Here is a 57671-nt window from a genome sequence, read left to right as displayed (position 1 = left end):
GCTGGTACGGTGAATATTGATTTAACAAAAGATCCTATCGGTGTCGATAAAAATGGCGAAAACGTTTATTTCAATGACATTTGGCCATCAATGGACGAAATCAACAGCGTCGTAAAAAGCACTGTCACACCTGAGCTATTCCGTTCAGAGTATGAAACTGTTTTTGACAACAATGACCGCTGGAATGAAATTAAAACGACGGATGATGCATTGTACAAATGGGATGAAAATTCCACATACATTGATAACCCGCCATTCTTTGAAAACCTATCAGTTGAACCTGGTAAAGTTGAACCGCTTAAAGGCTTGCGCGTAGTTGCGAAGTTCGGTGACTCTGTCACGACTGACCACATTTCTCCTGCTGGAGCGATTGGTAAGGACACACCAGCGGGCAAATACTTGCAAGAAAGAGGCGTGTCGCCTAGAGACTTTAACTCATATGGATCTCGCCGTGGTAACCACCATGTCATGATGAGAGGTACTTTTGCAAACATCCGTATTAAGAACCAAATTGCACCAGGAACAGAAGGCGGCTATACAACTTACTGGCCAACTGGTGAAGTGACATCCATTTATGATGCATGCATGCGCTATAAAGAAGATGGAACAGGTCTTGCGATCTTAGCAGGTAAAGACTACGGAATGGGTTCTTCACGTGACTGGGCTGCAAAAGGAACAAACCTTCTTGGAATTAAATTTGTTCTAGCTGAAAGCTTTGAGCGTATCCACAGAAGTAACCTTGTTTTCATGGGCGTACTTCCTTTGCAGTTTAAAGACGGAGAAAGTGCAGAAACTCATGGTCTAACAGGAACAGAAACATTTGAAGTTCATGTTGACGAAACAGTTCGTCCGCGTGATCTCGTCACTGTGAAAGCAATTGATACAGATGGCAACGAGAAAACATTTGAAGTGGTCGTTCGTTTTGACAGTGAAGTTGAAATTGACTACTATCGTCATGGCGGTATCCTTCAAATGGTACTTCGCGAAAAATTGGCAAGCAACTAATACAGCAAAGAAGAGAAGGCGATTCAACAGCTTTCTCTTCTTTTTTAAAATAGTGGAGGATCAATCATGTGGAAAAAAGGAATGGCAAGCGCTGTTTTACTTGTGTTGATTGGTTTACTTGCATGGAATTTATTTGGGCCAAAAGAGCCCGCAATCGGTCTTGAAAAAGGGGATCAAGCCCCTGATTTCGAACTAAAAACCCTTGATGGCAAAACCGCCTCGTTATCTGATTACCGAGGGAAAAAGGTGCTGGTCAATTTCTGGGCGACATGGTGTAAGCCGTGCAGGACAGAAATGCCGGATCTAGACGCAATCAGGAGTGAAAATGACCAAGTTGAAGTACTAGCGGTGAATTTGACGACTACTGAAAAGAGTGTGGATCATGTGGCAGCATTCGCAAAAGAATTAAAGCTGAGCTTTCCTGTTTTATTGGACCAAAAAGGCATTCAAGCAAGATATCAGGTGCTTTCATACCCAACGACCTACATATTAGATGAAAAAGGACGCATCATGTCTGTGAAGCATCAAATGCTGACAAAAAAAGAAATTGAAAAAGAGCTGGATCTATAATGATTCAGCTCTTTTTGCTTATTTTCCAAATGTTTTGGCGAAAATGTAATCATACATATATGGAGGTGAGTGGAATGAGAAGAAGAAAACGACGCACATTTGAAGAACTTGTGCTTGAAAATAAAAAAGAATTATTAAGCAATGAGGAATTTTTAAACCAGCTCGAAGAAAAGTTGGAAGAACGATTTAGACAAAAATAAGTCATGAATTATCCGTTTTCGTTCATCCTAAAGAAGAGGGAGGGATGAATAATGGGTAGAGAGCATGATAAACAAGCGCAGTTTACACCAGACCATTTAGGGACAAAACCTGTAGCATACAAACGGAATAAAGGTAAAAAGATGCATAATAAATCAAATGAACAGCCTGATGTGATACAGACGAAGGGCGAATAAGGAGGGGAATCATTATGAATAACGAGTCATATCAATCCAATCCAGATGATCGATCTGATAATGTTGAAAAGCTGCAAGATATGATCGAGAACACACTTGACAATATCGATGAATCTGAAGCAGCGATGTCCGTTTCGACTGAGACAGAAAAGCAAATGATCAAACAAAAAAACGAAAACCGCAAAATGAGTATTGACGCGATGCGTTCTGAGATAAAGGACGAAGAAGCAGCAAGAAAGAATGGCTATACTGAATAAACCAGGGATTCCTGGTTTATTTTATTGCCTCTTTTTAGAAGAACCATTTGGAATGTGGTAAAATGGCAGAGACAGACCTTAGGTTTTGATAGGAGAGCGATGAAAACGTGTATGTATCCAAAAAAGAAATAGAAGTCCGTTATGCAGAAACAGATCAAATGGGCATCGTATATCATGCCAATTATTTAATCTGGATGGAAGTCGGCAGAACAGCATTGATTAAAGAATTAGGGTTTTCCTATGCGCAGCTAGAAGCAGACGGTGCTCTTGCACCTGTTATAGACTTGCAGGTTCAATATAAAAAACCATTGCTGTATGGTGAAACAGCAACCGTTCATACATGGATTGAAGAATATAATGGTGTCAAAACGGTGTATGGCTATGAAATTCAAAAACCTGATGGACAAACAGCGATTACAGGGACAACCTCACATATTTGTGTAGATAAAGACACCTTTAGACCTATTCAATTTAGAAAAGCCTTTCCTGCTTGGCATAAAGTATATGAACAGTCGAAGAAGCAGGTTTAATTTATGGCTTTTGGTATTAAACGAAGCGATTTAAACGCTTGGAAAACAGCTGTCCAGGAAGGAAAAGTTGCTTTTTTAACACACTACTGGCTCGATGACCGTTTTCCAAATGCCAATACCGTCACAAAAGCAGCCTGTCAGGATATGAAGCGGTTAGTTGAGTGGGGAGAAAGACATGGACTAAAAAAAGAATGGATTCATGACCGCGAAGGGTTTCCTCATTTTGACTTGATCGGTGAGCCGCAAAAAAGAATTTTGCAAAAGGAACGGTCTTTAGGAAACATTCAAGAGTACGGGCTGTATATTGAAGTGTAAAACAAAAAAGATACCCGAGGGATGAGGTATCTTTTTTGTTTATTCATAATGAAATTCTGGTTCTTTCACGGACTCGTTATAATCAATATGCAGATCATGGTTGTCAAAGTACCAAATATCACTTTCCTCAATAAAGAAAGTAATACCTTCTATTTCAGCAGTTGCGCCGGCATTTTGAGGTTCATCTTTTGCGACGCCGAGAGAAAAGCCTTTTTGAACATTACTGCACCCGCCATATCTCACAAAAAAGCGAACTTGATCACCTTTTTCTAAATCTAATTCATCCTTGTACCAATTGAGTGCATCTTCTTTTATTGTTAATTTCAATGTGATCGCCCCTTTTTGAAGTCATGCTGTTTTTAAAATGCAGGATGCAAAAACAGCTTTTCTTTACTTTTACCACATATTTAAATGGATGAAACGGCTAGAGCCATTTGATTTTCGGTTCAGTTTTGTTGAGAATTCGTTTGAGGTTGGCGATGTGTCTGTAAATCACAAAGCCAGCAAGAACGGCAACAACAATGATTAAGAATAGGTCTTTGGTGAATATGCTGTAAATGAATGTATAGATCCCGGTCAGCATAGATGATAGTGAAACATATTTACTAATGTATAAAAATAAGAAAAAAGCAGCGATCATCGTGATAAATAGGAATGGGGCGTAAAATAGCAGCACACCGCCTGATGTAGCGACTGCCTTTCCCCCTTTAAATTTTGCAAAGACAGGAAAGCTGTGACCGATAACAGCAGCAACTCCTGCTAATAAGGGATGGATGTCCAGCTGCATGAAAAACGGTAAAGCTGAAGCAAGCGTCCCTTTTAGGATATCAGCAGTAATCACAATAGACCCTGCTTTTACGCCAAGTGTACGAAATGCATTCGTCGCACCTAGGTTTCCGCTGCCATGTTCACGGATATCGATACCCTTTGCAGCTTTCCCGACAATGAGACCGGATGGAATACTGCCGAGAAGATAAGCCAAAATAAACATCAAAGCAATTAACATCTGCATAACTCCTTTATATTCTCCCTCTTGTCTTACATTTTAACATGATCTTGTGAAAAACATGGGGAACTTTTTTTGAAAAAATCGAAAGCAGATGGATTCGGCTTTGTTTTTAAGCAGAAATTCGCTAAAATGGAGGAAAAGGAGTGTCTTGATGAACAATCCTACGAAAGAAGAAATCGGCCGTATATTAAAGAGCAGTAAACGAATTGCTGTTGTTGGATTATCAGATCAGCCGCACCGGACGTCTTATATGGTGTCTAAAGCGATGCAGGATGCCGGGTATGAGATTATCCCAGTGAATCCAACGATCGATGAAGCACTCGGTGTGAAAGCAGTCGCTTCTTTAAAAGACATAAAAGAGCCTGTTGATATCGTCAATGTCTTTAGACGTTCAGAGTTTTTGCCAGAGGTGGCAGAAGAGTTTCTCCAAATAGACGCACCTGTTTTTTGGGCGCAGCAAGGCATATATCACGATGAAGCGAAAAGGCTGATTGAGGAAAATGGCAAGGTCGCCATCATGGATTTATGTATCAAGGTGGCTCATGCGTTGACAAAAACTCATTAATTCGTCAAAAATCCTTGGTTTTTCAAGGATTTTTGCTTTTTTGTTGCAGAAATATATTTGCGATTCTAGAAGAAAGCGATAAAATAAGGCGACAGGGACATATCGGCGGCCTTGCATATCGAGAAAAAGAGCGATAAGATAAATATAGAACATTTGTTCTGTTTTGCTAAAACCATCATAGGATTGCATTTGGCTTATGAAACAGTCTTGTTTATAATGGACTTCTAGTTCTGATTGCAGAATGTAGAATGATTCTCATAGCTGTGCAAAAGAGCATGTATTGGTCAATCCTACATGCATGGTGATGATGCAGCTTATTAAAGTGGACAGTAATGAGCAGCATGATCATCATTAAAATCTAGAGAGATCATTTGATGATTAGCCGGTTATGTTTGTTAGTGAAAGGGGATTAAGCATTTGGTTAAAAAGCAGCAAGTAGATTATAACGATGATTCTATTCAGGTGCTAGAGGGGCTTGAAGCGGTCCGTAAACGTCCAGGGATGTATATTGGATCTACGGATTCCCGCGGTCTTCATCACCTTGTCTATGAGATTGTAGACAACTCTGTCGATGAAGTGCTCGCTGGCCATGGAGATCATATCATTGTCAAAATACATAAAGATAACAGCATTTCCGTCCAAGATAAAGGGCGAGGAATGCCTACTGGTATGCATAAGCTTGGAAAACCGACACCTGAGATCATTTTAACGGTCCTGCACGCAGGCGGAAAATTTGGTCAAGGTGGATATAAAACAAGTGGTGGACTTCACGGAGTTGGGGCATCGGTTGTGAACGCGCTGTCAGAATGGCTTACTGTCACGATTGAACGGGACGGATTTATTTATCATCAGCGCTTTGAAAACGGCGGTAAACCTGTCACATCACTTGAAAAAGTCGGAAAATCGAAAAAAACGGGAACACTAATTCATTTTAAGCCGGACCCAACCATGTTCAGTGTTACGACCTATAATTTCGATACATTATCAGAACGTTTAAGAGAATCTGCCTTTTTATTAAAAGGGTTAAAAATAGAGCTGATCGATGAACGGCATGATGTACAAGAAACGTTTTATTATGAGACAGGCATTGAAGCCTTTGTTGCTTATCTAAATGAAGAAAAAGATGTTCTAAGTGAAGTCGTCTCATTTGAAGGAGAGCATCAGTCCATTGAAGTAGATTTTGCTTTTCAATTTAACGATGGCTACTCGGAGAATATCCTTTCCTTTGTCAATAACGTCAGAACAAAAGATGGCGGAACACATGAGTCTGGCGCCAAAACGGCCATGACGAGAGCCTTTAACGAATATGCACGCAAAGTGGCCCTTTTAAAAGAAAAAGACAAAAATTTAGAAGGCACTGATATTCGCGAAGGACTGTCTGCTATTATTTCTGTCAGAATTCCTGAAGAGCTGCTTCAATTTGAAGGGCAGACAAAAGGAAAGCTTGGGACAAGTGAGGCTCGTTCAGCTGTTGATGCTGTTATTTCTGAAAAACTTGCGTATTTCCTTGAAGAAAACCGGGAAACAGCCACTCTTCTTGTGAAAAAAGCGATTAAAGCGCAGCAGGCAAGAGAAGCTGCTAGAAAAGCCCGTGAAGAAGCGAGGAGCGGCAAGAAGCGGAAAAAGTCTGAAGCAACGCTGAGCGGAAAATTAACACCTGCCCAATCTAGAAACCCAGCAAGAAACGAACTATATCTAGTAGAGGGTGACTCAGCGGGCGGGTCAGCAAAACAGGGACGTGACCGTAAATTCCAAGCGGTGCTGCCTCTGCGCGGAAAGGTCATCAATACTGAAAAAGCAAAGCTTGCTGATATTTTCAAAAATGAAGAAATCAACACCATTATTCATGCAATTGGTGGAGGCGTCGGTGTCGATTTTAATGTGGAAGACATCAATTATGACAAAATCGTCATCATGACAGATGCGGATACGGATGGAGCGCATATTCAAGTGCTTCTCTTAACATTCTTCTACCGCTATATGAAGCCGCTGATTGAGCATGGCAAAGTGTTTATTGCACTTCCGCCTTTATATAAAGTCAGCAAAGGCTCAGGAAAAAAAGAGATTATTGAGTACGCATGGTCTGATGAAGAAATGGATGACGTATTGAAGAAAGTTGGAAAAGGGTACACGATTCAGCGCTACAAAGGGTTAGGTGAAATGAATGCCGACCAGCTATGGGAAACGACAATGAATCCAGAATCGAGAACACTTGTCAGGGTCAAAATTGATGATGCTGCACGTGTGGAACGACGCGTCACAACTCTAATGGGTGACAAAGTTGAACCACGCCGTAAATGGATTGAAAAGAATGTCGCCTTTGGACTTGATGAGGAAAGCAACATTCTTGAAAATGAAAACTTGTCGCTAGCTGAGGAGGTTTAAACATGGCACAACAAGAACGATTTCATGATTTACCATTAGAAGAAGTAATCGGCGACCGGTTTGGGCGCTATAGTAAATATATTATCCAAGACCGTGCGCTTCCAGATGCACGTGATGGTCTAAAACCCGTACAACGAAGAATTTTATATGCGATGTACGCAGAAGGAAATACGCAGGATAAAAACTTCCGTAAAGCCGCTAAAACAGTCGGTAACGTGATTGGTAACTACCATCCGCACGGGGACTCATCTGTTTATGAAGCGATGGTAAGAATGAGTCAGGAATGGAAAGTACGAAATGTGCTGATTGAGATGCACGGAAATAACGGGAGTATTGATGGAGATCCGCCTGCTGCCATGCGTTATACGGAAGCAAGACTGTCTGCCATTGCTTCGGAGCTTTTAAAGGACCTAGACAAGGAAACGGTCGAATTTGTTGCAAACTTTGATGATACAAGCAAAGAGCCAGTTGTATTACCAGCAATGTTCCCAAATCTTCTCGTGAATGGATCAACAGGGATTTCAGCTGGTTATGCGACAGATATCCCGCCGCATCATCTTGGAGAGGTCATTGATGGCGTCATTAAGCGAATTGAACAGCCGCATTGTACGGTTGAGGATTTAATGACAGTCATCAAAGGGCCGGATTTCCCAACGGGCGGTGTCATTCAAGGTGTAGACGGTATTAAGAAAGCGTATGAAACAGGAAAAGGGAAGATCATGATTCGCGGAAAAGCGGAGATTGAAACCATCCGCGGCGGACGCCAGCAAATCGTGATCACAGAAATTCCTTACGAAGTGAATAAAGCCAACCTTGTCAAAAAGATGGACGAGTTCCGAATTGAAAGAAAAGTAGAAGGTATTTCAGAGGTCCGAGATGAAACAGACCGTACTGGGCTTCGAATCGTAGTAGAGCTGAAAAAAGAAGCAGATGCAAATGGTGTGCTGAATTTCTTATATAAAAACTCAGATCTGCAAATCCCGTATAACTTTAATATGGTAGCGATACATAATCGAAGACCTACCTTAATGACGCTCACAACTGTACTAGATGCATATATTGCCCATCAAAAAGAAGTGGTGACGAACCGCTCAGCGTACGAGCTTCGAAAAGCGAAGGAACGCCACCATATTGTCGACGGTTTAATTAAGGCACTTTCCATCTTAGATGAAGTCATTGCCACAATCCGCTCCTCTAATGATAAGCGAGATGCCAAGAACAACTTGATGGCGAAATATGATTTTACAGAAGCACAATCAGAAGCGATTGTTTCACTCCAGTTATATCGTTTAACGAATACAGATATTACGCAATTAAGAGACGAAGCAAGAGAGCTTGATGTGCGCATCGCAGAGCTTGAAGACATTTTAGCGAACGAGAAAAAGCTACTGAAGGTCATTACAAACAGCCTGAAAAAGCTCAAAAAGACATATGCTGATGAGAGAAGATCCGTCATTGAGGAAAAAATCGAAGAAATTAAGATTAACCTTGAAGTGATGATCGCATCAGAGGATGTTTACGTGACAGTCACGAAAGATGGTTACATTAAACGAACAAGCCAGCGCTCTTATGCTGCCTCTAACGGTAAAGACTTTGGCATGAAAGATACTGACCGTTTGATTCATCAGTTTGAAATGAATACAACGGATGTTCTTCTGCTGTTTACGAATAAAGGAAGCTACATTTATTGTCCTGTTCACCAGCTGCCAGATATACGCTGGAAAGACATGGGGCAGCATATTACAAACATCATTTCAATTGATCGCGAGGAATCAATCCAAAAAGCCATTCCAATAAAAGAATTTGATGAAACGTCATATCTTTTATTCTTTACGAAAGGTGGAATGGTGAAGAAAACAGAGCTTCTTCAATATAAAGCGCAGCGTTATTCGAAACCGCTTGTCGCCTTGAATCTAAAAGGTGACGATGAACTCGTAGATGTTCATGTCACAACAGGACAGCAGGAATTGTTTATTGCAACGAAAAATGGTTACGGTTTATGGTTTGATGAAGAAGAAGTAAGTGTTGTTGGACCGAGAGCGGCAGGTGTCAAAGGAATCAACTTGAAGGAAGGGGACGAGGTAGTCTCTGGCCAGATCATTGATCCGAAGAACGATGTCCTTGTGCTCACAACACAAAGAGGGGCTGTAAAGCGAATGAACCTCTCTGAATTTGATAAAACATCAAGAGCGAAACGCGGAGTTCTTATGCTGAGAGAGTTAAAGAAAAACCCGCACCGTATTGTGGCTGTGATCGCTGCAGCGCTGCACGATACACTTGAGATAGATACCGAAAAAGGCACAACAATTCCACTAGATATTTCTACTTTAAGAGCGAATGACCGCTATAGTAATGGGTCATTTATTGTAGATGAGGAAGAGCAGGGAGAAGTGACTCATGTCCTTCTGACTCCTGAACGTGCACCAGATGACAATAAATAAGCAAACGAAAACCCCCTGCGATTGGCAGGGGGTTTCTTTTTATATACAGGTCAATTAGCTCTCGTGGTTGCCAAACATGCTTGTAATGGCATGAACTACTTCAATTCCTTGGTAAACGAAAAGAGAAAGTGAAGTGACAGAGAATAGACCTAGAATGAAAATTCTTAAGAAAAATAACATCGTGTAAAACCTCCCAATTTTTGTTTTGATTTAGATGGTTGGGTTAAACACGAGCTTGTCGGAAATAAGAAGATTGATAGAACACTGCAAGTAAATGCTTCTTTTTCCGGTCAAATCGATCAGTATGAGTGATGCGCGCAAATCCAGCTGTCATACTGCCAATAATCAGCAGTGCTGTAAATGCGGCAAATACTGCGCTCACATGTTTTTGTTTCTTTTCATCGCCCATTGTCTGGACGATTTTCATTTCATGTGATTCTTGATCGGCAACCACCTTCGCATGATGGTATACCTGAACGGAATGAGGCATTGAGAACAAATGAAAACTTGCAAGTGCTATACATAAAACACCTAATTTTAATAGCATATTTTTTTTCATTTTTCTCACCCCTTCCTGGTTATTTTCATGATCTTACCACGTTTTCAGTTATTTGAAAAGTCTTATTTTTTTACTTTCCCTCTTTAAAAAAACGATAAACATCAGGACATCTATAGGACTGTTTCACTTCATGAAAGGTTTCAATTTTATTTTTTAAATTTAAAAAAAGTGCCATGATCAAGGATCAGACACGTTTAGTGAGCTTGTAATGAATGTGGTTTTGCTACAGCTTTAGTAAAGATTCCTGCAATACATATGGCAAATAGAACAAAGATAAAGGCATGAAGCAGTCCAACTTGATTAGCAAGCAGCCCTAAAATAGGAGGGCCGGAAAGGGAGGCTGTGTAACCAGATAAGGTCACAATACTGACGCGTTTGACAGCGTACCGGCTATCATCGCCAGCTGCAGAAATGGTCAGCGGAAAGCCTAAAGATGCGCCAAGTCCCCATAAAAAGATCGATATCATACATACAACAAGTGAAATCTTTAAAATGACTAAGAATAGTCCGGCAGCTGCTGATAAAATGGCCACTCTTAGCAATAACACTCTGCCAAAGCGATCAATCAATCGTCCGCTGATCAGTCTGCCGCTAATCATGCCGCACAAAAACAAAGCATAGATGACCGTACTCATGGAATGTGAAACTTGATAGCCATCCACCATTGCAAGTGGAATCCAATCATTGGCCGAGCCTTCGACAAACGCAAGACATAAGGCAATCATCGCAAGAGATATCGTACGTTTGTTCAGCCATGCTGTTTGAGCAGGTTCAACTGTATCTGACTGCTTCTCATGCTGATCTTTTCCTGTCCCATGCGGGATAAACCGTGTACAAATCAATATGCTGAGGAAGAATAGAAGGGCAATAACGAGAAGGTGTATCAATACAGAAACCCCTAGATGGATAAAAAGAATACCAGCACCTGCTCCAATTAACGTCCCAATGCTAAAGGAAGCGTGCAATATAGGCAGAATGGTTTTCTTGATGCTGTACTCAATCTCTGTTCCTTCTAAGTTCATCGCTACATTACACAAGCCAGAGCCTGCTCCAAAAAGAAAAAGACCAGAAGTGACGACAAAGATAGAAGAGAGCGTGGAACCAATGGCAAGAGTAGTGAATCCAAGGAACATCAAAAAAGCACTGATCACAATCGCCACTCGGCCGCCTTTTTTGCGGACGAATACATTTGAAAGAACAAGCCCAACAATTGAGCCAACAGATAAACCGAGTAAAATAAGTCCCATTGTTCCTGTGTTTGCTTGTAATAAATCTCTAACTTCCGGTGTCCGCGAAAACCATGTAGAAATGGAGATTCCAGACATCGTAAAGATCACAATAATTGCTTTATACCACTTTAATTCCATCTAATCCCTCACATTTAAAGATATATATGTTATTGAACAAATCTACTCGATTATAAATGAGACTTGCTGATTCGTAAATAACAGGAGGGAGGAACGTAATGAAAAAATGTTAGTCAAAAGAAATTTCTTTTGGTGAGAGGTGAAATTGATGGATACACAATGATTAATGAGCATTTTTCAAGTGTAATGTTGGACTAGATGTTTTGACATATTAGAACGAAAAAAGCATTGATTTGGTAAACACATAATCGAACATCAACTGGAGCTATAATGAACGCTTGATACAAAGCTCATAGCATCTGGCGTTGTTGTGACAAAAACGTTGCAGTGAAATGTTTATGGCCATGAAATCGTCAGAATATCATCAAAGCATTTAGATGAACCAATTTAAAATTGATTTTTTCTTTTTCGTCTCAATAAGATAAGTATACTTAGTTTTGAGACAAAGGAAATTTGTTTGTTGTTTAACTTCCTAGAATATATATTATGTAAACTAAGAAATGAGAATACATCGATCGATATTTAATTGTACAGGGACATGAATAAGGGTCCATTCAGGACGTGAACAAGGGTTCATTCTGAACCCTTGTTCACGTCCTCGAATTAAAAATGGATCCATTGTTTATTACTGTACATAAATCTTCAACTTTCCCTATTTATTAAATCTCCTGTTCACTAACTGGTTGTTCTGACTCTAAGAAAAATTCTACAAAATCACGTCCAAACTTGGAGAGCTCAAAATTGTCTTTTGACTTAAATTTTGGCTCTTTTAATTTTGGTAATGAACGTTTAAACTTCGGATTTGTCAACTTGTCTAAAAAGGAGTGTAGTTCTTTAAATGCTTTTGAAATTTCCTCAAGATCATCCGTGATTTCCAAGTCGGTTCTTGTTGTTAACACTCCTATCCTAAGTAGATTTCTACGAACTGCTTTATACTGCTCATAGCTTATACCGTGTCTGTCCATAATTTCCTGAGTCGTTTCTTTTGATTCTTGATCAAATGCAAAACGAGAAACATACATAAGTCTAAGGACAGATATATCCACCATTCTAAGTTCTTTTAAGACGTCGTAATAGGTTAGGATAAAGTCATTCGAAACATGGTGATGTTCAGTAATATTCACGAATCCATTTACCATATATTGAATTTTTTCTTCCTGTTGTTCGTCTATAACGTAATCCAGCACATATTGAAATAACTGATCAATCTGTTCTTTTTGTTCAAATGTTTTTAATTCTAGATTTAAACGGATTTCCTCTATTTTAGATTGCAATTCTTCTGTGAATGTTTTGATGTTTCTTTCAAAACGGGCACGTTTATAACTTTGAACCGCACCTGAGATCCCAGGAATGAGTGAACTTGCTGCATCAACAAGAATATCACCTGTCATGCTTGTTAAAGATTCCTTTGCAATATCAGCAGCTGTGTCACTACTAACATTTAAAAAAGTATCAAGAGCTAACTCACGCCCTGTTTGTTGGATATCTTTCCTTCTACTGTCATTCAAAAATAACCTCTCCTTTTGACTTAGATAGAACAATGTGATTTATGTACTAGAAGGTAAATGTGGATCCATTGTTGTACATTCCCTCTTATCTATCTCCAACTACCCTTTTGTATGTAATATCAAAAATCAAAAACCTCTATGTCCAATATATTAAATCAGCCATAAAAGTTTTTGAATTTAATTATTGCCTAAATGAGTTACCTATAGGACTTGAATAAAATCCCCATAATATATTAACATCTACGAACCTGCGGCGATTTTTGAATTAACAATAAAATCTTTGTCCCTCTAAAACCCGTTTAATGTTCAGGGCCATGTATAAGGTTAATTTAATTTGTCTCATTCATTCCATTATTAATCCAATCATTAAAATCCTCAATAATCACACTTCCATGATATATATCACCTAAATTTTGGTCGTTCTTGAGTTCCCACCAATTTTCAGCATTCTCAATATTCTTCATTTGTTCTTCTATATAATTTGAATAAAAGATTTTGGACATAACTATTGGCCCTACAAGAAGTTTATTACCTAAATCAGATAATTTAGACGCGTGTGTCACAGCCTCTCCGATCCATACTAAATTATTTATCCCCGAAGACTTTCTTCCTGCTTTTACAGCTAAAGTTTCTTTTGCAGCTAAACCTATTCCAGCCTTAATATTAGGTAACTTTCTTTCTTCTAATAATTTATTTAACATTTTCATATAAGTATTAATGTAAAAAGACCTGTGAGCAATATCGAGAATATCTTGCCTATACGGTACTGAATAAATTGCATAAACGCAGTCACCTCTTATTCCTATTTCAATCAAGTTGTCATCAGTGTCTTTTTTTAGAATTTCTATAATTTCAGAGGTGAAACCGCGTATAACTTTAGCAACTTCCACCTCATCTTGTGAAAATAATTTTGTAGAGTCTCGTAAATCTACAAAGATTGCTCCAGCCCACGCCTTATATCCATTGGTATAGGTGAAATCATCATCATTCTGAGGGAATTTTTCAACTTCTTTTACGGCATCTGTATTATCTAAAATTTCCTCTACTTTCTTTTTTCTCGTCAAGTAGTCATATCCTTTAATCTTCATTGATTAGAAACCTCCTGAATAACTTAAAAGAACTCCAATTAAATAAACTGCAACAGTACTGGCCATACCTATAAAAGTGAATTTAATTCCTCTACTAAAGTATTTATATTTCAGTGTGCAGATTTGTGCATTTACATATATTTGGCTCAGAATATCCTCTACCTCTTCATCTTCATTTTGCGACTGCACTCTTTGTTTAAATTCATTAAAACTGTTTGCTGAAATTGTTTCAAAGTAATACAGAGATTCCTGATGCAGGCCTTCCCCATCCAATACTTTTTTATTTTGAGGAACAAGGACTTTAACTAATGATAGAGCTCCGTAAATAAATAGTGACCAGGAGCATATAAAAAAGGTGAGATATAACACATTAGAGAAATTAATACTAAAGATTGATTCTGTTAATATTTTTTTAATCATTACCAAAGATTGCTCAGATAAAAATAAAGTCAAAAATATGCCAACCATTGCTAAAACAATAGATGCTTTTGTATCACAACTCTTTATCCAATCAAGTTGTCTATCTAGTCTTTGAATCAAATTATCTTTAATACTATTTTCTGGCATTATCAATCACTTCTTCCAGTATATTATGTAGACTATTATTATACCTTATTCCTTTGTTCTATGGATATTTTTTCAAATATAGAGGATCAAAATGATCAAAAATTTAAAAAAGAGGACTTTTGACAATTTGCCAGTAGCAATATGTCTAAGTCCTCTTTTTTATTAAATTTTTAATTGAATTTGTGTCAAACTCAAAACTTATTCTCCAGTCTCAGCAAACTGTTTCAATCGATCTCCAATTTCATCTCGTACCCTTTGGAAAAATGCCCACTTCTCTTCTTCTGTTCCTTCTGCTTTTGCTGGATCATCAAAGCCCCAATGGACACGCTCGACATGAGGAGGAGTCATCGGGCATTTATCAGCTGCGTCACCACATAGTGTTACGACTAAGTCAGCGTGATGCAATATTTTCTGATCAATCAGGTCAGATGTTTGATTAGAAATATCAATCCCTATTTCTTTCATTGCTTTTACAGCATTCGGATTTAATCCATGAGCTTCGATACCAGCACTATAGACCTTCCACTCATCTCCAAGATGTTTTTTAGCCCAACCTTCAGCCATTTGACTGCGGCAAGAATTACCGGTACATAAAAAGTATATTGTTTTCTTTGACATGTTGATCGTCTCCTTTAATGTATAATCATTAGCCAGAAATACAATGCTAAAAGTGTGATGAATAGCGTTGGTACAGTTAAAATGACCCCTATTTTGAAATATGTCCCCCAGGAAATCTTCACACCTTTTTGAGAAAGGACGTGGAGCCATAGTAGTGTTGCTAAGGAGCCAATGGGCGTAATTTTTGGTCCTAAATCAGAACCAATGACATTTGCGTATATTAAAGCTTCTCTCATCATTCCCTGTGTATCGGTGCCGGATATGGCCAATGCATCGATCATGACCGTCGGCATATTATTCATGACAGATGAAAGAATCGCTGCTATAAATCCCATACCAAGAGTCCCTGCTAATAAACCTTGATCTGCTACAGCTTGAATCACGCTTGAAAGAGCATCAGTAAGCCCTGCATTTCGCATGCCATAGACAACAACGTACATACCTATGGAAAAGAAAACGATCGCCCAGGGAGCTTCTTTTAGAACGCTTTTTGTTTGAACAGCAGGGCTTTTTTGTGCAATGACCAAGAATAAAATGGCGATCACACCAGCTATGACAGATACAGGTATAGATAAGAATTCGCTTGCAAAATAACCAATCAATAAAAAAGCTAATATATACCAAGATAATCTAAACATCTTTGGATCTTTTATTGCTTCACTCGGGTGTTTTAAATCATTCATATCATAGCGTTTAGGTATACTCTTTCTAAAGAAAAGGTACAGTACAGTGATACTCGCAAGCAATGAAAAAAGGTTTGGAACAACCATTCTGGATGCATATTCAATAAACGTAATGTTAAAATAGTCGGCTGTTACAATGTTCACTAAATTACTAACGACAAGGGGCAGTGAGGTTGTGTCTGCAATAAACCCACTCGCGATAATAAAAGGGAATACTATTTTTTCATTGAAGTTTAATGCTCTGACCATGGCTAAAACAATGGGTGTCAAAATAAGTGCTGCACCATCGTTTGCAAATAAAGCAGCGACGATTGCCCCAAGGATGGTCACATACACAAACATACGTAGCCCACTGCCTTTTGCAGCCTTTGCCATATGCAATGCTGCCCATTCAAAAAAGCCGATTCGATCAAGTATGAGTGAAATGACGATAATCGCGACAAAAGCTAAAGTAGCATTCCAAACGATGCCTGTCACGGTGATCACATCGTCAACATTCACAACACCTACGATTAATGCTAAAATAGCTCCTCCACAAGCGGACCACCCTATGGATAAATTTTTTGGCTGCCAAATAACCAATACCAAAGTTAACAAAAATATGATTAATGATAAAACGGCAAAACTCAAACCCATCCCTCCCTACGAACAAGACATGTTTGTTGCGTTCTGTTGTATTCTTTTTAAAAGGTCATCTTCTTTATTAATTTGATTTAAGATGATACGAATCGTTTCAAATTCTGGACACAGTGTATTGATTGAATAATAACGCCACTGCCCTTTTCTGTTCTCATTGACAAATCCAGCTTTTTTTAATTTTCGTAAATGCTGACTAATAGCTGGTTGACTCATTTCGAACATATCTACCAGTTCACAGACACAATATTCTTTCTCCATAAACAATTTCATCATGATCAGTCTTGTTTGATCACTGAGTGTTTTTAAACAATTCGACATATGTGTCACACCAATTGAAACATCTGCAGTCACAATGATTCCCCCCTTTTCAAAAGTGACGGTCCTTGTTATCAACTCCTTCAACATTATATAATCGAAAACTTATATAATCAATTGATTATATGAATTTAAACAAAAATTTATTCTCGTAAAAATTATCGATTGATTTTCTTTTTAATTTATTTTATGATTTATTCATCAAAAAAAATTGATTAATGAAAAAGGAGAATTCTATGTCCCTTTCCTTTCCCTTAGAAAATAAACAGCTAGTGGATACATTTGAGCATTACGAACTGAAGTTCAAAGCATTATCTGATAAAAAAAGGCTGCATTTATTAAACGTTCTTTGCGAAAACGGCCCTACTTGTGTTTGTGATCTAATTGAGCAATTTCAGATGACACAATCTAAATTGTCATATCATTTAAAAATCTTATTAGATGCAGATTTAATCACAAAAGAAACAAGAGGTACATGGAGCTATTATTCCTTAAATGAAAAAGAAGTGAATCATTTACTTTCACCAGAGCTATGTTGCTTATTTCGCCCTTCTTGCTAGGAAGGGAATTATTTTTAACTAATTAATCAAAAAAAATTGATTTATAAGGAGTTACATAAAATGAAAAAAAACTTACCAGTAGTTATTATTGGCGGTGGCCCAGTTGGTATTGCCGCAGCTGCACATCTTATTAAAAGAAATGAATCATTCCTCTTATTTGAATCAGGCAAACAAATTGGGAATCATTTTTTAGATTATGGACATGTACGCCTGTTTTCACCATGGGAGTTTAATATTGATCAAGCTGCAAGGGAATTGCTAGAAAAACACCAGATCCCCCTCCCTTGTAAAGATGAACTCCCATTAGGAAAAGAAATTGTTACCCAATATCTAAAACCATTAACTGAACTTCCAGAAATGAAACCACATATTTATTTAAACAGCCCAGTTCTCCATATTGGCAAAAAAGGTGTTGATAAAGTTAAAACAAAAGACAGAGATATAGTACCTTTTATCATTCGAGTGAAATTAAATAATCAAGAAGAAAAAACTTACGAGGCAAAGGCGGTTATTGATGCCACTGGTACGTGGCAAAACCCTAACCCAATAAATGCTGAAGGGATTATGACTGAAAATGAAAAAAGAGTTGCTGATCGGATTTATTATGGCATTCCTGATGTTTTAAATCGTGATCTGATTCGGTATCAAAATAAAACAGTTGCAGTGGTTGGCAGTGGTCATTCTGCTGTAAACACTTTGCTTGAGCTGGCAGAGCTAAAAAAGACATCAAAAAACACAGAAATTATATGGATTTTAAGAAAGCATGATATTAGTGAGGTATTCGGAGGAGAAAGCAATGATCAATTGCCTGCAAGAGGTCAATTAGGCATTAGATTGAGACAAATTTTAGATAAAGGATTAGTAAGAATCTTCCCTTCAATGTTGATTCAAAATATTGAACAAACTTTTAATAGCAAGTTAAAAATCATTGGCATCCAGAAAAAAGAAAAAATAACAATCGATAATATAGACGAAGTGATTGCGAATACTGGGGCAAGACCTGACTTTAAGTTCCTAAGAGAAATTCGCCATACATTTGATTCAGCATTAGAGTGCGTGCCGGATCTAGCTGACCTTATTGATCCTAACATACACAGTTGTGGCACTGTACGACCACATGGTGAAAAAGAACTGAGACAACCAGAAACAAACTTTTATATCATTGGTTCCAAAAGTTATGGAAGAGCACCTACATTTTTATTAGCCACCGGTTATGAGCAGGCTCGATCTGTTGTTGCTTATATGACTGGTGATAAAGAATCTGCTGAACGTGTAGAACTTAAGTTATCTGAAACGGGTGTTTGTAAAGTTGCTTTAAAACCTAAAGTTGAGAAAACGTCTTGTTGTATTGATGAATAAATAAAAAGCAGACCTCTTTTTGGGGTCTGCTTAATTAGATAGTATTTTTTCCATAGCCATTACATCAACATAAACATTATCGATTTTCCCTTGTTCTTTGAATATGCCGACTTCCCTATACCCCATTGATTTATATAAACCTTGCCCTAATTCATTAAATGGGAAGGTGAATAAGACAATTTTATGTATTTGAGATTTAACTGCTTCTTTTTCTATATTAGATAAGAGTGCTTTACCAATACCCTTCCCTCTTTGATTACGACGGATATATATAGATAAATCAGCAACACCTTGATAAGCACATCGATGAGAGTATGGGTTAAGTGCCACCCACCCTACTACCTGTGAATTTAATTCAGCAACAAGAATTTTATATTTTTCAGACCGATCAGTGAACCATTTTGTCATGTAAATGATATCTTTCTTTTCAACTTCTAAAGTGGCTATTTTATCAATAATCCCTTGGTTATAAATATCTAATATTTCAATCAGATCAGAATTGTTGGCCTCTCTAATTTTAAGCATACTTCCCATCTCCATCTTTATAGTGTGAATTTAAAAATCTTGTATTCTTTTAATGATTGAAGTCTCGGTATTAAATAAAGTAACCAATTAAATAGATTAAAGTCAATTTGTTTTTACAAAGTTTTACTTAGAATGCATGAAAAGACCAAAAGATTTTATTCTTTTGGTCTTTTTCAACGTGCCTCATAAAATAAAAACTAGAGTGAATCATATGAGCTGCAGTACAGTTTGTTAATTTGCGAATCTCTTATTTCTCATCCAACAGACTAAGTAGTTCTTTAGCTAAAGTCTTTGAACCTGATACGCCTTTTAAATATTTCATTTCCCCTTGAACAGACCAGTCAATTTTTTCAAGCTTGTATAAGAATGAATTTAAAATTTTTAAGTCTATTTGCATGGATTCATTATTTAAACTTTTAGGCAAGATTTCTGAACCTATTATCGACAAAGCATTTATCCCAACGATATGAGTTAGTTTTGATTCTTTATAGTTACCCCAATCATCAGGAAACAGCTTTTTGATTTCGTCAAAATAAATTAAAGATACTCTTAATAATTTTTCTTTTGACAACTCAGATAGTTTGTTCTGTTTTGTTAAATAGGCGAGAGTATTATAAATGTTTTGTAAAGTAACCCGTTTAGAAGTTGTTCTCAGACCTACAATTGTTCCTAATTCATGAAATGGACTGTCTGGTTGGATAATAAGTTGTGCTGCTACCCAACTCAAATCTTCTGAGTCCCTTTTTAGGTATCGGCTTAAAGAAGACCCTATACCTTTAGCTTTAGTGTTGATAGTATCAAATAAACTGATCTCCTCTTCATCTTCTAAATAATGAAAAGCTAAAAAAGGTACATTAATAAATGCATTTGTTTCTTCTAAATATAACTTAATTCCACCTAATCGATGCTGACCATCCATAAGTGACCCTCTCTTTTTGCATATCAAGCGTCCGAAAGAAGGTCTTAGACTATCGTATGCTGTAAACTGCCAATTCCCTCCTGCATTAATTAAAATAGGTGTGAAAAGAGCATTTTCCCCCGTAGATAAGTAATCAACAAAGTCCTTGCATCTTTTGGAACTGACAGGTCGTTGATATCCTTTGCCAGAGGGATCATTAAATGGTTTTACAAAAACCATTTTTAAAGCTTCTGTAGCTGAAACACTACTTTGATAAACTACCTTCCCTCTTAATTTTGCTTGAATTACATTTTCTATGACAATGGAGTTAGATAGTTCCTTCTTAGTTGTCAAATTCTAAACCTCCGAACTTATTCAAAAATATGAATTCAATATAGTACTTATAAGTTTATTTTTCAATGGTAATTTTACACTTTAGTTATCTGTTAAGAGGTTAGCCACCTCTCTAGGCTTAAAGAGAGGTGATTACGTTGGATGAATTAATTAATTTCGTAGGGCAACGTCTTCGAGGTTTGAGAAAAGCTAAAGGATGGACACAAGAAAAGTTTGCTGAAGAATCTGGTCATCAAGCATCTTATATTGCAGGTGTTGAACGTGGTGAAAGAAATATTACACTCGACACATTAGAAAAATTGTTACTGGTACTAGAAGTTAAACCAGCTACTTTTTTTTCTGTTAGTGAAGAAGATAATTTGCTTGAAAATTTAAAAGCTCATGTTAGTTTACTCTCTACTCGATCTCACTCTGAAGTAGAGCTTATAAATAAAATATCTCAGGAAATTTTTGAAACGATTGATTCACAGACCAAAAAGTGAAATTAAGGAAAAGTGAATTTTCCTTGAAAAAATGCAGACGAATTTCAAAAGCGGGGTTGGGAATATTAACCACGCTTTTTCGTGTATCAAAAACGATGGTTTTTGATAAGATTGTTTTTAAAAACAAAAATTTTGTATTAAAGGTGCAATTCTATATCAAAACTCATCTCATTATCTATATGTCAATAATGCACCTTTTTGATATAATTTGATTGAATATTCACAAAAAATGAGGTGATTTTTTGATAATAGGATATGCAAGAGTTAGTACAGTTGATCAATCATTAAACTTGCAGATAGATTCCCTCTCAGAATTTGGGTGTGATGAAATTTTCCAAGAAAAGGTTTCAGGTGCTCGAGATGATAGAACTGAACTAATGAATGCTTTAAGAATGCTAAGAGCTGGTGATAAATTTGTTGTTTATAAATTAGATCGCTTAGCCAGGTCAACAAAAAGTTTAATAGAGATCGCAGAAAATCTTCGTAATAAAAATGTTGAATTTATTAGTATACAAGATAATTTAGATACAAGTACGGCAGCTGGTAAAGCGATGTTTGGTATGTTATCGGTTTTGGCCGAGTTTGAACGGGACATCATTCGAGAACGCACATTGTCTGGGCTTAAGGCAGCTAGAGCTAGAGGAAGAAAAGGCGGGAGACCAAAAGTTAATAAACAAAAATTAAATCAAGCATTGGCATTATATCATTCCAAAAGAATGACTGTTCGAGAAATACAGGAAATTACGGGTATTTCACCAGCAACCTTGTACAGAGCAATTAAAGAAGAGTAAAACAAGTTTACTCTTCTTTAGAATGAATTATTAAGTATGGTTCCCTTTCTTCTTCCCAAAAATGAAATTCTAAAGGTAAGCTTTTATCTTTAGGGATTAAAATTAAATAAAATGGTAAGCCTTCAAGCTTAAATGGAGGCTCGTAATAAAAGCGTCTTTCTTTTGATCCGCCAATACTTATTCGTGTCCAATTGTTGAAATGATTCATCTTTAAATGAATAAGCACTCTTTTCAATACCCAGTTTATTTCTGAAGGTTTACAATCACAATGATTATCTAACCACCAATATAAATCTCTTATATAAGTGATATCTTGGGAGTGTGTGAAGTCGTAATTAGAATGATACAACCCAAGGTTATACCTTCGCCTTTCATCATTGTTACAAATAAATTTTAATTCTGCTTTTATAAATACTTGCCAAAAAACATATGCATAGGCTGCAGGACAAATCCAATTAATTTTTGGTGAATGGAGAAAATAAAGTGATGTGCAATCTTTAATACATTTTTTATGTTTATACATGCTTTTTTCTAGATGTCTATTGAGTGAGTTTAACGTTGATTTTGATAAACGATAGATCTCTTTCGTATTATCATATGTGCTGGTTTCTTCAATTGATTTTGTTTGATCTCTTTTAATAAACCTATAGTGCTGTTCCTCTCGTAATGTTCGAATTAAGGGTGTTGATTTAACTATGTTGTGTGCAGTTCCTTGTTCCATATTTGTTGAGTGGACAGCAGCTTCTAAAATCTTCGTCATAGCATCCTGGTAATTGTTTAAGTCTATTTCTGGATGATAGTGAATATGAAATTTGTTAGCTATACTTGATGAATTCAATTTTTCCCATCTCATCAAAATTTCTAAGGTTACTTTGAGTTTTTTATTTTTCTTCCAAATTGCTGAGTAACTCTTCCCTTTCTTAGGTGAAAATAAATAATAACCACAATCACATCTAAAGGGTTCAAGAGTAAATGAATCTGTGATTTCATAAAGAAAAGCCATTTTGCATTTCGGGCATTCTGAAGTTAATGGGACCATATGAAATGGACAAACATGCATTAATTTAAATTGGTGATAAATGCTGTGATATCCTTGTTTTATACACTTTGGACAGAATCTTAAATGTTTATGAAAGTAGATAGAGTGATTGCCAGGTAATACGTTAGTTAGTTTTGAAATAATATGTTCATTATGCATCTTTAATTGAAAATTCAAAATTTTAACAAGAGACGTATTATCTAGTCCTTCAAGGGTAATTAAATTACGTGCAGATTTATTTTTCGTAGTGGACTTTAGTTTCTTTAAGTGTTGAGTACCGAACAAGTTGAAGATATCTTGACTTTTTATACGATTAGCATATTTAAATTTCTCGAATATCCCCCATGGGGATTCGAAAGGTACAATCCAATCATTATTCCAAGCGAATTCTTTTATTAGAGGGCTTGGTTCTAAAAAGTGTATTTGATTCTTCATTCGGGATTTTTTTCACTCCTAATTTATATTATGTCTAAATAAATTTCTGACTCAACATAGCCTGATCTTGTGATTGCTTCTTCCCAGTGAGCTTTTGATAACCACTCTAGGTTCTCTCCGTTCGCTCCAAATTTTCTGAGGGCATATTCAATGGTAAGCGTTAAATATTGCATTGGAATTTCCACAGGCTTAGTTAAACCGGCTTTTCTTCGCAATTCAGTAAATACCTCCATCAAATCCTCAGCACATTGGTTTAATCTATAGCCTTCATCAAAAGCTTTTGGAAAAAAGTATCTTGCATATGACCAGCCACTACCTATTGGATATTCAGAATCATTATCATATCCTGATAAACAGGGTTTTAGATCTTTTAAATCTTTTATTCCTGTGAATTCATATTCATGAACCATGAATCTCCCAATTAATTGAGCTTTTTTTGCTCTTATAAAAGCTGTTCTTTGATAAAGTAATTCATTTTGACCAACTAATATAACAGTAAGGTGGACACCTGCAAAATCTAATTCATTATATATATCCATTAACCAACCATAATGTAGTTCTTGTAACCTGTGGGCTTCATCTAAGAATAAAATGACTCTGTGTTGTCTAGATTTTTCCCCTTGCTCAATTAAAAATCTTGAGAGCCTATCACGTTTTATATTTGCCTTGCCATTGAAGGGTAAATTGTGCCCTATATCTTTTAGAATATCTTCAAAGAAGATACCTTCATTTGCATTTTTGTAGTGTCGACATATTATTTTGTAAACTGGCAACATCATATCAAATTCTGAAGTTAATATTTTGCGGATATATTCAATGGCTTTGCTTTTGCCTAGTCTGGGTCGCCCGTAAACGATAGCCCCAGGTGCACGATTATCTATCCAATGGCAAATAGAGTCGTATAATCGATCGATTTCATTAGTCGCAATTAAATACCTTCCATTTTCAACTGGATGACTTCCCTTTGAAACATAAGGTCTATCCATGAACTCCATAGTTGATCTCTCTTCGTTCGTATTCAAGTAAACACCCCCTATTTAATACATGATTGTTTTAGTAAGTTTTCGTGATGTAACATCTGAAGGCTTATTTTTGTTGTAAGGTACGGTATTGTTATTCTTTTTTTGCTCAAAATTAGCTTTTGCTATTGGTTCATTTAAAACATCATTTGTACTTTGACGAGTTTCGATATATCGGTTTAGTGTAGCAAGTGTATTTCTTGAATTTTTATTTTTTCTTGCTTCTTTTTCTAAATGTTTTGTGAGAACATCAATTGGATCGTCTTCTTGTAATAGATGGATCATTTTTCTTTTCCGCAGCTTATTAATCATCTTTCTGGTTTTTAAATCATGTGGAGTAACTCCCCATTTACCAAATGCAGTAAACACGCCAAATTCACTGCCGTCAGGCAAAAAGGCTTGAACAGTTCGAAGGTCTTCCATGTTAATTAAAAGAGTTAATTTTGTTCCTATCAATTCATAAGAGCGTGATAAAATTTCATTAGAATATTTAACGCCTTCAAAGTTGATGTGGGGTTTTCTTGATTTAACTTTGTTTCCTTGTATAGTTCGCTCTACTTTCATATGGAAAAACACCACTTCATTCCTCTTTTCTTCTGAAATCTTCCGCACACTCATTCCTCTTGAGAGCCTTTGTTCTAAGACCTCTAAGGGAGTTAGGTTATTAACACCTTCATTGGGGGTTGCGTTGTAATTAGCTATGAGTACCTCAGTAACTTCTTCTAATTGCTCAGCTGTTAAACGATATTTCACTGCTTTTTGCTCTGCATTTTTTCGAAGAGGATCTTTTGGATGGCTTCCCGTAGTGGTAGGTAGTTTATGATAGCCTGTATCTTCTAATGTCTTGAAAAATCTCTCGATAATTCCTCGGCGCTCTGGAACTCTTACAGGACCAGCATTAACTGAACAACCAATTATTTGTGTTAAACGATCTCGAACTATGTTTGATAAATTTGCCTTTGCGTTATCATATAAAAATTCATCCCAAACTCCCCATTTTGCTTCTTCTAAGTACTCTGAAGGAAAGTTGCCTCGATTTGAAAATTTTAATCCTGGAATAGAAAGTTTCCTTCTTTCTCGTGGAATCACTGCATTTTTAATACAATACAAAACATCATTGGCGGAGTATTCTTTATTTAAACAAAGATGAAATCCTAAAATTGCACGAGTCGCAACATCGATAATAACAAGTAGCCAGATCCTATTCATAATCTCAACTACTTCATCACCTTCAGGGGTTTTAAAAGTTATCGCAATGACAGCGTCAATTCGATGACCATCAAATTGAACTCTTTGAAAAGGTCGAGTAATTATAGGAGATTGATAAAAATTTTCAACATTGTTTGAAAGTGCGATTTTTTTAATCTTTTTAATATAGCGTTGCAAAGCCTTATAGCCCATAGTTTCTGTATTAAAGGGATAATCAATTGGGGTTAAACCTTCACTTCTACATGCATTAAGAAATTTTTTGTGGAGGGTTTTATAATTAATACTATTATTTTTTTGTGAGTAGTCGTGAATAACATCTTTGATGGAAGGATAAGTTTCAAGAAGCAGTTCAAATACGCCAGCTAAACATTTAGAATTGAAATTTTTCCGTTTGTATTCAAGTGTTTTTTTATATGGGATCAGTGCGCGAAATCCCCACAGGTTGCTGTTCTCATCTAATTCCAAACATCTTTGAGTGAACATTCTGATTCTCTTTCTGCTTATACCAGTGGAGTTATGGATTTCTCTAAGTGAAGTGTTTCCTTCCAGATAAAGTTCGACAGCTTGTTTTCTTTTTAAATAAATTTCTTTATGTTCTTCATCTAAATGATCTACTAATACTTTTGGCCAATTAGAAGTATCTAAACTCTTTGGATCAATGTCTGGTTTTTCATAAAATCTACTTCTAGTCATTTAACCACACCTCCAAATTAGGACCTACTAATGCTTTATCAAAGTTGGCACTAATTGTGCCATGATAATAAAGCCAAAATATAGCTTCTCTAACTCTAGAAGATTCCATGTTTAAAAGTTTTTCCAACGAGCAAAGTGAACATTTTTCATGGTCGTATAAAAATTTTTTAATCATATGAATATCTGTTTCAATCGGAGTTAATCTGTTGCTTATATAAGGTAATAACGTTTTCATATTGTCTAAGAAAATTTTGTTTTCACGTATTTCTTTTTCTGTTTTTAACACAAAATTTTTCCCGAGTTTACTGCACCAAATCTGTAGGGTATTCACGTCTTTTAAGTTGGAAGAATATCTAATAGATACATATTCTTCTTTGCTATTCAACCACTTTAACCACATGCTAATCATTACTTTTTTTAACTTTCCTTCGCTAAGGATTTTAATTTCCAAAGGTCTTTCGCAAAACATTTCAATTAACGGATTTGTTTCAACAAGTATCCAAAAATCATACTCTAAATCGCTAAACAGATAGATGTTTCTTTTAAGTTTTGGACTGTATGCTTCCCAATAGTTATTCCCAAATTTACTGCTTCTTTTAATTGCAATGGGTTTGTACATAAGTGCCACCTTTCGCAACAATTAAAAAATATTTCTATCTTCACTTCCTAAATTCCTCTTTATTCGACAACTTTTATACAGAAAACTAAGAGTTCAACTAGATGGAATGGACCCTTCTTGTTGTCTTTTAAACATAAAGGACCTTGTTTCTTGTCCTCTGAACAGAAGGAGAAATAGGATCCTTTAATATTGATACAGTTGTAGTTTCAATAAATTAAAGGACCCTATTTCTTGTCTTGGTACATCTACCACCTTCTCAATAAATTAGTTTGGTCGTAAAGGTTGTGCCTTTCCTTATTGGCTGCAACAGTAAATTAAATACTTTGGGATATTTCGTTTAAAAATATTTTTCTTTTTTCATCTGTTGTTAAGTTAACTCTTGAAAAATGAATCCATTGGGTGTCTTCATTTTTAAGTCCCAAGTCAGCAAGAGTTCTGTTAATAAAAACGCCTTGAATCGCATTCCCACCTTCAGATTCTATATAATCCTTATCTGTTGTAGATGTTGAGATCACAGTTGTTTTTTTAATATTTGTCAATAAACCTTTTAAAGCCCCAGTGTTTTTATCTTCTAAGAATGCGAAACCTCTTAACATGACTTTATCAATAAATCCTTTTAAAATTGCAGGTAAATCCCACCACCAGACAGGAAATATAAATATTAATTCAGTTGCCTGACTTAATTTCTTTTGATAATCCTTAACTAATTGATAAGGTGTTTCGCCTTTAATAAAATACTTCAATTCTTCAGCTGAAAAAACGGGATTAAACCCATCTTTATATAAATCGATCACTTGAAATGGTTCTCTCTTTGTTTCTAGATTTTCTGTAATGGAAGTCAAAATGGCATGATTATAGCTTCCGTCCCAAGGATGTGCATAGACAATCGTTTTCATTATTCATTCACCCTTTTTTGTTATTTTCATCATATTTTGATGTACATTCATTTTATTGTATGCTATAACGTACTACAAGTACGGTAATTAAAGTGCGATACTAACCTAAAGGAGAGTGTGAAATGACGAAAGAATCCTTTACAGCTAATGTTGACCTAAAAGAAACTGGATTTGGGTACACTTTATCTTTAATTGGTGGGAAATATAAGATGACGGTACTGTATGCTTTATATGCAAACAATGGTCCTATTCGCTATAATCAGTTAAAACGAATGCTCGGGACTATCTCTTTTAAAACATTAACCAATACACTAAAAGAACTTGAAGCGGATCAATTAATTAATCGTAAAGAATATCCTCAAGTGCCTCCAAAAGTAGAATATAGTTTATCGGAAAAGGGATTATCATTGATGCCTGTATTAGATGCGATTTGCTATTGGGGAGAAGAACAAATGAAAAAATAGTTAGTAGTTGAGTGAAATTGTACTTTTGGGTAAAAGAGATTGTGCATTCAGGCAAGAAAAAGAGCATCTCTCTTGAGATACTCTTAGAATGATAATGAAACAGCTATTTTTCGATGAAATCTGTTGGTTTTACCAACCATGAGCTGCCATATCCTCTTCCTATATAAGTCCCAATACCTCATTTTGTTCATGCGCTAGTTCCATACCTTCTGCTAGATAGAGAGCGTTCATTTTATCTAGGTCATTATCTGGGCAATGGCGGATCAGTTGACGCAATCTCGCAGCAACGGTCTGACAAACCTCTGGTGATAAGTAACTATCAGAATCGGATAGTTCCAGCAATGGGATGATATCATCCTAGTAGTTTTTAAAGGGTATGTCCCCGCCAAACCCCCGCTTTTAAGTTGTATTCTACGGCTTATTTTGACTTAATCCCTGCCCCGCAAAGAGGTATGACGATGGTTTCTTTTGATTCCTTTTTATATTTCAAGTAGCCGGCAAAATTGACTGCAGATGTCACTTCTACATAAAATCCTTTCTCACTTAGTTTAGAGCGTGCATTCAATATTTCATCTTCTTCAATATCTATAAATGTACCATTAGTATCTTGTACAGCTTGTAGAATTTGTTTGGAGCGCGCCGGGGCAGCAATGGCTATCCCTTCTGCTAAGGTCCCTGTATTCGTAACAGGCGATGCTGATTCCTCCTCGTTTTGATAAGCTTTCACAAGAGGTGCACAGTTTTTCGCTTGTATGGCAATGATTTTCGGTATTTTATGAATCAAACCATTTTCAAATAACTCTTTAAAGCCATAATACGCTCCTAGAAGGAGAGTGCCGTTTCCAACCGGAATGATTAAAGCATCTGGAGCTCCTTTTATTTGTTCATAGATTTCATATGCGTATGTTTTTGTTCCCTCAAAAAAATAAGGATGATACACATGGCTTGCATAAAAAACGTTTTCGTCGTCTACTGCTTTTTGGGCTGCAGCGGCAATGTCCTCGCGTGTACCACGAATTTCTTTAATCGTTGCTCCATGGGCTTTTATTTGAGCGACCTTTTTAGGTGAAGTTTCATCGCTTAAATAGATGTCACATGCAATCTCGCAACGAGCTGCATAAGCGGCAATCGCTGTTCCTGCATTCCCGCTGCTATCCGCAATGACTTTTGATACCCCTAATTCCTTTGCCTTTGTCATTAAAACAGCAGCTCCTCGATCTTTAAAGGAGAGTGTAGGCATCATATAGTCAACTTTTACATAAGTATTTGGCTCATTCGGATCTAAAAGGATTAAAGGAGTTTGACCTTCACCCATTGTTACAGATTCCCAAGTCTTAGAACCCTTTGAAAAGGGCATGGTTTCAACATAACGCCATAATGAGTTTGGATAGTGATCCCAAGCCGCCATATCTATTTTAGGGGTATCTTTCACCAGGTTTAATACGCCGTTACAATCACATTTCCATAGGGTTGTTGTCATCTCATATTTTTTCCCACAATCGTTACAAATCAATTGATTCATCGATCATCATCCCCTTCGAATAATTTTTTATACGAAATATACTTTTTTATATATCATAGGCAAAAAAATATTCTAAATATAAGAAATAGCATCAATTTCAATTTTGAAACCGAAATGTAATTCATTCGTTGGTACAACAGTACGTGCTGGTTGGTGTTCACCGAAAAATTCAGTGTAAACCGCATCTACCTTGTCCCATAGTTCAATATCAGAAATGTATAATGTCATACGCAAAATTTTTTCTTTTTTACTTCCAGCCGCTTCTACAATCATCTCGACATTTTTAAGCGCTTGTAATGTCTCTTCTTCAATGGGGCCGAATTCTTTTTCTCTCGTTTCAGGATTGATGGCAAATTGTCCTGAAACATAGACCGTGTTTTGATGAATGGTTGCGAATGCATAGTGTCCGTTGGCTTTTAGATTCCCTACCTCAAGGATGCTTTTCATTTCTTTTCTCCTTCATTCGCTTTATGTTTGATCTCATCCAAATAGCTATAGACGGTGACTTTAGAAATACCTAACATAGATGCGACCTTCTCAACAGATCCTTTCATTAAAAAAATACCCTTTTCATCCATGAACCTTATTAATTCAATTTTTTCATGGCGTTTCATGACTGGGTGAACACTATTTTGAATGATCTGTTGAATCAATTGATCTACGATTTCTTCCACATTTTCAAGATCATCATTTGTTGTTGTTGTTTCATTCTCTTGAACTTCAACTTTTGTAGAAAGAAAAGTATCCATAAATTGCTGCATTTGATTCAATGCTTCAACATCAAAATTGATACAGAATGCACCAATCACCTTTTGCTCGGAATCACGAATTAATGAAGTCGAAGAACGAATGGTACGGTTGTCTTCGGTTTTAAATGTATACCCAGCGAGATAATCTTCTTTAAAATCTTCTGATTGTAAAACAGTCTTTACCAAATGATCAAATGATTGACCAATTTTTCTTCCCGTCACATGATGATTGACTGTAAACATGACTGATGCTTGAGGGTTCGTTAAATCATGAATCACGACTTCACAATTTGGTCCAAACATTTTTGCAGTAGATTTTGCTAAAGGAATATAGCTCTGTAATAAATTCTTTATATGTTCCATGCCTAAGCACCTCATTTGTTTATTCCACTAGATTATATAATTTTTTATATGCAAAAACAATATATAGATTTTTTTATACGTTTTGAAAAAGTGGAGAAAATATAAAAAAGCAGCCATTGACTGCTTTTTTTGCTCCTTTCTAATTGATTTTTTGCTGGATCCCAGACAAAATGACGTCAATTCCCCACCTGAACCGTTCCATTAATACGGTATCACCTGCAAATATTTCTTCTTTCAGACTATGGATGAAAGGAAACCGCGTTTTGTCTGCATCATGAAATGTTTTTTTTGTATCTGAAATCTGCGAAGAGCCGTGTTTCTTCCAAGAGACCTTTTCGTATGCTACGGAAGATACGTATAACAGTAAAAGGTCTACTCCCCATGCAGCGGATGTAGATTTGATTCCGCCTTTATGCAGTGCAGCGAGAAGATGTTCGGTCAACTGTAAAAAGTTCGTTCCTTGCGGGATGGTGGAAAGAGAAATTTCAGCAAGACCAGGCTTTTCGTATAGCAGCAGGAAATAAGTATGCAATATGTCAAATAACTGTTCTTTCCATGTGCCACCCGCTGAATTTGGGTAAACCATTTGGCCGAGACCATAATCCAATACGTAAGCACTTAGTTCTTGAAAATTGTTCACGTAGACATACAAGGATGCAGGTCCTGTATCTAATGCTTTAGCCACTTTACGCATACTCATGCCCTCTAACCCTTGCTCCTTAAGAAGGTCAAAGGCAGTTTTCACAATGAGTTCACGGCTTAAGGGCTCTTTAGCCGGCTGAGACCGACGACTGATAATACGACGATTTGAATTGTTCATACTCTCTTTATAACATGTCAAAGTCAAATAGTAAATTGAGCATCAATCTCCGTTTTCTTGAAAAGAATTCATCATATCTGCAAGCTTGACCGCAGCATTTTTTGAAAAACACAGTTTTAAACTTTTTTCTGATTCATGAGCTTTCTCCGATGAATATTCGTACATCATGTCTTCGTATTCTTCTATAGCCTTTTCGATATGATGAGGATTTCGGACAATCGCAAGTGCGAGTTCCATTGCATCAAACATCGCCATGTTTACGCCCTCCCCTGCGAATGGTGACATGACATGAGCTGCATCACCGATAAGCGTTACTCCTTTATGGCGGTTCCATTTAAAACCGACAGGAAGCGTATAAATCCGTCTTGGAATGATGGCATCTTCTGCATAACGAATATAATTTTTCAGCTGATCGTCCCAATCACTAAATAACTCTAATAATTGTTCTTTTGCTTCTTTCGCTTGATGAAAAGGAATACCACAAGCCTCAATCCAGTTACGTTCTACCATAAGGCTTGCATACACTTTTATTCGTCCATCCCCGTTTAACTGACCAATCAGTCCTTTATGGTCTGCTAAAGCAAACATCTTCCCGCGTTTATTAAATGCAGCTAAATCAGGGTGATTCACCTCTACGTTGAGGATATTCAGTTCCAGCATCGTGAGTCCGGCGTATTCAATATCAATATCTGTTAACAGAGGACGCACACGAGAAAAAGCACCATCTGCTCCAATTAAAAGATCAACTGTCTCGACAACTCCGTTTTCAAAATGAAGCTCCGTCATGCCGTTTTCTAGTGAAACGCAACTTTCTAGTTTATAACCATATTTGATGTTCTCAGCATCAATTTGATCTAACAGCAGTTCGCACAAAACACCACGGTCAATTTCTGGGCGGGTGCCTTTTTGATCTGGTTCCGTTTCTTCATCTAAATAAATTTTTCCTGACTTATCAAGTAATCGGAAATCTTCTCCTTCATAGCGGGCGTTCCTTTGAAATTCCTCATAAATTCCCGCTTCTTTTAAAGCTTTTTGGCCTGTTTCTTCGTGAATATCCAGTGAGCCCCCTCTTTCAAGACTCTTGTCATGCACCTCTCGTTCATAGATGGTTGTTTGTATACCGTAATTTTGCAGTATTAAGGCGAGCGTTAACCCCCCAGGTCCTCCTCCAATGATAGCGATTTGCTTTTGATCCTTAGATAATGCCGTCATCGTATGCATCTCCTCTTCTTTATGAAAATCGTTTAAAGTCACATCTCATTTATATTATAACGAACACCGTTCGTTAAGAACAGTGTTCGTTTAAAAAAGTTTATTTTACGAGTGCTTTAATGAAAAGAAAGCACTCGCCCGTCACTATATGATACACTCCAAATATGATTCTTTTCGATTGTTTTCATTATGAGTGTAAGAGGTGTTTCGATGAATAAATTACTAGCAATGTTGATATTAGGATTGAGCTTTAGTGGTGCCGCTCTCATTCTTTCTGTCCCTTTGTTATTCAAGTCCAAACTAGAACAAGCTGAGCTCGTGTTTGCTGCTGGATCAGCGGGCGCTTTTGCAGTATTTGCTGTCTCATGCTTAGTTCTTCGAAAACAATTCAATCGCTAAAAAACCTAAACATCATCCACCATTAGAATAGTGGAGATTTGTTTAGGTTTTGTGACTTACCTTGATATGAACTTAAAGAATGTGGTACAAGCTGATCCCAATACTGAGAGCGAATAACACAAGTGCCGGGATTGCTTTTTTAAAGGGATCTTTGGCCAATACGATCAGAGTAAGTGCAGCTGCCAGCATCGTGCCTCCTAACAATAAGCCTGATAATATTGCGATTGTTGGCATCCATATGCCAATTAGCATTCCAGCTGCGCCTATGAGCTCAAAGGCTCCGGTTAAAACATTAAAAAAAGCAGGTAAACCAAATCGTTTGAACTCTTCTGCCATTTTCCCTGATATAATTTTCGATCCTGTTACAAAAAAGAAAGCAGCCAATATCATTTGCAGAATAAGTATGAAAATCGTGATCACATCTTTCTAAGTTATTTGACTGAAACACTCAAGTCCAAATGGACAAAATTTCAGCTGATACAATTTATATGTCATAGCATATATCGGACATAAATAGTTCGTTACAGATTAGACATTTTAAGATTCATAGTGTGAATGAAATAATTTGTTTAAAAGTAATTTTAATTGTTGAATCTCTTCATCGTTTAATTGCTTTGTCACCGTTTGATGTGCATCCATGACAACAGGAAGAATGGCCTTTTTGACCTCGTCCCCTTTTTCCGTTAAAAGCAGGTGATGTGAGCGCCGGTCTTGTTCATTATAGGTCTTTTTGACAAGCCCTTTTCGTTCCATAGACTGGATCATTCTGACGACAGTGGTTTGATTTTTATCAATTCCTTCTGCCAATTCTTTTTGAGTAGTCCCCTTTTCACTACTCAGGATGCTAATAATACTCCATTGTTCAGGCGTGACGCCATAAGGCTTTAACCTGTTCGTAAAATAATTTGTCATTTTAAGATCGGTACGATGAACGAGATAGCCTATTAAATCTTGTAAATCCATGTAAACACCCTCTATGAAATTTATATGCTATAGCATTTATATTAGTGGAGCCTTTGAAAATTGTCAAATCATCCATCTGCTTGTTTAAAATCAATCCCTGACAAGATATATGGCACTGCTGATTTGATAAACTCCTCTGAGGATAAGTGCGAACTATTTTTTCTCCACTCAACAGAAGCTCCGTGAATTCCCCAACTTAAAAAAACAGCTGTGACCTTCAGAATTTGCTTTTCGACATTTGTATATTGATTGATTAACAATTGATAAAAAATAATTTCAAGCTGCTCCCTCACAATAGGAGCAAGTTCAGTTTCATATTCTACTTGGCAGCGGTTATGCAGAGATTGTTGGAAATTCGTTAGTGCTTTAAAAATATTGATAATCGTATCTTCATCTAGTTTACGATGATTGAAATTTATACTTTCTAAATTAATCGATAATACTTCTGATAGTGTTTTATCCAGCAAATCGTATTTATCCTCAAAATGATAATAAAACGTCGCGCGGTTGATCATGGCTTCTGCCGTGACATCTTTGATCGTAATATCCTTAAATTCCTTTTTCGATGAAAGTTTAATAAATGACTCCATGATTAACTTACGCGTTCTTAGGACCCGAGGGTCTGTCTTGGGCTGTGGCATCTTATCCCTCCTCCTTTTTCAACACATCTATCAATCTGTTGGATAAACAACAAATTGAAGAAATTATTGGTGTTGGTCTCACTCATTGTGTCTTAAGATTTAATTGTAAAGTAAATCATTGCTTGATTCAAACAAACTGATAGGCAATAGCGTTCCTACAAAATTTGAGGAGGAAAATGAAATTGAAAAACAATGAGATGTTTTGTGATATAGAAACAGGTGTATGTGGTGTAGGTGAAGAAGAGGATATTCAGGTCATTGATTTTCAGCAACCTAAAAAAACAATAACGCTCTATTATGTAACAGATCCAATTTGTTCGCATTGCTGGGCAATTGAACCTGTGCTGCGTCGATTTAAAGAGCAATATGGACATTATTTTCATTTTCAGACTGTGTTGGGTGGACTGTTAGAGAAATGGCATGGCGGTCCAATTGATCCTGCAAACGGAATTTACAAACCTGCTGATGTGGCTGGTCACTGGAGAGAGGTTGGAGAACATTCCCGCATGCCAATTGATGGGTCTTTAATGATTGACAATCCTGTTCAATCTTCCTACCCCCCCTCTCGCGTGTTCAAAGTGATTCAAAAACATCATGATGATGCACTAGCCTATACTTTTTTACGCCGTGCGAGAGAAGCGCTATTTGCATTCAATCAAAATATATCGGATATCACGGTGTTAATTGACATCGTCAACGATCTTGGACTTAACGGAGAAGTGATTGTACATGAAGCGGAGCTGCCAAGCGGCCAGGAATTATTAAATCAAGATTTTACTCTAGTTCGAGACCTTGGTGCTCGAGGTTTCCCAACGATCATCTTCGTCAACGAAGAAAATAAAGGAGTCAAAATCACGGGTGGCCGCTCATTTGAAGTCTATGTTGAAGGATTAAAGCAAGCTTTAAACACTGAAGAACTTGAACCGAAAAAACGCCCAGCTGTTTCTACCCTGCTCGAAAAAGAAAAACTTCTATTTTCTAAAGAAATTGAAGTGATGTACGATGTTGACCAATCAGATGTACGGTCTTTTATGAAGAAAGAACTTCCGCAGCAGCAGTATCAAATGAAAGAAGTGCTGGGGGAACTGTATTTTACAACTTCAACATAAGGAGAATGACGATGGCACATTTATTACAGGTTGATTTTAAGATGAAAGGCCCTTTCGGTGATGAAATGGCAAAAGAGTTTGCTGATTTAGCGAAAAGTATAAATGAGGAAGACGGATTCATATGGAAAATATGGACGGAGAATCCGGAGAAGAATGAGGCTGGCGGAATCTACTTATTCGAAACAAAAGAAGCAGCTGAAAACTATCTTGAGATGCATTCTAAAAGAATCACTAGCTTTGGAATAACAGACATCAACGCTAAAATCTTTAACATGAATGCTCATCTTACTCATATCACAAAAGGTCCATTAAAAACTCATCAAGGTTGACACACGAAAAAAAGAGCGGCTGATGGCTGCTCTTTTTTCGTGTGATTTCATCGATTCATCCACTTCACATTTTCTTTTTTTTCTTCATTCACGACGAGTTGGAAGATATCAGGTCTTGAATAATGCCCGACTACATCGAAGTCGAATTGACTAGAAGAAATATCACGCAAATCAAGATCTGCCAGCAGTATCTCTTCCTGACCATAGACAGGTTCTTTTATATATTCGCCTAAAGGACCGACTATTGCACTCCCCCCTCGGCACATCTCATCAGGAGAAGATGCTAATTCATCATAGCAGGCTAAATCTTTAGGATACATCTCTTTATTCACATATTGATTACAAGATAGAACGAAGCATCGGCCTTCTGCGGCAATATGGCGAATCGTAGATTGCCATAGTTCCCTGGAATCTGCCGTAGGGGCTATATAGATTTGGACGCCTTTTGCATACATCGCTGCTCTAGCTAATGGCATATAGTTTTCCCAGCAAATTAAAGCGCCTATTTTACCGTACGGTGTATCGAAAACCGGCAGTGTGCTGCCATCCCCCTCTCCCCATATGAGTCGCTCGGAACCTGTCGGCTTTAGTTTACGGTGCTTTCCAAGTAAGGTTCCATCTGGTCCGAAAAACAATACGGAACAATATAAAGTCCCGCGACTTGATTCGTCATCTCTTTCAATGACACCGATGACGAGGTAGACACCAGCTTTGCGGGCTGCTTCTCCTAATCTGTCAGTCGTTCTACTTGGAACTGGAACTGAATTTTCTAAGTAACGAAGCCAGTCCTTTCTTCCTTCTGGAGAACGGCTTCCTACTGTGGCGCCAAAAGCTAGTCCTCTTGGATAAGCTGGTATAAAAGCTTCAGGAAATACAACAATATTGGCTCCTTTTTCTCCGGCCTCAAGTGTTAACGAAATGGCTTTTTCAGTACTTGCTTCTTTATCCATAATGACAGAAGCAGCTTGAACAACAGCAACTTTACATGTAGACATCTTAACCCCTCCTTAATCAAAGTGTAAAAATAAACGTTTATCATGTACAATATATCATCATCATAATGAGTATGCCTTATTGGAATAATGGAGGGTAAAATGAACATACGGGACTTTGAAATATTTAAAACGATTGCGGATTGTGGAAGTTTTTCAAGAGCAAGTGAAAAGCTTTTTATCGCCCAGCCTTCCCTCTCTAAAACCATTCAAAAATTAGAGAAAAAACTGGGTGTCATCCTTTTCGATCGGTCAAATCGAATTTTCAAGTTAACGGATGAAGGAGAGCTTGTATATGAAAAAGCGATCGCGGTACTGCAGCAAATGAATGAATTGCAAATGGAGCTGGGTGATACCGACACGCATATTCGCGGCCATTTAAAGATCGGTCTGCCGCAAATAATTGGTACCTTTTTCTTTTCGAAAGTGGCAAAAGCTTTTACTCAAAAGCATCCAGATGTGACGCTCGAAATGATTGAGGAGGGCGGCTTACATGTAGAAAAACTCGTTGAGAAAGGCGAAGTAGATGCGGCCTTTATTGTCATACCTGCCCAAAGTCATGAATTAGAAGAACAACTCATTTTTGAAGCGCCGTTTGTGGCTTGTTTACCAAAAAATCACGCTTTAAAAGATGAACAACAGCTCTCGCTCGAACAGCTTAAAGAGGATAAATGGATATTGTTTGATTCTTCATTTGCGTTAAGTCAAGTGATTTTAGAAAGCTGCCGTAAGGAACATTTTGTTCCCGATGTCGCTTACAGCACAACACAATGGGATTTGCTTTTGACATTAGTTCGTGATGAATTAGGAGTTGCGATCATTCCAAGTCCTTTAACGGACATGTATAAAGAGGACATTTGTGTAAAACCAATTAGTAGTCAATATATTCCCTGGAAAATTGGCATTGTCGTGAAGAAAGGTCGATATAAAACACGTGCTTTGAAGGCTTTTTTAAAAATCGTCACGGATATATACCATGGAGAAACAAAAAAAGCCTAATTCTCAAGGCTTTTGTCTTTTCATTCTTTTGTCCCCCTTATGATTTAAAGTGAGTGTGAAAGACACATTGCAAGATAAGCGATTTCAAAACGATGACCGCTCTCTTTATGTTTCGAGCTTTATGATATAATAACTTGTCAATGCCAGCCGTTGAGTGAAACAGAAATGAACTTTTGGAAGGTATTCATCCTGGTAAAAGATTCTGAAGAAATGATAGGTGATCACAATGAGAAGGCTTGAGTCTGGTATGTCAGTAGACAATGAAATATTTTCTGATATTGTCAGGTATGAACACGAAACGATAAGCGGATCGACGATTAGCAACTCGAATGTTCATTCACCTATATTTTGGAGCTGTCAGCTGCGTCATCTTGTATTTAATACGTGTGATCTGACGAATGCGAGATTTTTTGCAGGTAGTACGATTGAGCATTGTACTTTTATTCGTTCCGATTTGCGCTCTGTTGGGATTGCTAAAGGCGAGGCTGTTTTTACGAATTGCGAATTTTCCTCCTGTGATATGAGAGGAATGACATTGGAGAATGCTGTGTTTATCAACTGTACATTTTATCAATGTAGGTTTAATGACCGCATTTTACAAGCAGCGAATATTGTTCATTGCACTTTTACAGGTAAGCTAGTGGATATAACGTTTGAGGGAAATGGTAAACAAAAGCTGATCGCCAACTTTGAAAACTGCATTCTTGACGGTGTTCGCTTTACAGGCTGTGACCTGTCGCAATGTATTCCGCCAGCTTCCAAAAACCATCTATATGTTGAAAAGGTCTCCGCGCGTGTCAAACAGGCATTGCTGAAGATAAATCATGACCCTCACCTTTCTGACGAGGATCGGAAAGTACTGGTACGCAGCCTGCGCAAGCTTGAGCAGATGGAACAATATATTTTTAACACAGCGCATATGGAGAAAATACATGGGGCTGATTTTGTGGAGCGATTTTTCAGTTATCTGGAATGTAACAAAGAGAACGCTTGATGCGTCCCTCTTCCTGCTAAGTCTAGGTCGTACATCAACTTCTAGTATATTTGAGTGGCATCAGTTCCCCAATTTTCACTTTGACTAGTTCGCCATCTATTTCTATATGGAAAAAGCTGATTTTTGTGAATATCAGCTTTTTCGTTATGCTCTTTTATAGCGGGCATACATATAGCGAATGATTTTTGTGATGACAGAGGTACACATGCATAAAAAGGTCATCAACACGACCCAATACATATTTGACATGTCAAACCCAGTATAGGCAAATATGAAAATAGTGGAGATGGCAAATGTGATGATAAGAACGATATAAACTCGCTTAAAGATGCAGTAGCCAACAATCCCCCAAATCAAAGATAACAAAGGCAATGTAAATAAGATCAGCGCCATAGGATGAAGAAAGAAAACACTCATCATGTCACTCTCCTTTATGAACCGGTGAAGAACCGAATATGTATCATATTAATAGGAAATTCGTGCGTTGTAAACAAAAATTGGAATTTAAGGAATTTTTAATCTGAGGTGAATTGACAATCTAAATGTATTTCATGTTGAATGGAAAAAGACTGCTTTCAGTAAGCAGCCTATTTTTTCGAATATTTAAGTCAGAGCATTTTGATGTGTGAAAAAGACCTAACTATTTATCACCTGAATGATTTTTTCCTGAGCATCTTGTGCCTCAGGGATTGGCATGACGACAAACACATGCAGCATTTCTGGATAAACAAAGGTTTTCATGTCAATTCCTTGTTCTGTTAGCTTTTCATCAAGCTTTAGTGCATCTGGATATAAAATATCATGTGTTCCAATAAAATGAGTGATCTTCCCAAGACCATGGAAGTCCCCGTGAATTGGACTGATTAATGGGTCAGTTATCTTTTTATCTGCTGCCCACATTTTTGTAATGACATCTATTCCTTCTGGCGCTAGAATGGGATCTTTATCGGCATATTCAGATATAAGAGGATTGCTTAAACTCATATCAACACATGCAGATAATAAAATAATATCCTTCGGCTGCGGCAGACTTTCCATCTTTAAGAGATGCGCCAAGCCAAGTGAGATATTTCCGCCCGCTGAATCTCCCATAATTGTTAATTGATCGGTACTCTCAACCGTTTTTAGTATTTCTTTATATAGATTTAAGATTTTTGGATAAGTATCTTGGTAGCTATAATGAGGTAATTTAGGATATATAGGAGCGACCACTTTGGCATTAAGGGATTGAGCCATTTTATCCATGTACCACCAATGGAAATTAAGAGGCTGGTTTACCCAAGCGCCACCATGTATATAGAGAATCACCTTTTGCTTTTTCGACATTTGGTCATTCAATGTGAAAACCTGCATTCCTTCGAAAATTTGCTCCTTTATTTCACTCACTAATTTTACATCGTCTCCGATTGCATAAGGCTTCATATTTTCTATTTGAGATAGAAAGTTTTTGGTTTTTTCGACACTAGCAAAACTCTCTTTATTACTTTGGGACGTGAATAATGTTTCAAATTGAATACTTTCTTCAGAACGTTCTCCGTTAAAAATTTCGACACTCATTGTATTTTCTCTCCTTTAAGCAGATATGTTTATTCGTCATCCTCATTCATCACACGAAATGATTTGAGATACACTTGTACTTCTTTCTCAGGAGTCTTTAATAAGTTAGATAAAAGGTCTTGAATGAGGCGCAGGCTTTTGATTTTCTTTTCAATTTCTTCATGTTTATGTTTTACAATTCTTTTTAAAGTATCTAGTTCTATGTCTTGACTCAGCATTTCCAATATTTCTTTTATTTCCTTTAGTGAATAACCTAATGATTTGGCATCTTTGATCAATTGAATTTTCACAATGTAATCTTCTGTGTATAGTCTATAACCGTTCGAACGGCGTCTCGGGACAGGTAAAATGTTGTGTTCTTCATAGTAACGAATTGCGGCAGGGCTTATTCCAGTTTGTTTGGCAAGTTCACCTCTAGTCATCAACTCCATTGTTACTCCTTTTTTGTGATTTTGTCTTACTATAATTACATTATAAAGGTTGAACTATACTTCAAGGTCAAGAGATGTTTTCGTGAAAAATAAAACACCATCGCATGCAGCCGGTTAAGGCGCCCTGAGATGGTGTTTTTCATCATTCAATCTGCTTTTATAGGTCTTCTCCATTTGATGCAATTACATTTTTGTACCAGAAAAATGAATCTTTACGGTAACGATTCAGTGTCCCATTTCCTAGGTCGTCTTGATCCACATAGATCAAACCATAGCGTTTAGTCATTTGAGATGTTCCGCAGCTGATTAAGTCAATACAGCCCCAAGGTGTGTATCCCATTAAGTCAACACCTTCTTTTACTGCTTCTTTCATCTGTTCAATATGTTTTTTCAAATAATCAATTCGATAATCATCGTGGATTTTTCCATCTTGTGTCAATGTATCTCTTGCGCCAAGTCCATTTTCACAAACAAATAAAGGCTTTTGGTATCTGTCATACAGTTTAATTAATGAAATGCGCAGACCCATTGGATCGATCGGCCAATCCCATTGTGATAATTCCAAGTGTTCATTTTTAATCGGGCTGTCAAACGTACCCGCTAGCTCAGCGGCATCTTCACGCGCTTCTGCTACGTGTGACATATAGTAGCTGATTGCAACAAAGTCAACAGTGCCCTCTTTCAAAATTTGTTCATCCTGCTCTTCAATATCCAGCTTGATTTGATTATCAGCAAAATATTTCACCATGTATGTTGGATATTCGCCTCTAGCTTGAACATCAGGATAGAACATATTCAATTGATTCGATTTGACTGCCTGCAGCTGATCCTCTGGTTTTGTTGTTTTTGCATAGGCTTCGATTTGGTTAATCATACAGCCAATTTGGACATCTGGAATGATTTCCTTCGCTGCCTTCACTGTTAATGCACTTGCCACAAATTGATGGTGAGATGCTTGGTAAGCAGCCTGTAATTTATGGTCTACTAAATCCTCTAAAATGCCAGCACCTGTATAAAGACTATTGAGGTTCATATTCATTTCATTAAATGTAATCCAATATTTCACTTTGTTTTTATATCTTTCTAAAATCGCCCGTGCGTATTTTTCGAACAATGGGACAAGCTCTCTACTCATCCATCCATTATATTTCTCTGTTAAGGTAATCGGCATTTCATAATGAGACATCGTTACTAGCGGTTCAATTCCATATTTCGCACATTCATCAAATACTTTATCGTAAAAAGCCAATCCTTCTTCATTCGGCTTATCCTCTAAACCTGTTGGAAAGATTCTTGCCCATGAGATGGACAAACGAAAGACTTTAAATCCCATTTCTGCAAACAGTGCGATATCTTCTTCATAACGATGATAAAAATCAATTCCGCGTCTTTTTGGGAAATCAAATGCATCAGGATTTTCCTTGTATTTGTTTAGTTCAGCTGAACTAACATCGAATGTAAAGTTGTTCACTTTTCCTTGTGCATAGGGATCTTTATATGCCGCGTAGTCTGAAGTTGACAGCCCTTTCCCGCCTTCTAAATATGCGCCCTCTATTTGATTGGCAGCTGTTGCGCCACCCCATAGGAAATTATCTGAAAAACCTTTTTTTAATTCTTTCATTTCAATCATCCCTTCTATTTATGATTAATGAATGAGCATTAAGAGTTTATTTTCTCCTGCGTTGACATAAGAGTCACCTGTATGGATGACATCCAGGTACTTCGAGGAATTAGTGACGATAATAGGTGTCACGACATTTAATTCTTTTGATTGAATTCCTTCTATATCAAATGATAATAAATGATCCCCAATGTTGATTTCATCTCCTTCTTCCACCAATACCTCAAAGAATTGACCATTTAGGCTGACGGTATCAATCCCTACATGTATTAATAATTCAATCCCATCATCTGAAACCAAACCTATTGCATGTTTAGTAGGTGTAACGGTCACTACTTTTCCGGAAAACGGTGCTTGTACCACCCCCTTATCAGGCATAATCGCTACTCCCTTGCCCATCATTTCGCTTGAGAAGACGGCATCATTGACTTCAGATAAAGGAACGACCTGACCAGTTATAGGTGCTTGTACTTCATAAGGATTTACTTGTCTGGCAGCTTGTTGATTGACTGCATGCTCTGAATCTTTAGATGACTTTCCTTGTTTTAGCGGCTGACCTTCTTCTTTTCTGGCAGGTTCTTTAAAACCAAGGAACATAGTGACAAGCAGTGAGACCAAAAAGCTCAGCGCTATTCCAATTAAAGCGAGCTGGAAATTGTTTGTGCCTTTCATAATGTAAGTTGGCAGAGATGTAATACCTGGAATTGAAAATGCTGTCGTTTTGACTGAAAATAAACCATAAAAACATCCGCCAACTGCCCCGCCAATTAATGAAGCATAGAAAGGCTTTTTCAATCTCAGTGTGACTCCATAAATGGCTGGTTCTGTGATACCAAAGAAACTCGGAAGCAATGTTGATAATGCCAAAGACCTTGTTTCTACTCGTTTTGTGCGAATGATGACTCCTAAAACGGCGCCTGCTTGTGCCATATTGGCAATAAAGTTCATCGGAAGCAGCATGACATCGTATCCAACTTTTTCAAAGCTGGCAAACGTGCTAGGGAAGAATGCATAATGCATCCCAGTTAGCACAATTAAAGGCATGAGGCCTCCCATTAATAAACCTGCAATCGGTCCAGCAAAATGGAATAAAGAAGTGAAAAAGATCTCTAAATACTGACCGAAAACGTTTCCAATAGGCGCTATGAAAGCTAGTGTAAGAGGCGCTGTGATCATTAAGCTCAGTACCGGTGTAAATACGATGCTTAAAGATTTTGGAATGACTTTCGTTATCCACTTATCGATAAAGCTAAGTAGCAGTACTCCTAAAATAATCGGTAAAACGGAAGAAGTATAATTATTTAATGGAATACTCAATCCTAAAAAACTAAGTGGGTCTGCTCCTTTTGCTGCCCCTTCCACCATCGTGGGATACAATAAAATCCCAGCGAGTGCCATCGCGAGAGATTCTCGTGTTTTAAATTTCTTCGCTGCAGAATAAGCAATGAGGAAAGGTAAAAAGTAAAAGACAGCATTTGAAAAGATTTGTAGTACAGCATAGGTAGAACTTTTTTCTGTCAGCCAGCCTAAACTAACGAACAAAGCCATGATCCCTTTAATCAATCCACTACCAACAATCGCCGGCAAAATCGGTGTGAAAATTCCGCTAATGACATCGAATACGACTTCGATTGGATTCATCTTTGACGTATTTTTAGCAGTAGAAGAATCATTGCTGCTGTCACCAATCAATTGGTCGATTTCCTCATAGACTTCTGCAACTTTTGCTCCAATAATGACTTGGAATTGTCCGCTTTGGAATTGCGCTCCGAGCACTCCATCTACTGTTTTCAGTTCATCTACTTTTACCTGTTTTTCATCGTTGATATTAAATCTCAGCCTCGTAATACAATGCCAGCTTTGAGATATATTGCCTGTTCCGCCGATTAATTTGATAATTTCTTGCGCCAATTCTTTGTTTTTCATGTCTTCACCCCTTCATTTTCACAAAAAAAACCTAAACAAAATCCACCATTAGAAAGACCATTCTTCTAAATGGAGATTTGTTTAGGTTAATGCTTTTTCATAACACGCCTAAAAGAAATCATGTATTCTGTTGATGTTTCTTTGTGATTCTTTCAATATGAATGACTAGAAAAACAAGTTCGTCTTCTGTGACATTCCAATTAAATTCACGCTTTAACATTTCTTTAATAATCAAACCGCATGCATAGCTCTTCATATAACGATCCTGAATTAATTCTTTTAATGAATCATCCATCTGCTGAGGCGGTTGATTTGTTTCTTGTCTGACAATAAAATATCTCAAATGAGTGATAAACCTCGAATAATCTATCGATGATTTATCTAATACCATCTCGAAAATGTTTTGAATAATCTTAACGATTTCCTTCGTGAGATGGGTCATTTTGATCGTATCTCCCATAGACTGACCATCTATTTGAGCGTTTACAAAATGAAGGGCAATGAGTGAAGCTTCTGTATCTTCAAAGGAAATTCCCATCATTTTTTGAATAATTTTAAGTGCTTTTTTCCCAATTTGATATTCTTGAAAATATAGATGTGGAATTTCCCATACGATAGGGTTTTCATATTCCATTTTTTCTTGATGCCTTTGAATTGAAAAGGTAAGATGATCAGATAGCGAAAACAGCATGCTGGAACCTAATTTTTTATTCAACATCTCTTCGCCCATATGAATGATTTTTTCAGTTAATAAAAGGATATCAGTTGGGATAGCGGCAAGTTGAGATTCTAATGGAGACGTCTGATCAGAATAAAATGTCTTACTGACAGCGCTCTCATCAAGAGTATCACCTTTTTTCTTCTTAAAGCCTATTCCTGTACCAAAAACAACTACTTCATTTTGCGTGTCTGTTAGAGCTAATACGATATTATTGTTTAAAACTTTAACGACGGTGAACATCTTCATCCCACCTTACCTAAAACTGCTAAAAAAAGCATAAAAAAACACCAAAATCTCAGCAAACAACGTACAAATGTACAACATGTTTACCTGACTTGGTGGTGCCTGATGATATCAGTAACACTCCTGCATCGGTTACGACTTTATTGTAAACACAGGATAAACCAAAGTCAACTATTTTTTTCGGTAAGATAGATTTAAATACCTATATTATAGTATGTCGTTTATAAATTATTTTAAAAGGTAAATAAGTTTAAGGTTGCTGTAAGGTTCGGATTAATACAGGTTAAGGTTCAGGTAGTACAATGGGTTTGTAGTGAATAAATCATAGAGGTGAAACGTTTTGAGAGAAAATAAAATCTTGTCTTCATTATGTTACTTTAGTATCTTTTTTGCACCATTTTTGTTCCCAATTATCGTCTATTTCTTAGGTCAGGACGACGTGAAATATCATGCGAAAAAATCATTATGGACGCATATTATTCCTTATTTGATTTTTGGTATTGGCATCCTTGGTTCAGGTTTACTTGGTATGAAAGATATCAGCCATGCGGGGCCTTTCTTAATTGCGACATATGCAGTAACATTCCTTGTTGCTATCTACTTCTTCATTTGGAACATTGTGAAAGGCATCAAAGTGTTTTCAGAATAAATAATAGATGAAAAAACGGTTCTGTTGTTGATCAGAACCGTTTTTTTTGTATGTTTTCATGCTGGTAGTTGGATGTCAATTGTTGTTCCTTTTCCTACACTGCTACGGATCGTGATATCCCCGCCGTGCTTGACGATAATATCCTTTGCAATAGCCATCCCAAGACCAGAGCCTGCATGCGAAACTCCTGTATTTGTCCCTCTGTAATAGCGGTCAAACACTTTTTCCAGCTCTGTCTCTTCTATTCCTCTGCCGTTGTCTTGAATCGTAATATGGGTTCTTTCTTTTTGTTCAAGCTGTACAATAATCGTCACATCAGGATCATTGTGAACGAGGGCATTTAAAATCAGATTGGTGACCGCTCTTCGAATGAGGATTTTATCAATATTCAGCATGAGCTTGTCTTCATTCGTTTGAAGCTCAATCGTCTGATCGGCATATCTTGAATCGTTTAAAATATCAATTAACGTTTCCCGCAACAGTGACACAATGTTGACCAGCTCTTTATTTAGCATGACGCCGTTATTTTTCAGCCTTGTTGTTAAATTCAGATCCTCCATGACATCTTTGATATACAATGATTTATTCTCAATGATGCCCGCGTAATGTCTAATGTCCTGGTTTGAAAGAGGATACTTTTGGTCTTTCATGATTTCTGCATAGCCTTGAATAGAAGCTAGCGGCGTTTTAATATCATGAGAAATATGGCTGATCCATTCTTCCCGCATTTGCTCTAGTTTGTCTTTTTCTTTTTTGCTTGAAGCGAGCTGCTCTGATAAGTGATTGACATTATAGAAGACATCTTTATAAATTCCTTTAGCAGGCAGATTTGTCGTGTAATCGCCGTTTGCCAGCCGCTGGATGCTATGAATGGCACGGGCGAGCGGTTTTGTGAGCTGCCGGCTGAATAAGTAACCAATGAGTAACGCTATGATGGCATCAATTGATAATAAAATCATCGTCCCGATATTGAATCTTGTTACTAAGTCCTTCGTGTCAAACGAGAATAGGTACTTTCCGATGGAAGGGTCTTTAAATCCGATAAAGTAGCTGTATTCTTTGCCCTTTACTTTTTTTCCGCCAGCATAAATGGTCGATAATAATTGCTTATCTTTATATTTATGTAAGTTCACGATTTCTATCGGTGTATATTTGTTCTTTAATCCTTTAGGTGCCTGCGCATGATACACGTCTTGGCCATTTTCATCTAATATTTGAATCCATGCTTTCTGTTGTTTTAAGGCTTTCTGCCCTTCTTTGTTTACGGAAATTCCTTGATCAGAAAAAGAGACGTATTGTTCAAATGATCTTGTGAAGGTTTCGGGCGTATTTTCCTCGTTATGCTGGCTGTTTGCCTGAAGTACGAGCCAAATCATAAATCCGAATAAGTTGATAAAGACCGTGATAATGGTCACGATAATGACAGAGACCATATACCTGCCTGTTAATCGCCATTTCATTTTTACGCATCCTTTACAACTAATTTATAACCAAGCCCTTTGACGGTGACGAGAAACTCTGGTGTTGACGGGGAATCCTCTATTTTTTCCCGAAGTCTTCGGATATGAACCATTACCGTATTGTCAGAACCGAAGAAATCTTCTCCCCAAACGGTTTGATAAAGCGTTTCTTTACTGATAACGCGGTTCGGATGCTGCAAGAAGTAGGTCATCAGCAGAAGCTCTTTCGGCGTGAGCTCAATGATCGCACCATTTTTAGTCAGTTCTGCTTGCTGCTCGTTTAACTCAAACGGCCCTTTTTTGATCACGGGATCGGCTTGAGTTGACTGCAAGTATGAGATCCTTCTCAGCTGCGCTTTCACCCGGTAGGCGACTTCCTTTGGACTGAATGGTTTTGTAATGTAGTCATCTCCGCCGATGGCAAGTCCTACAATTTTGTCGGATTCTTCTCCCTTTGCTGATAAAAAGATAATCGGAACATGGGAGGTCTCTCTGATTTGTCTGCAAATATCATAGCCTTCACCGTCTGGCAGCATAATATCAAGTATGACAAGATCGGGTTGTTCTTGATGAAATTTTGCAAGCCCATCACGGGCAGTTGAAGCAGTGATGACGCGATCAATGCCTTCCCTTGTTAATACAGTGTTAATTAATTCCAAGATTTCTTTTTCGTCATCGATCATTAATACTTTGCTTTGAAGCTTTGGCATACATTGATCACTCTCCTGAAGTCATTGCCATTATTATACCCAATGTAAGGACATAGTGAAAAAATCAACTTCCTATTTGCATAAAAAAAGCCAATTTTCTTTTGAAATGAGAAAATTGGCTTTTGGTGATTCAATTCATTTTAGCGTTTGACCACAAATGTTGTCACACTTTGAGCCGGGAGATGAGCCCAAAATTGATTACCTGATATATTTAAGTCTGTACCAGGCTGAAGGTTGCTGTTGCTGCTTGTGATCCATCTTGACGCTTGTGAAGCAGTTCCGTTTTGCATCACAAAGTGCTGATTGACTCCTGTATTGTTTTTGTTAATCGCGACAATGACGACCTGGTTGTTTCCTTTATAGGCTGATACGAAAACATTCGGTTCAGGACTTTTCGTTGCATCAATTCTGATGTATCCTGGGCGTACAAACTTGGAGAAATGCGCCATGTTGTAACCACGTTTGCTGATTAGACCATCTTCTTTCATAGGGCCGTAGGATCTGCGGATGTACCACCAAACATATGCCTGAAAGTCCCCTTCTACCATCGAATGGTGAATATGCTCTGAAACTCCTAATGCTTCAGGCCAGCGGTCCGCTGAATTGTTATCGCTATTCGGGTAGTAGACCTCTGTCATCCAAAGCTCCTTTCCCCCTCCCTTTTGTTTGAAAAGAGGATACGGAAGCTGACTGATTTGGGTTCCGTACAAATGGGCTCCGAGAATGTCCATGTTTCCAAGCGCCTGCGGATCGTTTAGGATAGGATCTGATATATTTTTAAGGTATTGAAAGGATTCTGGCGCGATCACGCGGGCATTAATGGAGCCAGCATTTTCTCTCATGAAACGCAGGATTTCCTGAGGAGTCCACCATGTCCATTCGTGTGCATAATCGGGCTCATTTTGTACAGATATAGCATAGAGATTGACGCCATTATTTTTCATATACGTCACAAAATCGTTCAGATGCTGAGCATATGCGGCGTATTGATTGTATCTCAGCCGCTTTGCAGATGTACCATTCCGGTTGAAGGTCTCTACCATATTGCTTGGAGGGTTCCAAGGTGAAGCGATCACCAAAGCTCCATGCTCTATTGCTCTTTTGGCAGTGGCGACCTCTCTGTGCCAATTATTTCTGTTCTCATCTACAAAAATTCTTAGAATGGAAAATCCTAATTGATTCTGCCCGTTGCCAAAGGCGGTTTCCCTTTGAGGTGCGGTCAAATCACCAATCCAAGCCGGATGATTCATTCCACCAAAGCCGCGAATCACTTGTCTTTCCGCATTGATATTAATATTGGCATCTGCTGCTGAAACCTCAGTTACGCCAGGTCCGATGAACATGACAGACAGCATGGTGAAGCAGATCAATAAAGTGCAGATTGGTTTTTTGATCATTGACATCAAATTCTTCCACTCTCCTATCATCTTGTCTTTCTTATTTACCTTTGAGTAAACTGCCAGGAATCAAATTGAAATAGGTTTGCACCTGTTCCAGTAAAAACAAAAAATACGTTGTGCACGCCTGCTACTCCATTTACTGCCGTTTCTACTTCTCGCCAGTTATTTGTTCCCCCTGTGGAAGGGACATTCAGTGTTCCGACGAGTCTGCCGTCAGGACTTCCGAGGCGTACTTCTATTTTCCCGCCTGTATTTGATGCTACATTCGCTTTAAATGTTCTCGCGCCGTTTGATCCGAAATCGACGTTACTGGCAGCCACCCAATCTCCGTTTTGAATGTTTGTGACATGCTGGTTATTGACCGGTCCGCCTGGAGCTGAAGATGCCTCTGTTAAAATGCGTCCATTCCATGCGAATGTTTCAGCTTCTACACGCTGATAAGGATTCAGATTGGAAAGCTGTTTAACCCCTTCAAAATTGGCTGCGACTTCTCGAAGAGAACCGTCAGCATTATGCACAAGCTTATTAATATGCGGAGATCTGTAGCCTTTTCCTGATCCGTATAAAGCAGAGCTGACCGTTTGGGTATGATACACGACATACCACTCGTTTTTAAAATTGAACACAGCATGATGGTTATTACCGCCTCCCCCGAAAAATGCACCCGGATTTTTCAGGAAGTGCCCTCTATACGTAAAGGGACCCATCGGACTTGAGCTCGTCATATAACCGATCTCACCAGGTGGTTTATCTGCTGGGTGGGAGCCGCCAAAGTTGATGCAATAGGAATAGTAATAGGTTCCGTTATACTTATGCATCCCCGAATCTTCAAACATAAAAGGAGCATCAATGGTTGACGCGCTGCCTACCACACTTGTCATATCAGGTCCTAGTTTTAGAACTCTTGCTGTTTTAGGATTCGCCCATTGTCCCTGCGTTGGATTAGAACCGCCTGGAACACCTCCACCGGCATATAGATAACCAGTGCCGTCATCATCTACAAAAACGGCAGGATCAAAAAGCCATACAACTCCAGCCATCCCTGGTGTATTTGGCGTGACGAGTGCTTTTCCGATAGGATCTGTCCATGGACCGATGGGGGAGTCTGCTGTCAGAACGCCAATCCCTCCGCCGCTGTTCGCGAAATAAAGGAAAAATTTATCCTTCCCATTGATTTTTTTCACCGCTGCTGATGGAGCCCAGGAAGCACCTGCCCATTTGGCAATTCCTTTGCCGCCATTTGCTCCATTTGCCCCAGCTACTGGAATCGCGCCATGATCTGTCCAGTTCACCATATCTGCTGAAGAGATGACAAAGACCCTATTCAAATTGGCAAAAGAATTATCCTTAATCGTTCCGTTGCTGTGATATTCATAGTCATCACTCGACATATAAATGTACACTCTTCCGTTATAGGTGAGCGCAAATGGATCAGCGCCCAAGTGGTGGTCTATGAGCGGGTTGGCATTTCCTACACGTTTTGCAATTGTTGTGCTTGCCGCACTCGCATCATATACCGGTAAAAAGCTCAGTACCAAAGCAAGAATCAATAAACCAACGCCGCACTTCATCCTCGTCCTCATCGTTTCATTTCCTCCTGTTTTCATCTTCCTAATATTGGGGTTTAGGCCCAATTTCAAAATATGTTGATAGGGACTGATGAAGAATGAATAGAAAGAATGATTTCTAGTGCAAAACCTTGCTGTAATCACGATGAAAACCCTTACTTTTTGACTAGAAGACAACAAAAAAATGCAGTCTCCTATGGGGAGCTGCATTTTTTCTTCTTATGATTACATATAACGAGCGGTGACCATTTTCTTTCTTGTGTAAAACTCCACTCCGTCTGTTCCATTGGCATGCAAGTCCCCGTAGAAAGAATCCTTCCAGCCGGAAAACGGGAAGAATGCCATTGGTGCGGGTACACCGATGTTTACACCGAGCATGCCCGCTTCGATGTTTTCGCGAAATTCTCTTATGCTTGATGCGCTGTCCGTATACAGGCAGGCACCATTCGCAAATTTTGATTGATTGGACAGGTCGATGGCTTCTGCTAATGAAGAAACACGGACAATTGATAAGACTGGGGCGAAAATCTCGTCCTGCCAAATTTTCATTTGATTTGTGACATGATCAAAGATCGTCGGTCCGACGAAATACCCTTCTCCATTTGTTTCGTGGTCTTGCCGGCCATCACGAATGAGGCTTGCTCCTTCTTCAATCCCTGACTGGATGTATTGAAGCGTTCGTTCTTTATGTTCCTTTCGAATGACTGGCCCAAGAAAGACCTCTTCATTAATTCCGTTTCCAATGACGAGCTCGTTTGATTCATCCACTAATTTTTGAATCAACTCATCAGCCACTTCTTCTTCCACTGCGACAACGGCTGCAGCCATGCAGCGCTCTCCTGCTGATCCAAAGGCAGCCCCGATGATTTGTTTCGTTGCCGCGTCTAAATCCGCATCTTTGAGGACAATGGAATGATTTTTTGCGCCTGCAAGTGCTTGGACACGTTTGCCATGCTCCGTTCCTTTTTTATAGACATATTCAGCGACTGGCTGAGATCCGACAAATGATATGGCTTTGACCTTTTGATGTTCAAGCAGGCCGTTGACGACATCATGAGCTCCATTAACGATGTTGAGAACACCTTTTGGAAGACCCGCTTCTTCAAACAGCTCAGCTAACCGTGCCGCAAGAATAGGAGTTCGTTCTGAAGGTTTTAAAACAAATGTATTTCCGCAGGCAATGGCAAGTGGGAACATCCAGCATGGAACCATCATTGGAAAGTTAAATGGCGTAATGCCGCCGATGACGCCAATTGGATAGCGGTACATGCCTGATTCAAGTCCAGTCGCAATATCTGGCAGCTGTTTTCCCATCATTAACGTCGGTGCGCCCGCAGCAAATTCCACACATTCAATCCCGCGCTGCACTTCTCCTTTTGCCTCTGTTACACTTTTTCCGTTTTCAATCGTTACGAGTTCAGCCAGCTCATCCCAGTTCTCAACGAGTAACTGTTGGTATTTAAATAAAATGCGTGCACGCCGGGGAACAGCAGTTTTAGACCAAGTAGTAAACGCTTCCTGTGCTGCTTGTACCGCACGTTCAACATCTGTTTTTGTTGAAAGCGGCACTTCCGCGATGATTTCGCCAGTAGCAGGGTTATACACTGCCTCTGTTTGACTTGTTTCTGCCTCAATCCATTGTCCGCCAATATAATTTTTCAACGTTTGTACATCTGTTTTGGTCATGTTCCCTCTCTCCTCTTTGTTAAAGAATGTCATGCTTAAAGGGTGTGTATGTATCGTCATTGTCTCATCTAACGGGCATTCATCTGTATACACTCTTTGTCAAATCAAACGGCAGTTTTGGTTTACGTTGTGATCATCTGGTTTGTTTGTGACATATGACACGAGAATACCAAAAATTCATGGTATATTTTTGGTTAACTATTGGTTAACTTTAGAAAAATCATAATATGAAAATGGCCCTCAGTCAATCTTCTTTTTGCTTCATAAGAAAAACCTGATGCGCTGTGCATCAGGTAGAGGCTGGTTCATTGATATTATTTGGTTGATGCGGCATATTGATTTGGTTCTATATAATTTGGCAGCATCTCTCCATGTGCTTCAATGAGTTCATCACATAATTTAATGGTGTCATCAATTGATAGTTCAGCGCTTGTGTGTGGATCCAGTAAAGCCGCTTGATAAATGTGTTCTTTTTTACCGCTGATTGCTGCTTCAATTGTCATCAGCTGTGAGCTGATATTCGTTCGATTGAGTCCAGCCAATTGTTCAGGGATCTCTCCGACATAGCATGGCATGATGCCGCTTCGATCTGCCACACACGGTACTTCTACACAGGCTTTTTTAGGCAGGTTGTCAATGAGCCCGCCAGTGTTTAGAACATTTCCGCCAAATTTAAAGGGAACGTTCGTTTCGATGGCTTCAATGATACGGGAACCATATTCTTTAGAGCGGGTATGTGTGATCTTTGTGTTTCCTACAAGGTCATGCTTCATTGTATTCCAATTGTTGATTTGTTCCTCGCAGCGTCTCGGATATTCGTCTAGCGGAATGTTAAACTGACCGATTAGTTCAGGGTACCGTGATTTGATGAAATATGGATGGTATTCGGCATTGTGCTCTGAGGATTCTGTGACATAGTAGCCGAATTTATCCATCAGTTCAAAACGAACCATATCATGATGCCGTGATTGCTGCTTTTCTTTTGCTCGTCTTTTGATTTCTGGATACAAGTCTTTACCATCCCGTTTTACCTCTAATAACCATGCCATATGGTTAATGCCGGCAATTTTTTCTTCAATGCCTTCATGTTCCATTTCAAGAGATTCAAATAGGTCCTTTGTACACACTTGCACACTATGACAGAGACCAACTGTTTGAACCTGAGTATAGCGCAGCATTGCACCTGTCAATGTAGCCATAGGGTTTGTGTAATTTAACAATAAAGCACTTGGGCAAACCTCTTCCATATCCTTTGCAAAGTCAAGCATGACAGGAATGGTTCGCAGGGAACGGAAGATGCCACCGATCCCTACCGTATCTGCAATCGTTTGTCTTAATCCATATTTTTTAGGTATTTCAAAATCAATGACAGTACTTGGACGGTAGCCTCCGACCTGGATGGCATTGATGACATATTTCGCATCCTGTAAGGCTTCTTTCCGGTTTTGATAGGACTGGATGGTCACATTTGCACCGTAATTTGCTTTTAAATGCCGTAGCATCGTTTCTGATTCTTTCAGCCGGTTGTGGTCGATATCATATAATGCGAATTCAAAGCCTTCAAGGGCGAGAACAAACAAACAATCTCCTAATATATTCTTAGCAAACACAGTACTCCCTGCACCGATAAATGTAATTTTAGACATAGACGACTCTCCTTTTTACATCCATATTGGGCTAGCCTTTGATAGACCCTTGTGAAAGCCCTGCGATAAAATATTTTTGTAAAAGTAAAAACATCGTAACCATTGGCAGCATCGCAATGAGTGCAGCTGCACCAACGAGCTGAAGCTGATGCTGATTTTGACCAAAAAAATGGGATAAGGCGACCGTGAGTGTATGCATCTCTTTATCTTGCAAAAAGAAGATAGCAAATTGATAGTCGTTCCAAATATACACGCAGGCAATGATTAATACAGAAGCGGTAATGGGCTTTAGAAGCGGAAAAACGACAGTGAAAAAAACTCTGAGTGTCCCTGCTCCATCAATACGGGCAGCTTCTTCAAGCTCCTTTGGAATGGTCGACCGGATAAAGCCTGCGTATAAGAAAATCGTCAGCGGCAAAAAAGCAGCCACATTATTTAAAATAGCAATTTGATAGGTGTTCATCATCCCGATTTGAACGACCATTTTATAGAGCGGGACAAGGGCTGTGAGCGGCGGAATGACCATAATGGCAATAAATAAAACATAGACTGCTTTATTCAGCTTGGTGTTCCTTCTTGCGAGCGGATAGGCTGCAAGAGATCCAAATATAATGAGCAATACAGCGGAGCTGAACGTAATGATCACTGTATTCAAAAAGGACTGGCCAAGCTGAGCCTCTGTCCATGCTGTGCGGAAGTTTTCAAGGTGCAGCGCTTTCGGAAACAGCCATTTTGAACTAAAATCTCCTATCCCCTTTAATGAAGTCGTCACCAAAATATAAAATGGAATGAGGTGTAGCAATGTAATCAATAGTGCGAGGAAGGAGTACCATCTTTTCTTGCGTTTATAGGCGTTATCCATCACACCTCGGTCTCCTTTCGTTTGAAATAAGTCAGCGCTGCGACACTAATGACAAGGATGATGACCGCCATGAACACCCCTTGCGTCGCTGCATAGCCCGCATCCTGACGTTTGAAATACAGATCATACATAAAGGTCGACATGGATTGCGAGGAATCTCCAGGTCCACCGCCCGTGAGTGCCACAATGACATCAAAGAGCTTGAGCCCGCCAATGACATTCAGCACAACATTAATGGTGATCGACGGCATAAGCAGCGGCAATGTAATCCGCCTGAATTGCTGGAGGCTCGATGCGCCGTCTAATTGTGCCGCTTCGTAATAATCCTTAGGGATACTTTGAAGTCCTGCTAAATAAATGATCATCGCAATCCCGACGAATTGATATGTGTTAACAAGCACAATGATCCATGTGTTAAATTGCGGGTTGCCGAGCGCATTTATTTGATCAAATCCAAAAAGCATCACCACATCATTTAAGGCACCGCCTTGGTAAGCAAACACAAAATACCAAATATAGCCCATCGCAATCGGGCTGATCATGACAGGTAAATAGATGACTGTTCTTGTGATGGCTTTCATCTTTAAGCTTTGATTTAATAAGAGCGCATATCCAAGTCCGATGATATTTTGTAAGATGGTGCTCCCAATTCCGTAGAGAAGCGTGTTTTTGACAACAAGCCATGTCGCTTGATCCTGAAGCAGCCGCTCATATTGCTCAAGACCAATCCATTGATAAGTTTGTGAGAAACCGTTCCAATTCGTAAAAGAAAGCTGAATGCCGTTCAAAAAAGGATAAATGATAAAGGTACTGACGACGAGAACAGCTGGCATGTACATCCACCAAAGTGAGGAATTCTGGCGTTTTTGCATCTTTTGTTTTGGTATAGAGGTGAATGCGGCTGGCTGCTTTGCTTTTGTGATGTCATTCATTGGCTTCACTCCTGTTTCAGCATCCATCGGCTATTGTTTTTTCAGACGCTTATACTCCTCTTCCATTTTCTTTGACAACTGTTCTGGTGTGATCGAGCCTGCTAATAATTCTTGACCCGTTGTTGCCATGACCGCCCACATTCCGCTTGGTAAGTATTTTCGATCGAAATACGGTTCATTCTTCACCTGTTCGTATTGATCGTAAAATGTAGAGTAATAGTTTTTCGCTTTCACTTGTTTTAGAGCTGTTTCAGAGGATGTGCCCTCTGCGATTTTTTTGGCGTTTTCAGGCTTTGCTAAAAAATCGATGAATTGCTTTGCTTCTTTTAAATGCTTAGAATCCTTCCAAGCAGCGACAGTAAACCGTTCTCCGCCAATCCAGCTTTGTTTATCTCCTTCATGAATGGCTGGAACAGGCATCGTGCCTACTTTGATCGATGGATTCAGCTCTGTTGCTTCAGGTCCTAACGATCCTCCGACAAAGGTGAAGGCGATTTTGTTTTGCGCCATGAGTTCCGGTGCTTGAGAGAGTTTCGCTGTCAGGACATCTTTGTTTAAAAGGTCTTGATCTTTCAGATCTTTCATGAATTGTGCAAGCGGTGTATAGAGAGACCAATCAAATGATCCGTTTTCAAGTTCCTTTCCGTATTGATGTTTTTGATCGGTGATTAATAAAGGCGTCGCCAGCTCATCAAAGACTTGGGCAATATTTGAGTTATCTCCTCCTGGTATCCAGAGCGGCACAACATCTCCTTTGCTTTTTTCTTTCACTGTCAGCAAAGCCGATTTTAATTCATCAAGTGTTTTAGGGGCTTCGATGCCATATTCCTTTAATAGATTGGCATTAAAGCTAAGCCCGTCTTTTGCTTGATTCAGCGGATAGGCGTACACTTTGCCATCTTGGTCCTTTAAAATCTGGTCGAGTGAAGGATCAAGATGTTTGACCCAATCCATCTCTCTTTTAAATCAGCCACATACTCGCTATAGCGCAGTTTGGCCCAGCCATGT

At 38.2% G+C, this 57671-nt stretch carries 63 protein-coding genes and 1 pseudogene (2 of these 64 cut by a window edge); 22 read left to right on the top strand and 42 right to left on the bottom strand.

Annotation, left to right across the window (positions count from 1 at the left end):
- From acnA to AMR95_RS14405, 7 genes are all read left to right on the top strand, one after another.
- Positions 1-1005, top strand: partial view of an aconitate hydratase AcnA gene (gene acnA / locus AMR95_RS14435; protein ID WP_039178925.1) — the final stretch only. The gene continues 1725 nt to the left of window position 1, outside the view; the window shows 1005 of its 2730 coding nt (coding positions 1726-2730); its start codon lies off the left edge, out of view; its stop codon occupies positions 1003-1005.
- A 66-nt stretch (positions 1006-1071) separates the two neighbouring features.
- Entirely contained in the window at positions 1072-1575 is a 504-nt protein-coding gene (locus tag AMR95_RS14430; protein ID WP_058838682.1) for a TlpA family protein disulfide reductase, read from the top strand.
- Positions 1576-1649: 74 nt separating this feature from the next.
- Positions 1650-1775 (top strand): FbpB family small basic protein, encoded by a 126-nt coding sequence (locus AMR95_RS18945; RefSeq protein WP_003211002.1) that lies wholly within the window; start codon positions 1650-1652, stop codon positions 1773-1775.
- A gap of 51 nt (positions 1776-1826) precedes the next feature.
- Positions 1827-1970 (top strand): acid-soluble spore protein N, encoded by a 144-nt coding sequence (locus AMR95_RS14420; protein WP_008357830.1) that lies wholly within the window; start codon positions 1827-1829, stop codon positions 1968-1970.
- A 14-nt stretch (positions 1971-1984) separates the two neighbouring features.
- Complete coding sequence (tlp, locus tag AMR95_RS14415) at positions 1985-2227, top strand: small acid-soluble spore protein Tlp (protein ID WP_024427090.1); 243 nt, start codon at positions 1985-1987, stop codon at positions 2225-2227.
- A 107-nt stretch (positions 2228-2334) separates the two neighbouring features.
- The gene (locus tag AMR95_RS14410) at positions 2335-2757 is read left to right on the top strand and encodes an acyl-CoA thioesterase (RefSeq protein WP_024425143.1); all 423 of its coding nucleotides are present in this window, start codon (positions 2335-2337) and stop codon (positions 2755-2757) included.
- A gap of 3 nt (positions 2758-2760) precedes the next feature.
- Positions 2761-3072 carry a hypothetical protein gene (locus AMR95_RS14405; protein WP_039178934.1) on the top strand — a complete coding sequence of 104 codons (312 nt, stop codon included), beginning with the start codon at positions 2761-2763 and terminating at the stop codon, positions 3070-3072.
- Between the two features lie 39 nt (positions 3073-3111).
- On the opposite strand, the gene AMR95_RS14400 is transcribed toward AMR95_RS14405, so the two are convergent.
- Entirely contained in the window at positions 3112-3399 is a 288-nt protein-coding gene (locus tag AMR95_RS14400; RefSeq protein WP_024425145.1) for a HesB/YadR/YfhF family protein, read from the bottom strand.
- A gap of 97 nt (positions 3400-3496) precedes the next feature.
- A complete protein-coding gene (gene plsY / locus AMR95_RS14395; RefSeq protein WP_024425146.1) occupies positions 3497-4078 on the bottom strand; it encodes a glycerol-3-phosphate 1-O-acyltransferase PlsY in 582 nt (193 codons plus the stop codon).
- 75 nt (positions 4079-4153) lie between these two features.
- On the opposite strand from plsY, the gene AMR95_RS19520 reads away from it, so the two are divergent.
- The 4 genes from AMR95_RS19520 (at position 4154) to parC (ending at position 9472) form a co-directional block, all read left to right on the top strand.
- Positions 4154-4282, top strand: a complete 129-nt coding sequence (locus AMR95_RS19520; RefSeq protein ID WP_268503090.1) for a hypothetical protein — start codon at positions 4154-4156, stop codon at positions 4280-4282.
- Complete coding sequence (locus AMR95_RS14390; RefSeq protein ID WP_039178937.1) at positions 4233-4646, top strand: CoA-binding protein; 414 nt, start codon at positions 4233-4235, stop codon at positions 4644-4646. Before AMR95_RS19520 ends, AMR95_RS14390 begins: the two co-directional genes overlap by 50 nt.
- A gap of 417 nt (positions 4647-5063) precedes the next feature.
- Positions 5064-7031, top strand: coding sequence for a DNA topoisomerase IV subunit B (gene parE, locus AMR95_RS14385; RefSeq protein WP_039178939.1), 1968 nt, complete (start codon positions 5064-5066; stop codon positions 7029-7031).
- Positions 7032-7033: 2 nt separating this feature from the next.
- Positions 7034-9472: a DNA topoisomerase IV subunit A gene (gene parC, locus AMR95_RS14380; protein WP_058838681.1), complete on the top strand. Its 2439-nt coding sequence runs from the start codon at positions 7034-7036 to the stop codon at positions 9470-9472.
- Positions 9473-9526: 54 nt separating this feature from the next.
- Here parC and AMR95_RS19515 read toward each other — a convergent pair whose 3' ends face one another.
- From AMR95_RS19515 to AMR95_RS14340, 9 genes are all read right to left on the bottom strand, one after another.
- Positions 9527-9652, bottom strand: coding sequence for a hypothetical protein (locus AMR95_RS19515; protein ID WP_254966705.1), 126 nt, complete (start codon positions 9650-9652; stop codon positions 9527-9529).
- Positions 9653-9695: 43 nt separating this feature from the next.
- Entirely contained in the window at positions 9696-10031 is a 336-nt protein-coding gene (locus tag AMR95_RS14375; protein ID WP_039178946.1) for a hypothetical protein, read from the bottom strand.
- A gap of 194 nt (positions 10032-10225) precedes the next feature.
- Positions 10226-11398 carry an MFS transporter gene (locus tag AMR95_RS14370; RefSeq protein WP_058838680.1) on the bottom strand — a complete coding sequence of 391 codons (1173 nt, stop codon included), beginning with the start codon at positions 11396-11398 and terminating at the stop codon, positions 10226-10228.
- A 659-nt stretch (positions 11399-12057) separates the two neighbouring features.
- Positions 12058-12906 carry a hypothetical protein gene (locus tag AMR95_RS14365; protein WP_058838679.1) on the bottom strand — a complete coding sequence of 283 codons (849 nt, stop codon included), beginning with the start codon at positions 12904-12906 and terminating at the stop codon, positions 12058-12060.
- A gap of 329 nt (positions 12907-13235) precedes the next feature.
- Complete coding sequence (locus tag AMR95_RS14360; protein WP_058838678.1) at positions 13236-13994, bottom strand: adenylate/guanylate cyclase domain-containing protein; 759 nt, start codon at positions 13992-13994, stop codon at positions 13236-13238.
- A gap of 3 nt (positions 13995-13997) precedes the next feature.
- Positions 13998-14561, bottom strand: coding sequence for a Pycsar system effector family protein (locus tag AMR95_RS14355; RefSeq protein WP_058838677.1), 564 nt, complete (start codon positions 14559-14561; stop codon positions 13998-14000).
- Positions 14562-14759: 198 nt separating this feature from the next.
- Entirely contained in the window at positions 14760-15179 is a 420-nt protein-coding gene (gene arsC, locus AMR95_RS14350; protein ID WP_058838676.1) for an arsenate reductase (thioredoxin), read from the bottom strand.
- Between the two features lie 14 nt (positions 15180-15193).
- The gene (locus AMR95_RS14345; protein ID WP_442854366.1) at positions 15194-16498 is read right to left on the bottom strand and encodes an arsenic transporter; all 1305 of its coding nucleotides are present in this window, start codon (positions 16496-16498) and stop codon (positions 15194-15196) included.
- Positions 16499-16504: 6 nt separating this feature from the next.
- Positions 16505-16852 (bottom strand): ArsR/SmtB family transcription factor, encoded by a 348-nt coding sequence (locus AMR95_RS14340; protein ID WP_058838674.1) that lies wholly within the window; start codon positions 16850-16852, stop codon positions 16505-16507.
- 200 nt (positions 16853-17052) lie between these two features.
- Between AMR95_RS14340 and AMR95_RS14335 the strand changes: the two genes are divergently transcribed.
- Together AMR95_RS14335 and AMR95_RS14330 are read left to right on the top strand one after the other, a co-directional pair.
- Positions 17053-17376: an ArsR/SmtB family transcription factor gene (locus tag AMR95_RS14335; RefSeq protein WP_034325125.1), complete on the top strand. Its 324-nt coding sequence runs from the start codon at positions 17053-17055 to the stop codon at positions 17374-17376.
- Between the two features lie 60 nt (positions 17377-17436).
- Positions 17437-18735, top strand: a complete 1299-nt coding sequence (locus AMR95_RS14330; RefSeq protein ID WP_082672251.1) for an NAD(P)-binding domain-containing protein — start codon at positions 17437-17439, stop codon at positions 18733-18735.
- Positions 18736-18765: 30 nt separating this feature from the next.
- Here AMR95_RS14330 and AMR95_RS14325 read toward each other — a convergent pair whose 3' ends face one another.
- Both AMR95_RS14325 and AMR95_RS14320 read right to left on the bottom strand, forming a co-directional pair.
- Positions 18766-19269, bottom strand: a complete 504-nt coding sequence (locus AMR95_RS14325) for an arsinothricin resistance N-acetyltransferase ArsN1 family A (protein ID WP_058838672.1) — start codon at positions 19267-19269, stop codon at positions 18766-18768.
- Between the two features lie 238 nt (positions 19270-19507).
- Complete coding sequence (locus tag AMR95_RS14320; RefSeq protein WP_058838671.1) at positions 19508-20512, bottom strand: DGQHR domain-containing protein; 1005 nt, start codon at positions 20510-20512, stop codon at positions 19508-19510.
- Between the two features lie 137 nt (positions 20513-20649).
- Here AMR95_RS14320 and AMR95_RS14315 point away from each other — a divergent pair, with 137 nt between their 5' ends.
- Both AMR95_RS14315 and AMR95_RS14310 read left to right on the top strand, forming a co-directional pair.
- On the top strand, positions 20650-20994 hold the full coding sequence (locus AMR95_RS14315) for a helix-turn-helix domain-containing protein (RefSeq protein WP_058838670.1): 345 nt from the start codon (positions 20650-20652) through the stop codon (positions 20992-20994).
- A 242-nt stretch (positions 20995-21236) separates the two neighbouring features.
- Positions 21237-21785 carry a recombinase family protein gene (locus AMR95_RS14310; protein ID WP_034325122.1) on the top strand — a complete coding sequence of 183 codons (549 nt, stop codon included), beginning with the start codon at positions 21237-21239 and terminating at the stop codon, positions 21783-21785.
- Between the two features lie 7 nt (positions 21786-21792).
- Here the strand turns inward: AMR95_RS14310 and AMR95_RS14305 are convergent, their stop codons facing one another.
- The 5 genes from AMR95_RS14305 to AMR95_RS14285 form a co-directional block, all read right to left on the bottom strand.
- Positions 21793-23259, bottom strand: coding sequence for a TniQ family protein (locus AMR95_RS14305; RefSeq protein WP_058838669.1), 1467 nt, complete (start codon positions 23257-23259; stop codon positions 21793-21795).
- Positions 23260-23282: 23 nt separating this feature from the next.
- On the bottom strand, positions 23283-24281 hold the full coding sequence (locus tag AMR95_RS14300; protein ID WP_313959868.1) for an ATP-binding protein: 999 nt from the start codon (positions 24279-24281) through the stop codon (positions 23283-23285).
- A 15-nt stretch (positions 24282-24296) separates the two neighbouring features.
- Positions 24297-26180, bottom strand: coding sequence for a DDE-type integrase/transposase/recombinase (locus AMR95_RS14295; protein WP_058838668.1), 1884 nt, complete (start codon positions 26178-26180; stop codon positions 24297-24299).
- Positions 26173-26799, bottom strand: a complete 627-nt coding sequence (locus tag AMR95_RS14290) for a hypothetical protein (RefSeq protein ID WP_058838667.1) — start codon at positions 26797-26799, stop codon at positions 26173-26175. The genes AMR95_RS14295 and AMR95_RS14290 overlap by 8 nt, the downstream gene beginning before the upstream one ends.
- Positions 26800-27113: 314 nt before the next feature.
- Positions 27114-27695 (bottom strand): NAD(P)H-dependent oxidoreductase, encoded by a 582-nt coding sequence (locus AMR95_RS14285; protein ID WP_058838666.1) that lies wholly within the window; start codon positions 27693-27695, stop codon positions 27114-27116.
- A gap of 122 nt (positions 27696-27817) precedes the next feature.
- On the opposite strand from AMR95_RS14285, the gene AMR95_RS14280 reads away from it, so the two are divergent.
- Positions 27818-28159 (top strand): winged helix-turn-helix transcriptional regulator, encoded by a 342-nt coding sequence (locus AMR95_RS14280; RefSeq protein ID WP_039178956.1) that lies wholly within the window; start codon positions 27818-27820, stop codon positions 28157-28159.
- Between the two features lie 418 nt (positions 28160-28577).
- Here AMR95_RS14280 and AMR95_RS14270 read toward each other — a convergent pair whose 3' ends face one another.
- The 5 genes from AMR95_RS14270 to AMR95_RS14250 all read right to left on the bottom strand — a co-directional run bounded on the left by AMR95_RS14270 (position 28578) and on the right by AMR95_RS14250 (position 32825).
- Positions 28578-29681 carry a threonine synthase gene (locus tag AMR95_RS14270; protein WP_058838664.1) on the bottom strand — a complete coding sequence of 368 codons (1104 nt, stop codon included), beginning with the start codon at positions 29679-29681 and terminating at the stop codon, positions 28578-28580.
- Between the two features lie 72 nt (positions 29682-29753).
- The gene (locus tag AMR95_RS14265) at positions 29754-30128 is read right to left on the bottom strand and encodes a RidA family protein (protein WP_041085166.1); all 375 of its coding nucleotides are present in this window, start codon (positions 30126-30128) and stop codon (positions 29754-29756) included.
- Complete coding sequence (locus AMR95_RS14260) at positions 30125-30793, bottom strand: helix-turn-helix transcriptional regulator (RefSeq protein WP_058838663.1); 669 nt, start codon at positions 30791-30793, stop codon at positions 30125-30127. The genes AMR95_RS14265 and AMR95_RS14260 overlap by 4 nt, the downstream gene beginning before the upstream one ends.
- A gap of 139 nt (positions 30794-30932) precedes the next feature.
- Complete coding sequence (locus AMR95_RS14255; protein ID WP_058838662.1) at positions 30933-31613, bottom strand: TetR/AcrR family transcriptional regulator; 681 nt, start codon at positions 31611-31613, stop codon at positions 30933-30935.
- A 42-nt stretch (positions 31614-31655) separates the two neighbouring features.
- Positions 31656-32825, bottom strand: a complete 1170-nt coding sequence (locus tag AMR95_RS14250; RefSeq protein WP_039178969.1) for an FAD-dependent oxidoreductase — start codon at positions 32823-32825, stop codon at positions 31656-31658.
- A 210-nt stretch (positions 32826-33035) separates the two neighbouring features.
- On the opposite strand from AMR95_RS14250, the gene AMR95_RS14245 reads away from it, so the two are divergent.
- On the top strand, positions 33036-33224 hold the full coding sequence (locus AMR95_RS14245; protein ID WP_058838661.1) for a hypothetical protein: 189 nt from the start codon (positions 33036-33038) through the stop codon (positions 33222-33224).
- A gap of 72 nt (positions 33225-33296) precedes the next feature.
- Here the strand turns inward: AMR95_RS14245 and AMR95_RS14240 are convergent, their stop codons facing one another.
- The 3 genes from AMR95_RS14240 to AMR95_RS14230 all read right to left on the bottom strand — a co-directional run bounded on the left by AMR95_RS14240 (position 33297) and on the right by AMR95_RS14230 (position 34828).
- Positions 33297-33644: a DoxX family protein gene (locus AMR95_RS14240; RefSeq protein ID WP_039178975.1), complete on the bottom strand. Its 348-nt coding sequence runs from the start codon at positions 33642-33644 to the stop codon at positions 33297-33299.
- 117 nt (positions 33645-33761) lie between these two features.
- Positions 33762-34187: a MarR family winged helix-turn-helix transcriptional regulator gene (locus AMR95_RS14235; protein ID WP_058838660.1), complete on the bottom strand. Its 426-nt coding sequence runs from the start codon at positions 34185-34187 to the stop codon at positions 33762-33764.
- A gap of 68 nt (positions 34188-34255) precedes the next feature.
- Positions 34256-34828, bottom strand: coding sequence for a TetR/AcrR family transcriptional regulator (locus tag AMR95_RS14230; RefSeq protein WP_058838659.1), 573 nt, complete (start codon positions 34826-34828; stop codon positions 34256-34258).
- Between the two features lie 182 nt (positions 34829-35010).
- Between AMR95_RS14230 and AMR95_RS14225 the strand changes: the two genes are divergently transcribed.
- Both AMR95_RS14225 and AMR95_RS14220 read left to right on the top strand, forming a co-directional pair.
- Entirely contained in the window at positions 35011-35937 is a 927-nt protein-coding gene (locus AMR95_RS14225) for a DsbA family protein (RefSeq protein WP_058838658.1), read from the top strand.
- Positions 35938-35948: 11 nt separating this feature from the next.
- Positions 35949-36266: a monooxygenase gene (locus AMR95_RS14220; protein WP_058838657.1), complete on the top strand. Its 318-nt coding sequence runs from the start codon at positions 35949-35951 to the stop codon at positions 36264-36266.
- A gap of 47 nt (positions 36267-36313) precedes the next feature.
- On the opposite strand, the gene AMR95_RS14215 is transcribed toward AMR95_RS14220, so the two are convergent.
- Positions 36314-37261, bottom strand: a complete 948-nt coding sequence (locus AMR95_RS14215) for a carbon-nitrogen hydrolase family protein (RefSeq protein ID WP_058838656.1) — start codon at positions 37259-37261, stop codon at positions 36314-36316.
- A gap of 99 nt (positions 37262-37360) precedes the next feature.
- On the opposite strand from AMR95_RS14215, the gene AMR95_RS14210 reads away from it, so the two are divergent.
- Both AMR95_RS14210 and AMR95_RS14205 read left to right on the top strand, forming a co-directional pair.
- Positions 37361-38257: a LysR family transcriptional regulator gene (locus tag AMR95_RS14210; RefSeq protein ID WP_058838655.1), complete on the top strand. Its 897-nt coding sequence runs from the start codon at positions 37361-37363 to the stop codon at positions 38255-38257.
- Positions 38258-38483: 226 nt separating this feature from the next.
- On the top strand, positions 38484-39251 hold the full coding sequence (locus AMR95_RS14205) for a pentapeptide repeat-containing protein (RefSeq protein ID WP_058838654.1): 768 nt from the start codon (positions 38484-38486) through the stop codon (positions 39249-39251).
- A 144-nt stretch (positions 39252-39395) separates the two neighbouring features.
- Here AMR95_RS14205 and AMR95_RS14200 read toward each other — a convergent pair whose 3' ends face one another.
- From AMR95_RS14200 to AMR95_RS14175, 6 genes are all read right to left on the bottom strand, one after another.
- Positions 39396-39668 carry a DUF2651 family protein gene (locus AMR95_RS14200; RefSeq protein WP_058838653.1) on the bottom strand — a complete coding sequence of 91 codons (273 nt, stop codon included), beginning with the start codon at positions 39666-39668 and terminating at the stop codon, positions 39396-39398.
- Positions 39669-39887: 219 nt separating this feature from the next.
- Positions 39888-40808 (bottom strand): alpha/beta hydrolase fold domain-containing protein, encoded by a 921-nt coding sequence (locus tag AMR95_RS14195; RefSeq protein ID WP_058838652.1) that lies wholly within the window; start codon positions 40806-40808, stop codon positions 39888-39890.
- A 29-nt stretch (positions 40809-40837) separates the two neighbouring features.
- Complete coding sequence (locus AMR95_RS14190; protein ID WP_039178999.1) at positions 40838-41239, bottom strand: MerR family transcriptional regulator; 402 nt, start codon at positions 41237-41239, stop codon at positions 40838-40840.
- Between the two features lie 157 nt (positions 41240-41396).
- Positions 41397-42860 carry a glycoside hydrolase family 1 protein gene (locus AMR95_RS14185; protein ID WP_180272412.1) on the bottom strand — a complete coding sequence of 488 codons (1464 nt, stop codon included), beginning with the start codon at positions 42858-42860 and terminating at the stop codon, positions 41397-41399.
- Positions 42861-42884: 24 nt separating this feature from the next.
- Positions 42885-44786 carry a beta-glucoside-specific PTS transporter subunit IIABC gene (locus AMR95_RS14180; RefSeq protein ID WP_058838650.1) on the bottom strand — a complete coding sequence of 634 codons (1902 nt, stop codon included), beginning with the start codon at positions 44784-44786 and terminating at the stop codon, positions 42885-42887.
- Between the two features lie 118 nt (positions 44787-44904).
- Positions 44905-45747, bottom strand: coding sequence for a PRD domain-containing protein (locus AMR95_RS14175; RefSeq protein WP_058838649.1), 843 nt, complete (start codon positions 45745-45747; stop codon positions 44905-44907).
- A gap of 343 nt (positions 45748-46090) precedes the next feature.
- Between AMR95_RS14175 and AMR95_RS14170 the strand changes: the two genes are divergently transcribed.
- Entirely contained in the window at positions 46091-46399 is a 309-nt protein-coding gene (locus AMR95_RS14170) for a DUF4870 domain-containing protein (protein ID WP_039179010.1), read from the top strand.
- A 56-nt stretch (positions 46400-46455) separates the two neighbouring features.
- Here the strand turns inward: AMR95_RS14170 and AMR95_RS14165 are convergent, their stop codons facing one another.
- From AMR95_RS14165 to AMR95_RS14125, 9 genes and pseudogenes are all read right to left on the bottom strand, one after another.
- Positions 46456-47859: a sensor histidine kinase gene (locus AMR95_RS14165; RefSeq protein WP_058838648.1), complete on the bottom strand. Its 1404-nt coding sequence runs from the start codon at positions 47857-47859 to the stop codon at positions 46456-46458.
- Positions 47860-47861: 2 nt separating this feature from the next.
- Positions 47862-48569, bottom strand: coding sequence for a response regulator transcription factor (locus AMR95_RS14160; protein WP_058838647.1), 708 nt, complete (start codon positions 48567-48569; stop codon positions 47862-47864).
- 140 nt (positions 48570-48709) lie between these two features.
- A complete protein-coding gene (locus AMR95_RS14155; protein WP_039179020.1) occupies positions 48710-49975 on the bottom strand; it encodes a glucuronoxylanase in 1266 nt (421 codons plus the stop codon).
- A gap of 35 nt (positions 49976-50010) precedes the next feature.
- Positions 50011-51552, bottom strand: a complete 1542-nt coding sequence (locus AMR95_RS14150; RefSeq protein WP_058838646.1) for a glycoside hydrolase family 43 protein — start codon at positions 51550-51552, stop codon at positions 50011-50013.
- Positions 51553-51762: 210 nt separating this feature from the next.
- The gene (locus AMR95_RS14145) at positions 51763-53223 is read right to left on the bottom strand and encodes a CoA-acylating methylmalonate-semialdehyde dehydrogenase (protein WP_058838645.1); all 1461 of its coding nucleotides are present in this window, start codon (positions 53221-53223) and stop codon (positions 51763-51765) included.
- Between the two features lie 314 nt (positions 53224-53537).
- Positions 53538-54869: an alpha-glucosidase/alpha-galactosidase gene (locus AMR95_RS14140; protein ID WP_058838644.1), complete on the bottom strand. Its 1332-nt coding sequence runs from the start codon at positions 54867-54869 to the stop codon at positions 53538-53540.
- A gap of 31 nt (positions 54870-54900) precedes the next feature.
- Positions 54901-55731 (bottom strand): carbohydrate ABC transporter permease, encoded by an 831-nt coding sequence (locus AMR95_RS14135; protein WP_039179030.1) that lies wholly within the window; start codon positions 55729-55731, stop codon positions 54901-54903.
- Complete coding sequence (locus tag AMR95_RS14130; RefSeq protein WP_058838695.1) at positions 55731-56663, bottom strand: carbohydrate ABC transporter permease; 933 nt, start codon at positions 56661-56663, stop codon at positions 55731-55733. The genes AMR95_RS14135 and AMR95_RS14130 overlap by 1 nt, the downstream gene beginning before the upstream one ends.
- 30 nt (positions 56664-56693) lie before the next feature.
- Positions 56694-57671 (bottom strand): annotated as a pseudogene (locus tag AMR95_RS14125) (ABC transporter substrate-binding protein) (it continues 92 nt past the right edge of the window).

Source organism: Bacillus sp. G1(2015b), from assembly GCF_001482475.1.
GTDB lineage: Bacteria > Bacillota > Bacilli > Bacillales > Bacillaceae > Bacillus > Bacillus safensis.
This window is presented reverse-complemented; position numbering and strand designations above follow the sequence as displayed.

Coding starts and splice junctions, on each gene's coding strand:
- plsY (WP_024425146.1), bottom strand. CDS start 4,078: ATGTTAATTGCTTTGATGTTTATTTTGGCTTATCTTCTCGGCAGTATT.
- tlp (WP_024427090.1), top strand. CDS start 1,985: ATGAATAACGAGTCATATCAATCCAATCCAGATGATCGATCTGATAAT.
- AMR95_RS14260 (WP_058838663.1), bottom strand. CDS start 30,793: ATGGAACATATAAAGAATTTATTACAGAGCTATATTCCTTTAGCAAAA.
- AMR95_RS14265 (WP_041085166.1), bottom strand. CDS start 30,128: ATGAAAAGCATCCTTGAGGTAGGGAATCTAAAAGCCAACGGACACTAT.
- AMR95_RS14135 (WP_039179030.1), bottom strand. CDS start 55,731: ATGGATAACGCCTATAAACGCAAGAAAAGATGGTACTCCTTCCTCGCA.
- arsC (WP_058838676.1), bottom strand. CDS start 15,179: ATGTCAAAGAAAACAATATACTTTTTATGTACCGGTAATTCTTGCCGC.
- AMR95_RS14185 (WP_180272412.1), bottom strand. CDS start 42,860: ATGAAAGAATTAAAAAAAGGTTTTTCAGATAATTTCCTATGGGGTGGC.
- AMR95_RS14160 (WP_058838647.1), bottom strand. CDS start 48,569: ATGCCAAAGCTTCAAAGCAAAGTATTAATGATCGATGACGAAAAAGAA.
- AMR95_RS14420 (WP_008357830.1), top strand. CDS start 1,827: ATGGGTAGAGAGCATGATAAACAAGCGCAGTTTACACCAGACCATTTA.
- AMR95_RS14295 (WP_058838668.1), bottom strand. CDS start 26,180: ATGACTAGAAGTAGATTTTATGAAAAACCAGACATTGATCCAAAGAGT.
- AMR95_RS14305 (WP_058838669.1), bottom strand. CDS start 23,259: ATGAAGAATCAAATACACTTTTTAGAACCAAGCCCTCTAATAAAAGAA.
- AMR95_RS14405 (WP_039178934.1), top strand. CDS start 2,761: ATGGCTTTTGGTATTAAACGAAGCGATTTAAACGCTTGGAAAACAGCT.
- AMR95_RS14245 (WP_058838661.1), top strand. CDS start 33,036: ATGAATAAATTACTAGCAATGTTGATATTAGGATTGAGCTTTAGTGGT.
- AMR95_RS14330 (WP_082672251.1), top strand. CDS start 17,437: ATGAAAAAAAACTTACCAGTAGTTATTATTGGCGGTGGCCCAGTTGGT.
- AMR95_RS14165 (WP_058838648.1), bottom strand. CDS start 47,859: ATGAAATGGCGATTAACAGGCAGGTATATGGTCTCTGTCATTATCGTG.
- AMR95_RS14190 (WP_039178999.1), bottom strand. CDS start 41,239: ATGGAGTTGATGACTAGAGGTGAACTTGCCAAACAAACTGGAATAAGC.
- AMR95_RS14150 (WP_058838646.1), bottom strand. CDS start 51,552: ATGAGGACGAGGATGAAGTGCGGCGTTGGTTTATTGATTCTTGCTTTG.
- AMR95_RS14280 (WP_039178956.1), top strand. CDS start 27,818: ATGACGAAAGAATCCTTTACAGCTAATGTTGACCTAAAAGAAACTGGA.
- AMR95_RS14250 (WP_039178969.1), bottom strand. CDS start 32,825: ATGACGGCATTATCTAAGGATCAAAAGCAAATCGCTATCATTGGAGGA.
- AMR95_RS14195 (WP_058838652.1), bottom strand. CDS start 40,808: ATGAGTGTCGAAATTTTTAACGGAGAACGTTCTGAAGAAAGTATTCAA.
- AMR95_RS14285 (WP_058838666.1), bottom strand. CDS start 27,695: ATGAAAACGATTGTCTATGCACATCCTTGGGACGGAAGCTATAATCAT.
- AMR95_RS14335 (WP_034325125.1), top strand. CDS start 17,053: ATGTCCCTTTCCTTTCCCTTAGAAAATAAACAGCTAGTGGATACATTT.
- AMR95_RS14235 (WP_058838660.1), bottom strand. CDS start 34,187: ATGGATTTACAAGATTTAATAGGCTATCTCGTTCATCGTACCGATCTT.
- AMR95_RS14255 (WP_058838662.1), bottom strand. CDS start 31,613: ATGAACAATTCAAATCGTCGTATTATCAGTCGTCGGTCTCAGCCGGCT.
- AMR95_RS14220 (WP_058838657.1), top strand. CDS start 35,949: ATGGCACATTTATTACAGGTTGATTTTAAGATGAAAGGCCCTTTCGGT.
- AMR95_RS14215 (WP_058838656.1), bottom strand. CDS start 37,261: ATGTCTACATGTAAAGTTGCTGTTGTTCAAGCTGCTTCTGTCATTATG.
- AMR95_RS14140 (WP_058838644.1), bottom strand. CDS start 54,869: ATGTCTAAAATTACATTTATCGGTGCAGGGAGTACTGTGTTTGCTAAG.
- AMR95_RS18945 (WP_003211002.1), top strand. CDS start 1,650: ATGAGAAGAAGAAAACGACGCACATTTGAAGAACTTGTGCTTGAAAAT.
- AMR95_RS14390 (WP_039178937.1), top strand. CDS start 4,233: ATGAACAATCCTACGAAAGAAGAAATCGGCCGTATATTAAAGAGCAGT.
- AMR95_RS14375 (WP_039178946.1), bottom strand. CDS start 10,031: ATGAAAAAAAATATGCTATTAAAATTAGGTGTTTTATGTATAGCACTT.
- AMR95_RS14355 (WP_058838677.1), bottom strand. CDS start 14,561: ATGCCAGAAAATAGTATTAAAGATAATTTGATTCAAAGACTAGATAGA.
- AMR95_RS14360 (WP_058838678.1), bottom strand. CDS start 13,994: ATGAAGATTAAAGGATATGACTACTTGACGAGAAAAAAGAAAGTAGAG.
- AMR95_RS14345 (WP_442854366.1), bottom strand. CDS start 16,498: ATGGGTTTGAGTTTTGCCGTTTTATCATTAATCATATTTTTGTTAACT.
- AMR95_RS14175 (WP_058838649.1), bottom strand. CDS start 45,747: ATGTTCACCGTCGTTAAAGTTTTAAACAATAATATCGTATTAGCTCTA.
- AMR95_RS14180 (WP_058838650.1), bottom strand. CDS start 44,786: ATGAAAAACAAAGAATTGGCGCAAGAAATTATCAAATTAATCGGCGGA.
- AMR95_RS19515 (WP_254966705.1), bottom strand. CDS start 9,652: ATGTTATTTTTCTTAAGAATTTTCATTCTAGGTCTATTCTCTGTCACT.
- AMR95_RS14200 (WP_058838653.1), bottom strand. CDS start 39,668: ATGAGTGTTTTCTTTCTTCATCCTATGGCGCTGATCTTATTTACATTG.
- AMR95_RS14325 (WP_058838672.1), bottom strand. CDS start 19,269: ATGGGAAGTATGCTTAAAATTAGAGAGGCCAACAATTCTGATCTGATT.
- AMR95_RS14210 (WP_058838655.1), top strand. CDS start 37,361: ATGAACATACGGGACTTTGAAATATTTAAAACGATTGCGGATTGTGGA.
- parC (WP_058838681.1), top strand. CDS start 7,034: ATGGCACAACAAGAACGATTTCATGATTTACCATTAGAAGAAGTAATC.
- AMR95_RS14270 (WP_058838664.1), bottom strand. CDS start 29,681: ATGAATCAATTGATTTGTAACGATTGTGGGAAAAAATATGAGATGACA.
- AMR95_RS14130 (WP_058838695.1), bottom strand. CDS start 56,663: ATGAATGACATCACAAAAGCAAAGCAGCCAGCCGCATTCACCTCTATA.
- AMR95_RS14145 (WP_058838645.1), bottom strand. CDS start 53,223: ATGACCAAAACAGATGTACAAACGTTGAAAAATTATATTGGCGGACAA.
- AMR95_RS14290 (WP_058838667.1), bottom strand. CDS start 26,799: ATGTACAAACCCATTGCAATTAAAAGAAGCAGTAAATTTGGGAATAAC.
- AMR95_RS14430 (WP_058838682.1), top strand. CDS start 1,072: ATGTGGAAAAAAGGAATGGCAAGCGCTGTTTTACTTGTGTTGATTGGT.
- AMR95_RS14370 (WP_058838680.1), bottom strand. CDS start 11,398: ATGGAATTAAAGTGGTATAAAGCAATTATTGTGATCTTTACGATGTCT.
- AMR95_RS14205 (WP_058838654.1), top strand. CDS start 38,484: ATGAGAAGGCTTGAGTCTGGTATGTCAGTAGACAATGAAATATTTTCT.
- AMR95_RS14230 (WP_058838659.1), bottom strand. CDS start 34,828: ATGCCACAGCCCAAGACAGACCCTCGGGTCCTAAGAACGCGTAAGTTA.